The organism is Pseudomonas alkylphenolica (assembly GCF_016009175.1).
Classification (GTDB): Bacteria; Pseudomonadota; Gammaproteobacteria; order Pseudomonadales; family Pseudomonadaceae; genus Aquipseudomonas; species Aquipseudomonas alkylphenolica_B.
In genome coordinates this window covers 284,037-340,741 of sequence record NZ_JADUCM010000001.1, presented here as the reverse complement: position 1 = coordinate 340,741, position 56,705 = coordinate 284,037, and the positions used below count along the sequence as shown (strand labels likewise).

Sequence of the window (56,705 nt, the reverse complement as noted above, 5' to 3'; positions counted from 1 at the left end):
CTTCACGCACGGCGCTGCAGACGCCGGAAAATACCGGCGTCGCAAGGGGCATTTACGCCTGAAAAGCGACTCGCGTGGCCTGCCCTGGCACCGCGAGTCGAGTTTTCAGTTGACGATCAGCGCCGCTGGGCGTCGACCATCACGAACATCACCCGCGCCGGGGTGTTTCCAGTGTTACGCCACGCATGCCGTGTTCCCATTTGCACCACCACATCCCCCGCTGTGCACACACATGAATCACCTTCGTCCAGCAGCAAGGTCAGCTCACCTTCGAGCAGCACCCCGTAATCGATGGTATCGGTGCGATGAAAGCCCGGCGCATCGGCTTCAAACTGCTGCGCCAGGCCCGGCAGTCGCGCCATCATTTCTTCGGCGGCAGCCTGCAACTGCGCCTCACTGGGCCCCCCCTCGGAGGCCGGCGGAAAGGTCACCAGCATTGCGCAGGTTCCGCCGCTGCCCGGCAGCACCGAGGTCACCGTGGCGACCGTTTCGGCCTGGCTGCCGCCCACCTGGGCATCGGCCTCGGTCTTCCACAACAGCGCGGCACTGAACCCCGGGCTGTGTTCAAAAGGTTCATTACCAGGCACCGGGCCCTGGCTGATGACCCGTGCACGCCCCCGGGCGTCGTGGCCTGTCACTACACGCTTGGCTTGCATATTGATCTCCTTGCGGCGGGGCGACGCCAGCCGCTGGCTGGCGCCGACACGGGTCTAACGGTGGAGGATGTGGAAGTTGGTGAAACCGTTGCCTTGCGCCTGGATGTCGTCCAGGGCTTCGTTCAACTGCTCCAGTGCGTAGGCACGGGCCTCAAGGTGCGACAGGTCGAGGATGCCCGACTCGACCATGCTGGCCATCTCTTCACCTTCGCGGGTGGAGAACCACAGCGAGCCGATGTACTGCAGCTGGGCGCACATGAACGGGTGCGGATCAATCGGGATCGGTCCGGCCACGCCACCGATCTGCACAATGCGCCCGCCGCGGGTCACTGCTTGCATGGCATCGACCGACAGCTCGGTCGGCGCCTTGGCGCCCAGGGTGTCGAGCATGACGTCAACACCATCAGGCAACAGGGCGCGGACCTGCTGGTGAATGCTCTGCTCGCCAATCGGCACGGCAATCACCCGCTTCGGGTCGATCGCCTGCAGACGCTCCAGCGCCTGACGGTCACGGGCTGCCACGATCACGCGCGAGGCGCCGAAGGCCAGCGCCAGCAATGCTGCGCCCACGCCCAGGGTGCCGCTGGCACCCAGAATCAGCACGCTTTGCGACGGACGCAGTGCCGATTTGCGAATGGCTGCGTAGGCAGTGCCCAGGTAGCCGAACCGGGTGGCCTGAGCGAAACTCAGGCAATCGGGCAGGCGCACCAGGTTGTTACCGTGGGCAGTCATGTATTCACCGTAACCGGCGTACGGATAGCGTTTGAACACCTGCTGGGAGCCGGCACCGAAGCCGAAATAGCCCATGAAGGTATAAGCCTGGCAGCGTGGAGCATCCCCTTCGCGGCAATGACCGCACTCGCCGCACCCGATACCCGGGTTCACGTAAACCCGGTCACCCGGTGCGAACGCGGTCACTGCGCAGCCGACCGCCGCCCCCGTTCCGGCGGTGTCCAGGCCGAAAATCGCCGGCAGTTGCGGCAACGGCAAAAAGGGGTACCACTCGGGAAAGTGCGTGGTGACGTTCTTCAGGTTGGGAATGATGCCGCTGGCCGCTACCTTGACCAGAACGTCATGGGGGCCGGGGGTGGGGACGGGAATCTGATCGACGACGAACCGTCCGCCGATTTCGTGAAGACGTGCAGCTTGCATCATGGACACAGGACACTCCTTGGGTCGCGACAGCAGGCGCAGGGCCTGGCGACCCGTCTGGTTTTTCTGGAAGAACGCACCCGGAGCGGGTGCGCAGGAAAACGGCGGACCGTCCCTGGTCCGGGTGCGCAGTGAGCGCTTAGCGGCCGGCCGCCTGCAGTGCCTGCAGGGAGAAGTCGGTGGACTTGGCGTCAAAGTTGGTACGCCAGGTGCTGGTGTCGATCAGCGATATGGTGGCGTGGTTGCGCTGGAAGTCGATCACCGAACCGACCGTGGTGCGGATATCGCCATCGGCTGCGTTGGCATAGGAATGGAATTCCATGAACTTCCAGAACTCGCCTTTGCGGTTGTACGCCTCGCCGTAGTAGATGCGCGGGTACTTGGTGTCGATGTACAGGACCTTTTTGCTGTACGGGTGAATCGACGGCGTGATCGCCTCGACCACATAGACTTCGCGCACTTCATAGTTGTTGCCGACGATGTTCCAGTACGGCGGTTTGTCTTCCATCACCGGGTAGCGTTCGGCGAAGGTCTTGCCCGCCTTGTTCCAGATGGCGTCGCCGGTTTTACTGGCGCTGACCGCAAGAATGTTGCGCTTGCCCAGCAGCTTGTACTCCGGGTACCAGCATGGGCGGGCGTTGAACACTTCGAGGTCGTCCTGCAGCTGGTCGGAGGACCCCACCGGGTCCATCCACGCGCCACCGGACAATTGCCGCACACGGCGTACCGCCGGAATGTAGGCCCAGACGCTGTTCACTTTCGCCGAGTCGTACATCACCGTGTAGGTGCCCAGGCCTTTCATGTCCGAAGGGGCCTTGAAGTACAGCAGCTGGCGACCACGCTCGCTGCCATCGCCTTCGACCGTGTTGCCACCGGTCAAACGGCCTTTCATCGAATAGCGGGTGAACTCGGCCACAGGCTCGGCGTGCACGCCCTTTTTGCCGTCGACCAGCAACTGGGTGTAGCCCGGTACCTGCGAAATATCCCCGACCAGCTGGCCGAGGTGCCAGTTCCACATGATCTTCTCGGCGGCTTGCGGGTCTTTCTCGTCGATCTGCGGGAACGGCTCGCCGGCGCCCCAGCCATCCACCCGGCATTCCGCCTTGTTGATCGAGGTCTTGCCGGCGTTGGCGGCAGAGGCCTTGACCCAGCGCGGGTCAAGCGGCACGGCTTTGGACGCCGCCAAGGGCATCTGCATGCCGCTGTTGCGAATGCGCCATTCCAGCTTCTCGGTGAGCAGGCTGGCAATGGTATGACCTTCGAAGGTCTGGGTTTTCAGCTGGTCGATGTTGCTGGCACTGATCACGGTGCCGGGCGGTACTTCGGCGGCATTGACGACAGCCATCGCACTGGCGGCGATCAGGCCCGCCAGCAGCGGCGAACGTAGTGCAGGACGAAAACGGATCATGGTGGTGTCTCCGATGGGTCAGAACAGGTAGGTCAGGCTGGTGTACAGCTGATCGCGGTTGTGGAAGTAGCCGAACAGCGTGGTGTTCTCGCAGGTGGCCAGGTTGCCCGGCTGGCATTTGTCGCTGTCGTGGAATTCGTCATCCCAGAAGGCGTCGTACTCGACTTTCCAGCGCAGTTTGCTCGACAGCTCGAAGGTCACCGACGGCACGGCAAAACCGCCGCCGTTGCTCAGGTCGCCGCCCACTACCAGTTGCGGACGAATGCGCCCGTTGGCGTAGCTGGTGTCAAAGATCGCGGTGCCCATCACCGAGTGCTCCTTGACCTTGCCGCCCCAGCCCACGCTGTACAGCAGGCGGTCGTCTTCGTCGAAGTTCTGCACCCATTTGTCGAACAGCTGCACCGAGAAGAACATCGGTTTTTCCGTACCGAGCAGGCTCTGGGTGAACGCCAGGTTCTTGTCCATGCGCAGCATCAGCGCGACCACGTCCTTCTTGGTGTAGCCATCGAAGCCCGGGGCCACGAACTGGCTGATCAGCGTCGGCGTCGAGGCCTCGAACTGGTACGGCGCATCCTTGATGTAGGCGACCTCGGTGCTGAACACCGCATCGGCCCAGTCGGCGTAGCGGCTGGCGGTCATGCCGAAGACATCGACGATCGGGTAGATGACCTCGCCCGCCAGGCCTTTGGTGTGTTCGCTACCGGTGGTTTCGGCGCCACTGGGCACATTGGGCAGGCCGAACAGCGCGAGGTTGTCGGAGGCGTTGAGGATCGGTGCGTTGTAGTAGGTCTTCAGGTAAGACAACGAGTAGTTGGTGTCGCCCCACAGGCCGTTCCAGCGGATACCGCCGGTCACATCATGGCGGCTGCCGTCTTCGTGGTTGAAGTTGTACGGATCGACGTTGCGAAAATCGACGCCGGCATACGGCTGGCTCGACCAGCGACCACCGTAGATATCGATTTCGGTACCGATGTCGGCAGTGCGGTCCAGGCCCGGGCGCACGAACATCTCGATGCCACCGTCGTACTCCGGAACATCGATGTTGACCTTGGCCATGATGTTGGTTTTACGCAGCTCTTCGTTGGCCGGCTCAAGGAACGAACGCCAGGTGTTGTCAAAGCCGTGCACCAGGTCGTTGGCGGCAAAAAAGTCGGTCTCGCCCCAGGCGATCTGCTGCTTGCCGAGGCGGAACCAGGTGCGGTCGCCCACCGGGAAGTCGACATACAGCTCGCGGATATCGGTCTTGTCGTAGAGCTCGGTGATGTCGCCACGGCCATCGGCTTCGTGGTAGTTGTTGGCGCCCATTTTTTCCAGGTGGTTGAGGAAGTCGGTCTCGACTTCGCGCACACCACGCAGCTTGGCCACTACCGAAAAGCTGTCGGTGGGTTTCCACTGCAGGTTGATCCGCGCCGTGCTGCGCATCATCGACAGCTTGCCGCGGTCGTCATAGTCGGGCGTGTCTTCCCAGTTCTTCATGTTCCAGGACATTTCCTGGCGCAGGTAGCCGTCGTAGGTGAAGGTGTCGGCCAGCACCGGTGCACTCATCACCCCCAGTGCAATGGCCAGCCCGAGCCGGTTCAGCGAGGCGTGCGCGTGCTCACCCCGAGTGTGTCTGTTCATGCTGTTCTCCCCAGTAAGTCGCGGCAGCGATTGATCGATTGCTGTTGTTGTTATGTCGTCTCAAGCCAACTGATGTGAGGTGCCGGGCAGGTGCGTCGCCCTGCCCTGCTGCGGCTCGCCGAAGATGAAGCGAGGGCGGAACACGTAGATCAGCGCCGGCATTACAAACAGTGCGCTGAACGCCGAAACCGTCAGCCAGATCGCCATCAGCAAGCCCATTTCGGCCTGGAAGCGCAGCGACGAGGCCCACCACAACAAGGTGGCCAGGATCAGTACGCTGGCGGTCACGATCACGCCCATGCCGGCCGAGTGCAGGGCGATGCGCACGGCCTCCTCGGCGCTCTTGCCGATGGCGATTTCTTCCTTGATGCGGTCGGCGATGTAGAAGGCGTAATCCACCCCCAGGCCAATCCCCAGGGCGGCCACCGGCACGGTGTTGATGTTCATGCCGATGCCCTGCCAGGTCATGAAGGCGAAGGTCATCATGTTGGAGATGATCACCGGCACCATGAACACCATGCCGGCGATCGAGGAGCGGTACACCGCCGTGCAGATCAGCGCCAGCACCAGCAATGCCAGGGCAATCGCCTCGATCTGGCTGGCCAGGATGATTTCGTTGACCGCCGCCATCACCCCGATCAGGCCGCCGGCCAGGTGCCATTCGCCCTGGGCCAGCGGGTGCTGGGCAATGAATTCCTTGATGCGTGCCACGGCAGTACGAATGGTTTCGCCCTGGCGGTCGCGGAACATCAAAGTGACCGCGCCGTTGGCGTACTGGTCATCGGCAAAGCGCGACATGTCGCCGGGCTCCGACACCGAATCGAGCATGGCCGCGAGGCTGCCGTTAATGGCGCTGGTATCACCGAGTTCCAGGTAGCGCGGGTTGCCTTCGCGCAGGCTGAGGTTGATCTGCGGCAGCACATCGGCCAGCGACACCGAGCCACCCACCTGCGGCTGCGCTTCGATAAAGCGCTGGAAGCTGTTCATCGCCTGCAGGGCTTCGTTGCTCTTGATCAAGCCGGTGTTGCCGTCTTCACCGAGGACCACGAACATGCGGTCGACGCCTTCGAAACGGGCATTGATCGCGGCGGAGTCGACGTTGTAATCGGCGCGCGGCCAGAGGATCGGCGAACCCGGGTTGGCATCACCGATCTTCAGGTTGAGCGAGAACAGCCCGGCGCACACCACCGCTACAAAGCTCACGCCCAGCACTACAAAGCGCGCACGGGACAGGCACACGCGGGTGGCGAGGTCGAGCACCTTGCTCAGCAGCGGAATGCAGTTGATCGGGTGCACCATGCCATGCGGCTTGCGGATGAACGACAGCATCACCGGAGTCAGGATCACCGCGCTGATGGTCAGCGTCAGCACCCACACGCACGCCAGCACCGTGAGCTTTTGCAGCATCGGAATCGGGCTCAGCGCCACCACGGCCATGCACGCAGCATCGGCAATCACCCCGAGCATGCCCGGGCGGAACAGGTCCGACAGGGCCACCCGCGCAGCGATCCTGGCAGTGTCGGCATTGGCCGGCAGCAGCTCCAGCTCATCGTCGAAGCGGTTGACGATCTGCACCGAGTGCGACACGGCGCGCGAGGTGATCAGCATTGCCACCACAATCACCAGCGGCTCGAAACTGATGTTGAGCAAATGACAGATGCCCAGCGCCCAGGAGGCACTGACCGCCCCGGCCAGCAGTGGCAACAGCACCCCGCGCCAGGTGCGCAGCAATACGAACAGCATCACCAGGGTGACCAGCAGCGCCGCGCCGACCAACTGGAAGGTTTCCGGCAGGTAGTGCCCTACCCAGCCATACAGGATCGGGTCGCCGACCACGCGGATGTGCACCTGGCCGTCATCGACACGGTTGATCAGGCTGCGGATTTCCTGGAAGACCTTGCTGTAATCGACCTGATCGTCGATGAAGTCGACGGTGATCAGCGTGGCTTGCAGGTCTTTGGAAACATACGGGCCATACACCAGCGGGTTGCGCAGCACGGCCTGCTTGAGCTCGGCCATGGCCTCGGCGCTTTGCGGCAGGTCGGGCCACATCAGCGGCAGGCTGACGATGCCGGCCGTGGATGCGCGCACTTCCTTGAGTTTCTTGGAGGCCAGCGAGGTGATCTGGTACGGGTTGACCGCCGACACTTCACGCAAGCCCAGGGTCACTTCGCGGACTTTTTCCAGTACCTGGGTCTGGAAGATGTCGCCCTGGTCCACCTCGAACATGATGGTGACCATGTTCGAGCCGCCGAAGGTGTCCTTGAATTTTTCGTGGGTCTTCACGTACTCGTGACGGGACGGCAGCATGTCTTCGAAGACAGTGCGCACCTCGATATGCAGGGCAAACCAGCCCAGCACCAACGTCAGCATCAGCAGGCAACCGGCCACCCAGGCGCGGCGGCGAATGCAGAATTCAGCTATTCGTTCGATCATGAAAGTGTCTCGCTCGGGTTAAGCAACAGGAGGTTCAAGGCTGCAACCGGGACCAGCGCCGGCCATCCCATTGGCCGAGGTCGGCGCCCGCCAGCCAGAGGCCGCCGTCCACCGGCAAGGCGCGCACATGCCAGGACAGGTCGCGCTCATCGAGAATGCCGTTGTGCCACTCGCTGCCATCGCCGCTGGCCCAGCGCCCCAGGGCGCCGGTGACAAACCAGTGCTGCTGTGCGGGCAACCAGGCCACGTCGAACAGGTGCTCGTGCAAGCCCACGTCCACCACCTGCCAGCTCATGCCGCCGTCGCGGGTTTGCAGCACCGCACCTTCCAGGCCCACGGCAACGCCGTTTTGCCCGTCACGGAAATTCAGTGCCATCAGCGAGGCATCCACCCCGGCGCTGACCTCTTGCCAGTCCTGGCCATTGACGTTGCCGAGCATCACCCGCCCGAACTCCCCGACCAGCACCAGGCGGCCACCGTCGAGAATTGCAACGTCGTTCCAGGCCACGTCTTCCTCTTCGCGCAGGCGTTGCCAGCTTTGTGCGAAGTCGTGGCTGATCAGCAGTGCGCCCATTTCACCGGTGGCGATGGCCAGGCCACCGGCCGCCACGCGCACGCGGTTGAGCTTGTTGGCCACGGCTGAGCGCGGCACGTCCTGGACCTGTGCCCAGCTTTTGCCGCCGTCGGTGCTGCGCAGGATCACCCCGTCGTTGCCCACGGCCACGAGGTGGCTGGCGTCCCAGGCGGCGATGTCCTGCAGGGTGTTGCGGGTCGGGGTTGGCAGGCGGCTGACGGCGCCATCGGTGCCGATCAGCAGCACCTTGCCGTAGCTGCCGCTGGCCAGCAGCTCGCCGCCGGGCAAGCGCGCCAGGCCGTAGAACTGGTCGCGGTTCTCCAGCGCGGCGGGTTCGATGGTGCTGCCCACCGGTTGGGGGCGAATGAACAGGCCGGCCCACAGCAGCGAGGCGATGATCACCCACGGCAAGACCGCCATGGTGAGTTTCATGAGCCGCGTACCGGGCCGCAGGGCTGATGCCTTGGGAAGGCTGAGATCGCTAGTAACGAGGTTCGACATGAGACGGGTCCGCATGTTAATCGCCACTGGAAGTCTGATGGCGAAGGCACAGTCACATTAGGTCTCGGCGTTCTCAGGGACTATCCGCGTACTGCTCGCCTTATCCCCCCAGTGCAAGTTAATGACGGCGGTCAATTGCGCCTACAGGTCTTCGATGCCCCCAACCTGTAGGCGCGTGGCTTGCCCGCGAAAAACGATGACGCGGTGCATCAAGGGCACCGCAGCGCCCGGTTCGCCGGCAAGCCTGGCTCCTACGTCGACACCACCTGTAGGAGCGTGGCTTGCCCGCGAAAAACGATGACGCGGTGCATCAGGGACACCGCAGTGCCCGGTTCGCCGGCAAGCCTGGCTCCTACGTCGACACCACCTGTAGGAGCGTGGCTTGCCCGCGAAAAACGATGACGCGGTGCATCAGGCGCACCGCAGTGCCCGGTTCGCCGGCAAGCCTGGCGCCTACGTCGACACCACCTGTAGGAGCGAGGCTTGCCCGCGAAAACGATGACGCGGTGCATCAGGCGCACCGCAGTGCCCGGTTCGCCGGCAAGCCTGGCTCCTACGTCGATACCACCTGTAGGAGCGTGGCTTGCCCGCGAAAAACGATGACGCGGTGCATCAGGGACACCGCAGTGCCTGGTTCGCCGGCAAGCCTGGCGCCTACGTTTACCCGGACGCCGGGCCGCCGCGATGGACTGCGAACCACAAATAAAAAAACGCCGTGACAAGCACGGCGCAGAAGTGGAGTCGGATCAGTTTCGTTGTTGCAGTAAATCAAGCGCGACGTCGACGATCATGTCTTCCTGACCGCCAACCATCCGCCGTCTGCCCAGCTCGACGAGGATATCGAGCGTTTTCAGCCCGTACTTGGCGGCGGCCACTTCGGCGTGGCGCAGGAAGCTCGAATACACCCCGGCATACCCCAGGGCCAGGGTTTCACGGTCAACCCGCACGGGGCGGTCCTGCAGCGGCCGCACCAGATCATCAGCAGCATCCATCAGCCGGTACAGGTCCGTCCCGTGGTTCCAGCCCATGCGCTCGGCGGCGGCGATGAACACTTCCAGCGGCGCGTTACCGGCACCGGCGCCCATCCCGGCGAGGCTTGCATCGATACGGTCGCAACCCTCCTCCACCGCGGCGATGGAGTTGGCCACACCGAGCGACAGGTTGTGGTGCGCGTGCATGCCCAATTGAGTTTCCGGCGTGAGCACCGCCTTGAACGCACGCATGCGATCACGGATGTCCTGCATGTTCATCGCACCGCCAGAGTCGGCCATATAGATGCACTGCGCGCCGTAGCTTTCCATCAGCTTGCCCTGGGCGGCCAACTGCTCGGCCGGGATCATGTGGCTCATCATCAGGAAACCGACGGTGTCCATGCCCAGCTCGCGGGCGTATTCGATGTGCTGCTTCGACACGTCGGCTTCGGTGCAGTGCGTGGCCACGCGTACCACCCGCGCACCGGCGTTGTAGGCAGCCTTGAGGTCATGCACCGAGCCGATGCCGGGCAGCAGCAAGGTGGCGATCTGCGCATGCTCGGTGACGTCGGCCACGGCCTCGATGTACTCAAGGTCGGTGTGTTTGCCAAAGCCGTAGTTGAAGCTCGAGCCCTGCAGGCCGTCGCCGTGGGCGACTTCGATCGAATCGACCCGGGCCTTGTCCAGCGCTCGGGCAATGTCCTGCACGTTCTGGAGCGAGTACTGGTGGCGAATGGCGTGGCTGCCGTCGCGCAGGGTGACGTCGGAGATATAGATTTTCTTGCCGTTCATGGTTAGCTCCTCAGCCGTTGAGCATCGACAGCGCCATGCGCTCGGCCGTGGCCAAGGCAGCGGAGGTCATGATGTCGAGGTTGCCGGCATACGCTGGCAGGTAGTGGGCGGCGCCTTCGACCTCGAGGAACACCGAGGTCTTCAAGCCCGAGAAGCGGCCGTGGCCGGGAATGTTCAACGGCGCATCCTCGGGGATCACGTCGAACTGCACCTTTTGCTTGAGGCGGTAGCCCGGCACATAGGCCTGCACGGCGGCGGCCATTTCTTCGATGGAGGCTTCTATGTGCGTCTGATCGGCGGCTTCGGAGAGGACAAATACCGTGTCACGCATCATCAGCGGCGGCTCGGCCGGGTTCATGACGATGATCGCCTTGCCCTTGGCCGCGCCACCGATCACTTCGATGGCTTTGCTGGTGGTTTCGGTGAATTCGTCGATGTTGGCGCGGGTACCGGGACCGGCCGATTTGCTCGCAATCGAGGCAATGATCTCGGCGTAATGCACCTTGGCCACGCGCGACACCGCCGCCACCATCGGGATGGTTGCCTGGCCGCCGCAGGTGACCATGTTGACGTTCAGCTGGCCGAGGTTCTGCTCCAGGTTGACCACCGGTACACAGTACGGGCCGATGGCTGCCGGGGTCAGGTCGATCAGGCGGATACCCGGTTTGACCGAACGCAGGAACGCGTCGTTTTTAACGTGGGCGCCGGCGCTGGTGGCATCGAAGACGAAGTCGATGTCAGCAAACGCTGGCAGACGGGTCAGGCCTTCTACGCCTTCGTGGGTCGTGGCCACGCCCATCCGTGCAGCACGTGCCAGGCCATCGGACGCCGGGTCGATACCCACCATCGCCGACATTTCCAGGTGCTGCGCGTTACGCAGGATCTTGATCATCAGGTCGGTGCCGATGTTGCCGGAGCCGATGATGGCAACCTTGAGTTTCTTCATGCTGGTGCGCTCTTTTGGTTGAGCTGCCGATCACTCGGCGGAAAAATTGACGGCGACCTGACCGATGCCTTCGATCAGCGCCTCGAAACGGTCACCGGCATTGACCCCCACCATCGGCCCCAGGGCGCCGGTCAGGACGATGTCGCCGGCGCGCAGCGGCTCACCCAGCTGCGCCATGGTCCGCGCCAGCCACACCGCAGCATTGAGCGGGTGGCCCAGGCATTCGGCACCACTGCCGCTGGACACCTGCTCGCCGTTGCGGGTCATGCGCATCAAGGTATTGCGCAGGTCGACCCCGGCCAGTGGCACAGCGGGGCCACCGAGCACGAAGCAACCGCTGGAGGCGTTGTCGGCCACGGTGTCGACAAAGCGGATGTTCCAGTTCTGTACGCGCGAACCAACGATCTCCAGCGCGGGCAACACCCAGCCGGTGGCGTTCAGCAGGTCGGCAAAGGTGGTGTCGGGGCGCGGCAGGTCCTGGTTGAGGATCAAGGCGATTTCCGCCTCGATCTTCGGCTGCAGCACGCGGTTGAACGGCACCACTTCGTTGTCGCCATAGCACATGTCGGCAAACAGGGTGCCGAAGTCCGGCTGGTCGACACCAAGCTGGGCCTGCACCTTGGGGTTGGTCAGGCCGATCTTGCGCCCGACCACACGGCGCCCGCCGGCAACGGCGTGGGCGACGTTGAGGCGCTGAATCGCGTAGGCCGCCTCGCCGGCGTCTTCGCCAATCTGTTCACGCAACGGCGCAATCGCCTCGCCGCTATGCTCGGCAGCGCGCAGGGCGGCGGCCAGTTGTTCAATAGTTTGCTGGGTCACGCTCATAGTCACCTCGGGGTTCGCAGCGCAGCCGCTCGGGCAGCCACGCAATCAGCTGTTCGGCGCCTGCTTAAGGGGCAAGAAAATCCACGACCAGGCGGTTGAAACGTTCGGCGTGCTCCCACTGCACCCAATGGCCGCAGTTGTTGAACACATGCAGTTCGCTGTTGGGGATACCGGCGACCAGACGCAAGCCGGTGTCCATCGGCACAAAGCGGTCATTTCGACCCCAGATCACCAGGGTGGGCGCGCTGATTTCAGCCAGGCGTGTCGACACATCCGGGAACTGCCGCGGGTGCAGCGACAGGCTGCGGGAGAAGTTCTCCAGGTGGTCACGGCGCTGGAGGATGTTCTCCAGGCGGCCTGAGATCAGCTCGGCGGTGAGGTCTTTGCTGTCATACACAAAGATGTCCATCATCTGCTGCAGGTTGTCTTGCGTGGGTTCGCGGTACACCTTCTGCAGCAGCTTGATGCCCTCGGTCGGCATTGGCACGAAGGCACTGACGCCACCGGTACCCCCGCCCATCAACACCAAGCGGCCAACGCTGTGCGGGTAGTCGAGGGCAAACGCCACCGCACTGTGGCCGCCCATGGAGTTGCCGATCAAGTGCGCGCGGGTGATGCCCAGTTGCGTCAGCAAGCCATTGAGTACGCGGGCATTGAGCGCCGAGCGCGATTCTTCGCAGACGATGCTGTCGCTCTTGCTCCAGCCGGGGCAGTCCATGAGGATCACCCGGTAACCGGCCGCCACCAACGGTTCGACGTTGCGGCTGAAGTTCGACCAGCCACTGGCCCCCGGCCCGGAGCCGTGCAGCATGACCACGACCTCCTGGCCGTCACCACAGTCGTGGTAGTGAATATTGAGGGGCACGCCGTGGTCTTCGATCAGGGCAAAACGGCTGGTCGCGCTTTCGCTGTACTGGCTCATACGGCTCTCCGGGGATTCTCAAGCGGGCTAACGGGGTGGGCGCTTATCGAGCCGTAACCGGCGATCCATTCGGGGATCGGCCGGTAATAGCGGTCACTGGCCTGATACGGCCCAAAGCTGGCCAGGGCAGCGAAGGCGGCCACCCAGGTTTTGATTTCGTGGGTGGACTTGCCCGCCAGCGCCGACAGCTCGGCATTGCTGACAGCGTCCAGCGCGCTCAGGCGGCCTTGCTCAAGCAACGTCAGGAAATGCGCGTCCCACTCGGGGTTGAGCGGATGCAGCGTCTGCGGGTCCTCGACAAAGCGCTGCGCGGCAAGGATCACCCGTTGCGTGCGCGCTTCACGCTCGTCTGCCGGCAGGTAGCGACCGCTGCCTTTGAGCCGGTCGGCCATCAGCCCTTCGACCTTGGCCAGTTCCGGTACCGGCGGTTGATGGGAAAGCCCGCCGGAGCCGAGGAACAGCACGCGCTTACCCAGCGCAGCGGCCCAGCGGCCAATGGCCTCCCCCAACAAACGCGCCCGGGTAAAACTCGGCAAGGGCGTGGCCACGGCATTGATGAACACGGGAATCACCGGCACCTCACGCAAGCCGCCGAGCAACAGTTCAAGCGGTTGCGCGGCCCCGTGGTCGAGCTGCATGCGGTACGAAACCGCGCTGTCGACACCCTCCTCCAGCACAGCCGCCGCGCAACTTTCGGCCAATGCCTGCGGCACCGCCAAGGGCCCTGCCAGCGTGCCGAAATCGCCTATGGCATGGGCGGCCATGCCGATGCAGAACGACGGCATCACGTCATAGAAAAAACCGTTGTAATGGTCAGGGCTGAACAGGATCACCAACTCGGGATCGAACGCGGCGATGCGCTGGCGCGCCGCTGCAATCACCTCATCGACTTCATCCAGAACGGCCTGCGCCGGGTCCACATGGCCCATCAACGGCGTATGCGAAAGACAATGCAGGTAAGCGCTCATTCACGTCACACTCAAGGTCAGGGTCGGCCGGGCGCCTTGAGCAGGTGCCGGCAGTTTGCTTGGGTGGACGATAAGTTTATGGGGGGGGGCCGGCAGTCCCGTGACGGCGTGGGTTATCCCGTGAGCGCAGAAAACTGCGGCACGCTTCAGGGCTGCTCGGTAAGCACCGGTGGGGCCCACTTGCCCTGCTTGACGATGTCCTTGGGCACGTAGGTACGGAAGGTCAGCGAAAACGGCTTGCCCGCAGACGATGGCAACCAGTTCGACTCGGGAATGCCGGCGACGGGTTTGGGCCCGATGGCGATTTTCAACGAGCCGTCCGGCTCTTTTTTCAGGTTTGAATGGCTGTTGAAGTTGAAGCGGTTCCACGGGTTGGGCACCACGCGGTAGTCGGGCACACTGACCAGAATGACCGACCAATAGCCGTCGACCACGCTTGCAGGCAGGCTGTCGGCCGCAAAATGCATGACATAGCGCCTGCTGCCATCCAACGGATGGTTGGCGGCGTCGGCGACGGGTACAAAGTAGATGACTTCGTCGGTGGTGTTGGCCCAGATGCCGGCGTAGTTCACCGTGGTGCGCAGGCTGAAGTTTTCGCCGTAGTTCCCGGTCTTCTGGCCGCCTACCCAGTTGTTGTGCGGCGCGGCGCTTCGGGCAATCGCATGGCTGACGAAATCGGGGACGACGGTCTCTTTGAGCTGCTTGTCGATCGCCTCCCGGGCCTGTGGCGAAGACGCCACATACTGGGCAACGTAACGCACCTTTTGCTGCATCTGCGCGGCAACCGGCGACACATCCAGGGCGCTGGAGAACACCTTGTCGACGTTATCGAAGGCTTCCACGCCAAGCAGCCTGGCATTATCGAACGGCTTGACCTCGGGTGCCGGTACGACGGCAATGTCACCAAGCGGGGTCACCTTGAACTGCTTTTGCAGGGCCAGCGCGCCTTCGGGATCGCCTTTGATTTCGACCCGTGCCAGCAACTTCGCCTTGCTTGAATGCAGTTCTATGCGTGCCGCATCGGGCGGAATCGTTGCCGTGGAGCCGGGCTTGACCAGGGCAAATTTTCCATACGGTTTTGACGGGAAGGTGCGTTCATTGGTGTTGGCTATCACCTCGCCCCACTCATCCAGTAGCTGCGCGGTGTAATAACGGCCCTTTACCTGCGGGACTTCCAGCAGCACGCCGTTGTGATCATCGGCAGCGACCCAGGCTTCCAGGTAGGCCACATCGAAGTTCGGGTTTACAAAATCCGCAGAACCCAGCGGGTTGTATTTGACGGCATTCCAGCTGAATCCGTCGCCGGCGCGGTCCATCTGCTCCTGACGAATCACCAGCAAGCGGCCCAGCAAGTAGGTGTAGGCGTCGGTGACGGTGTGAATGTCCGGCTTGCTGGCAAACGTGCCCGGGGGCTGGGCAGCACCGACCGTTGGCGCACCGATGGCCAGCATCAGCCCCAACACGGCAATACAACCTGATCGGGCTTTTTGGGTAAGCAGTGCTAAGGGCATTTCGCAACTCCGCGCGTGCAGGCATCGCCTTGAACGCTAGCAGCCTTTGCCGGGGAATCCAGCGTATAAACGCCGTGGCATAATCGGACACGACTCATAACAGGCCCGCATAAATGACTGTCGAAAGTTACGACCAGCTGGCGATTTTTTCGGCCGTGGCCCAGGAGCGCAGTTTCACCCGCGCTGCCGCCCGGCTCGGCATGTCCCAACCGGCCTTGAGCCGGGCCATGCGGCAACTGGAGGAGCGTCTGGGTGTGCGCTTGCTGGCGCGTACCACGCGCAGCGTCTCCCCCACTGAAGCCGGCGAGCATTTGCTGCGTGTGATCGCCCCGCGCTTTGAGGAGATCGACAGCGAACTGGCACTGCTCAGTGCGTTTCGCGACAAGCCGGCCGGCAAGCTGCGCATCACCGCCGGTGAACACTCGGCGATCACCGTGTTGCAACCGGTGCTGGCCAAATTGCTGCCCGACAACCCCGACCTGAACATCGAAATCATCGTCGACTATGGCTTTACCGATATCGTCGCGGAGGGTTTCGACGCCGGTGTACGCCTGGGTGAGCAAGTGGCCAAGGACATGATCGCGATGCGTATCGGGCCTGACATGCGCATGGCGGTGGTGGGCTCCCCGGCGTATTTCAGCCGCCACCCCAGGCCCGTCGTCCCCAGTGACCTCATGGCGCACAACTGCATCACCCTGCGCCTGCCAACCTACGGCGGCCTGTCGCTGTGGGAGTTCGACAAGAACGGCCAAACCCTGAACGTGCGGGTGGAGGGTCAGCTGGTGTTCAACAACATCGCCATGCGCCTGCAGGCGGTGCTTCAGGGCCTGGGGCTGGCCTACATGCCCGAGGACCTGGTGCAGGAACTGGTCGCGCAAGGGCGCCTGGTGCGGGTACTCGAAGACTGGTGCGAACCCTTCTCCGGCTACCACCTCTACTACCCGAGCCGGCGCCAGAGTTCACCGGCTTTTACCTTGCTGCGCGAAACCCTGCGTTACGAGGGTTGATCGGCCTCGACGCTGTGCAGCGCTGCCCCGGCACGCCGGGCCGCGTCGGCATCGCCCTGGTCGGCCAGCAATTGAACCAGTTGGCGTAACTGCGCCGCTGTCAGGCCCACGCGCAGGCTCGCCGCCATGTGCGAGCGCAGCTGCGACTCGACACCCGGGGTGACAGCCAACGCCGCAACGGTCGCCAGCTCACGGCTCTGCCAGTCGAGGTTGTCGCGCGCGAAAATGTCGCCAAACAGGTGCGTCTGCAAATACTGGTTGATGACCGGCACGAAATCGAACAACGGGCCCTGGACAGGCGCCCCGGCGATCTTCGTCTGGTTGGCTTTACCCGCCGCCAGCAGCGCATCGCCGATCGGGATGAAGCGCCCTGGCTCACGCCCCGGTTCGTCCTGTACACCGCGCTGCTTGCGGGCCTCGACCACCTTCATCAGCTCGCCCAAGGCACTGAGGCTACGGGGAAAGCCGCTGTAGGCGTAGAGCTGCACGAGAATTTCCTTCGCTTCGCTGATCGTCAGGCCTGCATCCAGCCCCCGGTTCAGTGCGGCGTTGAGCCCCGGCATGTTGCTGGTAGCCATGGCTGCCGCGATCAGCGGGATGGCCTGTTGCTTGCTGGACAGCGTCTCGGAGATCGGTTGGCTGACAGGCCCGTCAAGCTCAGCCGGCGAGCCTTGAGCGTTGTATTGCGCATCCGTTACCTTCTCCAGCCAGTGCACATTCTTGCCATCCACCGATCCGGTCACGGCCAGGTGGGTCATGGCGCTGTCCGGCGCGGCGCCATGCCAGTGCTTGACGCCCGGCGGGCAAGTGATCACATCGCCCGGGCGGATGTGCTGTATCGGCTTGCCCCATTCCTGGACCAGCCCCACGCCGGACGTCACTACCAACCGCTGGCCTGCAGGATGGGTATGCCAGGCCGAGCGCGCACCCGGCTCGAAGCTGACATAGGCGCCAGAGGCATTGACCTCGTCCGTGGCCGTAAACAACGGATCGACGCGTACGTTGCCGGTGAAATAATCCGCCGGCCCGGCAACCGCCGCCTGACTGCCTGCGCGGCTGATCTGTTGTGCGGGCCGGGGTTCACGGGCATCGCCAGCGCCAGCGGCGTCGGCAAACGGGGCGGCAGCGCATACGGCGATGCCGATCAGGGTGTTCTTCATCAGGTGTCCCCCTGTCAGAGCGTTCTGGCGTAAAACGCGGTCAACTGGTCCATGGCGATGTCCACATACGCTGGCACCCAATAGGTGTCGATGTGGGTCGCGCCGTCGATAGTGAACAGGGTTTTGTCCTGGGTGCCGGTGGCCTTGGCAAAGGCCTGTTGCGACATGTACAGGCTGTCGGCCTTGCTCCCGGCGATCATCAGCAGCGGCTTGTCGAGCAATTCGAGCTGGTCGGTGGCGTCGAAGCGCATCAGGTCGATCAGGCTGCTCTGGGTGTAACGGAAGGTGGAATTGGGGTGCGCGTGGGTTTTGCCGTAGTACTCAAAGCCCTGCCGGTAGAGGTCGAACGGCAGCTTGGCGATCTGCTCATCGGTCAGCGTAGCGTCACCGACATAGCGCACCTCGCCCCCCGCCGCTTCCTCGGCACGGGCTGCCGAGGCCTGCTGCAGGCGCTCCTGGACCGTCGACAGCTGCGAATCCTGATAACCGTTACGGCGGACCCGCCCGGAATTGAACAGGCTCAAGGTGGCGACTGCCTGGAAGCGCTTGTCGGTTTGCGCGGCCGCCCAGGCGTAACCGCCCCCGCCACAGATACCCAACAAGCCCAGGCGTTTATTGTCGACGCCGGGATAATTGGCAATGAAATCGGCCATGCCGTGGATGTCTTCGATGCGATGCGCCGGTTTGTCGACGTTACGCGGCTGGCCACCGCTGGCGCCCTGATACGCGGCATCGGCGGTGATGGTGATATAGCCCTGATCAGCCAGACGCTGGGCATACAGCCCCGCGACCTGTTCCTTCACCCCGCCATTGGGGTGCGCCACCACCACGACCGGGTAGCGCTTCGCCGCATCATAGTTCGCCGGGGTGTAGACGTTGGCGGCAATGTCCAGGCCGTCGAGTTTGTAGGTGACCGGATGGAGGTTGACCTTGCCCGGCTCGTTGCGGGTCAGCGCACCGCCGTAGGTCAAAGTGAAGGGATTCTGTTTGTAGTCGGCCGCCTCGGCGCCCGACATTCCGATCATGGCCGCCATCAGGCTGGCCTTCAACGTGGTTCGCATCATCGTGCTCTCGATCAGGGGGCTCGAGGGCAAAGTACCGTTCAGCGATTAATCGATAAAGTGCGGTAATTACATAGCACTGATACCAGATTCACATAATTTGAAACGCGGTGGATGCCACGGGCTGCGCCCGTGTTCGCGGCTGAAGCCGCTCCCACAGAGGCTGCGATGAACCTGTGGGAGCGGCTTTAGCCGCGAAACAGCAAGCCTTTTACTCGCCTGCTTCAGCCAGCCCGGCAAGCACCTCGGCACGGGTGGTCACCTGGCCGAAGTGATGCTTCCACAAGTCGATCCCCAACTGCCCCGACCTGTCCAGCGAGGAACCCACGGTCAGGTCGGTGACCAGTGTCGGGCACAAACCGGCATCGAACAGCGCAAAGCCGGCGGCAAGCACACAGGTTTCGGTCTGGATCCCACACACCAGCACACGCTCGACGTTGCACTGCTTGAGGTACGCGAGCATTTCGGCCGTCGGCCCGTAGCCGTGCTTGATGAACACCTGATCGGCCTCGATCAGGCTTTCGTCTTCGGCGGCCGGGTGCCAGCCGAGCTGGCGTTGAAACGGGGTGACCTGCTCATCATGCAGCTCGACCGAAACAACAGTGGGAATCCGCGCCGACAACACCCGCACACCGTCGATCAGCCACTGGGGTGGATTGAAGGTGGACTGGATGTCCACGCTGAGCAGAACCTGACGCATGCTGACTCCCGACTACTGGCTGAGGGCGCGCAGTATATCGCCGCACGCCCCTTGCCAGGCTTTTTACTGGTTAGTGCACCGGTTGCGGGCGCTTCTTACGCGGTGACGGAGCGTCCTCGTGGGCCTCGTCGTTTTCGACAATCGGCACTTCCTTGCCGTCGCAGTCGAACAGCTTGCCGTCACGGAAGAAGTCGCCATCGTTGAGGCCGGCGATATCCCGGTAACGCAAGGTGCGCTCACTGGCGGCAACGAACACTGACTGCTGGTCAGAGTTGCCAGCGCGCAGGTGGTTGAACAACAGGTTGAGCAAGATGGCCATGATCGCTGCCGAGCTGATGCCGGAGTGGAAAATGGTCTCGAACCAGGTCGGGAAATGGTGATAGAAACCCGGTGCAGCAATCGGGATCATGCCAAAGCCGATCGACGTGGCCACGATGATCAGGTTCATGTTGTTGCGGTAGTCCACCTGGGCCAGGGTCCGGATACCGCTGGCCGCAACGGTACCGAACAGCACCAGCCCTGCTCCACCGAGCACTGCGGTGGGCACTGCAGCGACCAAACGGCCCATCACCGGCAACAACCCGAACGTCACCAGGATCAGGCCTGCGGTGGCCACCACGTAGCGGCTCTTCACACCGGTCACGGCCACCAGGCCGACGTTCTGGGCAAAGGCGCTCTGGGTGAAGGAGCCGAACAGCGGTGCCAGCGCGCTGGAGATCATGTCTGCGCGCAAACCGTTGCCAAGGCGCTTCGAGTCCACCTTGGTTTCGATGATCTCGCCCACGGCCAGAATGTCGGCAGAGGTCTCGACCATGGTCACCACGATCACGATCAGCATCGACAGGATCGCCGCGAGCTGGAATTGCGGCGCGCCCAGCGGCAGGATCTCCGGTAGCGCTACAAACGGGCCTTCAAGGGCCTGGGAGAAGTCGGCCATGCCAAAGGCCATCGCCACGAAGGTGCCGATGACGATCGCCAGCAGAATCGACAGGCGCGAAAGGCTGGCGCTGCCCAGTTTGCTCAGCAACAACACGGTCACCAGCGTGAACGCCGCCAGCGAGATGTTCGCCGTACTGCCAAAATCGGCAGCCTGGCTGTTGCCGCCCATGGCCCAGCGCGCCGTCACCGGCATCAGGGTCAGGCCGATGGTGGTGATGACGATGCCCGTCACCAACGGTGGGAAGAACTTGATGATGCGTGAGAACAGCGGCGTGATCAGCAAGCCGATCAGCGACGACACGATCACCGCGCCGAACACCACCGACAAACCGCCCGTGCCGTCATTGCCGATAATCGCGACCATGGTCGCGACGCTGGCGAACGACACGCCCTGCACCAGCGGCAGGCGGCAGCCGAAGAACGGAATGCCGAGGGTCTGCAGCAAGGTCGCCAGGCCACCGGCGAACAGTGACGCGGCGATCAGCAAGCCCACGTCCGCAGGCGAAAGGCCGGCGGCCTGACCGATGATCAGCGGCACCGCGATGATGCCGCCATACATCGTCAGCACATGTTGCAGCCCGTAGGCCAGGTTGGCACCAACGCCGAGGTTCTCGTCTTCCGGAAGGGTTGAAGCTGGAGAAGTCATGGTGAGTAGCTCGCTTTTGTTATTTTGATGCGTCTAACAGCACGGTCTCAGTCGCGTTTAAAACGTTTTTAACAGGCACAACAGCACCCCGCCGTTGCGCTCAACGCGCAACGGCAAGGTCAACTCAGGTCACGTCAGATCAGGTCAGGTCACTCGCCGCTGACCAACTGGTAGGCCAATTGGTTGTGGCGTTCCAGCACCCGTGGCAGGTCCACGGTGGTAATGCGGCCATCCTTGACCACCACACGGCCATTGATCACGCTGGTGTCAACGTGAGTAGGCGTGCAGAACACCAGGGCTGCCAGCGGGTCGTGATGGGCGCCGGCATAGGCCACATGGCCAAGGTCGAAGGCGACGAAGTCCGCCACCATGCCTGGGGCCAGGGCCCCCACATCATTACGGTTGAGCACCTTGGCGCCGCCCAGGGTGGCGATTTCCAGCGCTTCGCGCGCTGTCATCGCATCAGGGCCGAAACCGACCCGCTGAAGCAGCAGCGCCTGGCGTACTTCGCCGATCATGCTGGCGCCATCATTGGAGGCCGAGCCGTCGACACCCAGGCCTACCGGCACACCGTGGTCGCGCATCTTGCGGATCGGCGCGATGCCCGAAGCCAGGCGCATGTTCGAGCATGGGCAGTGAGCAACCCCGGTACCGGTACGGGCAAACAGCTCGATGCCGTGCTGGTCGAGCTGCACACAGTGGGCGTGCCATACATCGTGCCCTACCCAGCCCAGGTCTTCGGCGTATTCGGCGGGCGTCATGCCGAACTTCTCCCGGCTGTAGGCGATGTCGTTGACGTTTTCCGCCAGGTGCGTGTGCATCGACACCCCGTACTGGCGCGCCAGCACCGCAGCTTCGCGCATCAGGTCGCGGCTCACCGAAAACGGCGAACACGGCGCCACCACCACGCGCAGCATTGAACCATGGCTGGCATCGTGGTAGTCCTCGATCAGGCGCTGGGACTCCTTGAGGATGTCGCTCTCTTTCTCCACCACCGAATCCGGCGGCAGGCCACCCTGGCTCTGGCCGACACTCATGCTGCCGCGCGCGGCATGGAAGCGCATGCCGATTTCGCCAGCGGCATGGATGCTGTCGTCGAGCTTGCAGCCATTGGGGTAGATGTACAGGTGGTCACTGGAGGTGGTGCAGCCCGACAGAATCAGCTCAGCCATGGCGGTCTGGGTCGATACCGCGATCATTTCCGGCGTCAGCCGTGCCCAGATCGGGTACAGGTTGGTCAGCCAGTTGAACAGCTCGCCGTCCTGAGCGGCCGGCACCACGCGGGTGAGGCTCTGGTACATGTGGTGATGGGTGTTGATCAGGCCGGGAATAACCACCTTGCCAGTCATGTCCAGCACCACATCGGCGTGTTGCGGCAGGGTGTCGCTCGGGCCGACCTGTTTGATCAGGTTGTCTTCGATATACAGGCCGCCGCTTTTGATCTCGCGGCGCTCGCCATCCATGGTCACCAGCAATGCGGCGTTCTTGACCAGTAATGTCTTGGGCATGGGTATTCCTCTCCCGCTTGGAGTTGGATTTCAACGTGATTCTTTTACAGACACCCGGTTTGCGCGTTCAGCCAAGCCCATGCAACCAGGCGCCGTGTGGAGTGGGCGCCTTGTGGCTGATCGGTCAGTGCACGCGCACGGACGTTGTCCAGGTACTGCCCCTGGGCAAAGGATCGAGAAATCTCGGGGTGTTCCCGGCGAACGGGATAAAGACTAATCCGTCACTCACGCAAGCTGCGTTACGAACGACGAACGACAATCGCAGAGGGTGCTCGAAGAGGTCGAGCGGGTGTGGGTGTCGCATGGCGAAGACCATCGCAATACGCAGCGGCGATTACCGCTGTCGTAGGCGCGGCATAATGTAAGCAGAAATATTAATTTCTGTATACAACAAATGCGCTTGCCATAAACATATGCTTATCCGTATATTCGATTATCCATATGTACTAGATACCCACCATGATCACACCTCCCGAGTTTTTCAAAAGCCTGGCCGACGAGACCCGTGCCCGCGCCACGCTGCTCATCGCCGACCAGGGCGAACTGTGTGTCTGCGAGCTGATGTGCGCCCTGGACGACAGCCAACCGAAGATCAGCCGTCACCTCGCCCAACTGCGCAGCAGCGGCTTGCTGCTGGATCGTCGCCAGGGCCAGTGGGTGTACTACCGTCTCAACCCCGACCTCCCGACCTGGGTGCACGACATCCTGCAGACCACGTTGCAGGCCAACGCCGACTGGCTGCACAACAACGCCGCCCGCCTGCAGAGCATGGACGGTCGTCCTGTGCGTGACGCTGCTTGCTGTTAATCGAAGGAGCCACCCATGCGTGTCCTGTTCATGTGCACCGCCAACAGCTGTCGCAGCATTCTTAGCGAAGCCCTGTTCAACCACCTGGCACCCCAGGGGTTCGAGGCGGTGAGCGCCGGCAGCTTTCCCAAGGGGCAGGTGCTGCCGCGCAGCCTGACCACCCTGCAACAGGCCGGCATCGCCATCGAGGGCCTGAGCAGCAAAGGCAACGACGCCTTCGAAAACAATCCCCCGGACATTGTCATTACCGTCTGCGACAAGGCGGCCGGCGAAAGCTGCCCGGTGTATTTCGGCCCGGCTTTGAAAGCCCATTGGGGCCTGGAAGACCCTTCCGACGTGGTGAGTGACGAAGCCGCGGTAGACGCCGCATTTCGCGCCACCCTGGCACATATAGAGCGACGCTGCGCAGCCTTCCTCGCCCTACCCTTCAACCGCCTCAGCCGCGAAGAGCTCCAACGCGAGCTGGATCGAATCGGCGCTCTTTAAGCAGGAGGACACATGTCCGAACAACTCCCCAACCTTGACCTTTCGCTGTTCGAAGACGCGCAGGCTGCCCCTCGCCCAGGCGATCACAAGCCGCGCATTTTGTTGCTGTACGGCTCGACCCGCGAGCGCTCGTTCAGCCGCCTGCTGGTCGAAGAAGCTGCGCGCCTGCTGGAGCACTTTGGTGCCGAAACCCGCACCTTCGACCCTTCCGGGTTGCCGCTGCCCGACGATGTGCCGGTGGAGCACCCCAAGGTGCAGGAACTGCGCGATCTGGTGCTGTGGTCGGAAGGCCAGGTGTGGTGTTCGCCGGAGCGCCATGGTGCGATGTCGGCGGTGTTCAAGGCACAGATCGACTGGATCCCCCTTGCACTCGGCGCCATTCGCCCGACCCAGGGCAAGACCTTGGCGGTGATGCAGGTGTGCGGGGGTTCGCAATCGTTCAACGTGGTCAACCAGCTGCGGGTGCTGGGCCGCTGGATGCGCATGTTCACCATCCCCAACCAGTCTTCGGTGCCCAAGGCCTATATGGAGTTCGACGAAACCGGGCGCATGAAGCCTTCGCCGTATTACGACCGGGTGGTGGATGTGATGGAAGAACTGGTGAAGTTCACTATTCTGCTGCGTGACCGCCAGGCGTTTCTGGTGGATCGCTACTCGGAACGCAAGGAAACCGCTGAACAGCTGATGAGCAGGGTGAACCAGCGTTCAATCTGAATCCCGTATATTTCCGGGGCCTTAATGCCATGAACGAAACAAACGCTCCTGTCAGCCTGAATGAAGACGTATGTGTTCACATTTTTACCGCCTCCGCAGCAATGGTGGGCGTCTGCATTACGGTTATCGGAATTTTTCAAGTAGTGAGCACGTTGCGAAGTGAGGACTCCCTGGGTGATGACTTACTTGCGATCAATGCCATTTTGTACCTGATCACAACACTTCTATCGTATTGGGCCTTGCGTACCCGGCAGGTGAACCGCAATCACCTGCTGGAAAAACTGATCGACGGCCTTTTTCTGACAGCCCTGACCTGCACCACCGGCATTGCAGGCTTTATAACGTGGGCGATCACGATGAAGTAGTGAGCCAGGTGAACCAGCCAATATGAGGGGTGCATGGCACGGGCTTCGCCCGTGTTCGCGGGTAAACCCGCTCCCACAGGGTTTGCAACTGACCCTGTGGGAGCGGGTTTACCCGCGAAGAAAGCACAGCCAACCAAGGCACTACAGCATGAAACGCTTGATTGATCGTCTACGTAGCTGGGCCAGTGCACTCAAGCGGAACATCATGGTGCTCTGGTTCTGCTATCGGAATCCGCAAACACCCTGGTTACCCAAATGGGTCGCGATCATTGTCGTGGCCTATGCACTCAGCCCGATCGACCTGATACCCGACTTCATTCCGGTGCTTGGCTACCTGGACGACCTGATCCTGCTGCCGCTGGGCATCCTGCTCGCCCTCCACCTGATGCCCGCGCAGGTGCTCGAAGACAGCCGGCAGAAAGCCCGCGCCTGGGAAGCCAGCCGGGCACAACGGCCCGTGAACAGACTTGCCGCCGTGGCCGTTGTGCTCGTCTGGCTTGCTGCCGCGGGAGGTCTGGCGGTCTGGTTAGCCCAAGACAAATAGGTCCGCATCCACCTCTGCCTCACCGTGTTTACGACCCTCTGCCGCCGAGTCATAGACAACCAGTAACGCCTCCCCGCCCTGCCCGCCGGCATCGAACAGGCACATGCCCTCGGCATGATCGTCCCCCTGCCCGAACGGCACCTCCAGTACCGTCTCCAATTGATCGGCAAACACCACGCTTTCCTCGTCGGAATCGAAGCCTCCTTGCCAGCGGAACACCGTGACCGGCCCGTCCAGGTCCATGGTCGGGCCCGCCAGGATCAGCAGGTCGTCGCCACGCCAGCACAGGTCACGCACGCCCAGGCCATGCAGGTCGAAGAAGTGCTTGCGGTAGTGGCGCCCATGGGGGCCGATCTGCTTGAGCACCAGCGTGTCGGTCGAGCCGCGTTCAAGCTCGGGCTCAACCTCCAGCAACACGCTCCAGCCACGCAGCACCGGCCCCCGCAGCCCCAACAACAGCCGCGAGCCGATTACCGCCAGGCCTTCGATATCAAAACCGTTGTCTTTACCGGGGATGCGCAAAAAGTCGCGTAATTGCTCGTCTTTGCCAATTTCCGCCGTCAGGTCATTGCCGAACTCGTCGCCGTTAAGCTGCGCCGCGGTTCGCCCATCGGCCTCCACCTCGGTAGCGAGGCTATAGCTGTCGTCTTTGGACACCACCGGGACCCGTGCCAGAAGAAAGCGGTTGCCGTCCACCACCACCGTCGAGAGCCGCTTGATGTTCTTTTGTGCAGACTTGTCGGCCTCGGCCTTCCTGCGTTTGAGGCTATGCGAGCCCACCACCCAGAGATAGCCACTGTCCTGGGCGTAGGCCAGCCCCTCGATATCGATCTCGGCGTCTGCTTCTTCAAGGGGCAGGTCCAGGTACTTGCCGAGCGCGAACGACTGGTGTTCATCGCAGGTCACCGTGCCGCCTGGCCCGGCGTTATGGACGGTCAGGCGTTCGAGGTGGGTGGTTTCGTCGTTGGCCACCCAGAGTGTATTGCCGATTTGCAGGGCAACCGAAAGGCCCTCGCGCAGCGATGCCAGCGCCGGATCAAAGCGCAGCATCACCGCAGTGCTTCGCTCGCTCATGACCGCTCTCCTGTGTTGTAGGGAATGGTGCGAAGGCTGTTGTCGAGGCTAGTGGCTGGCCGACGACATTCAAGGCTATCGCTATTCCTTTTTTTCACAGGCAATAGAGCGCTGAAGCATAACTTCAGCGCAGACCGGGCACGCTCAGTAAATGCCGCGATAGATGCCCTCCACCTCGGCTTCGGTCATGTCCCTGGGGTTGCTGTCGATCAGGCGTTTGAGGCCGGTGACCACGTCGGCCGCCATCGCCGGAATCGCGTCTTCATCGATGCCCAACCGGGACAGGCGTGTTTCCAGCCCGCTGTCAGCGACCAGCGCCTCGATGGCCTGCACGAAGGCCTGCGCGGCGTTGGCCTGATCCTCGAACACCGCCTCCGGCAACAGGTGCGCCGCCAGTTCGGCGTACTGCTGCTGCGCCGCCGGCAGGTTGAAGCGGATCATAGGCGCCATCACCAGGGCATTGGCGTGGCCGTGGGGGATGTGAAAGCGTGCGCCCAACGGATACGCCAGGCCATGAATCGCCGCCACCGAGGCATTGACGAAGGCCATGCCGGCCATCAGCGAGCCCTGCAGCATGGCCGAGCGCGCCGCCACGTCGCTGCCGTCGGCCAGCACCTTGCGCAGGTTGCCGCCCAACAGGCGCAGGGCCGTGGTGGCAAGGCCGTCGGAGATGGGGTTCTTGCGTGTGCGGCTGGTGTAGGCCTCGATGGCGTGAACCATGGCATCGAGGCCGGTCGCGGCGGTAACCACGGCAGGCAGGCCGAGGGTCAGCTCCGGGTCGAGCACGGCCACGTCCGGCATCAGCTGCGCCGAATACACGGCCTGCTTGCGCTGCTGGGCGTCGGTGATCACCGACACCCAGGTGACTTCCGAACCGGTGCCCGCCGTGGTCGGCATCAGCACCAGGGGCAGGCGCTGACCACGCGCCTTGTCGGTGCCGTAAAGATCCTCCAGCGGCTGTTCGCTGTTGATCAGCAACGCCACCAGCTTGGCCGCATCCAGCGAGCTGCCGCCACCCAGGCCCAGCACGCCATCGGCCTCGAACGCGCGCCCCTGGGCGACGGCCTGCTCGACCACCGCCGCTGGCGGGTCGGCTACGACCTCATCGAATACCGCGACGTTACAGCCCGCCGCTTCCAGCGCCGCGCAGGCCTTGGCGGCGAAGCCGAGCTTGACGATGCCGGGGTCGCACACCACCAGCACACGGCGTACCGCCAGCCCGGCAAACACCTTGCCGATACCCTGCAAGGCTCCGGCCTGGCAGACGATACGCGGCACACTTCTGAATTCATGGTTCATGTCGCTCTCCTCACAGCACCGAGGCATAAATGGCGCGGGCATCTGCCCAGGTCACCGGGCGCGGGTTGTTGATCAGCAGGCGCTCGACCTTCATCGCGTCGTCGCTGAGGCGGTCGAGGTCGGCTTCGGTCACGCCCACTTGCGTCAGGGTCTGGGCGAACGGCATGCGCTCAACCAGTGCGGTCATGAAGGCGATAAAGGCATCGCAGGCCTGCGCCGGGCTGTCGAAGCGCTGGCCGGGCAGCACAGTGGCCGCCAGTTCCGCGTACAACGCTTCCGCTGCACAGCGGTTGAAGTTCAACACCGGCACCAGCACCAGCGCATTGCTCAGGCCGTGCGGCACATGGAAATGCCCGCCCAGCGGATAGGCCAGCGCGTGCACCGCCGCCACCGGCGCGTTGGCAAAGGCCATGCCGGCCAGCATCGACCCCAGCAGCATGTCCGAACGCGCCTGCAGGTCGCCGGGTTCGGCCAGCACGCGATCCAGGTTGCCGCCCAGCAGGCGCAGGGCCTGCAAGGCCAGGCCGTCCGACAGCACGTTCTTCTTGTGCTTGCTGGTATAGGCCTCGATGGCATGGACCATGGCATCGACACCGGTCATGGCGCTCACCGCTGCCGGCAGGCCGACGGTCAGGCGCGCATCGAGCAAGGCAATGTCCGGGTACAGCAAGGGGCTGACCACGCCCTTTTTTTCGTGGCTGGGCGTAGTGACGATGGCCACGGCGGTGACTTCCGAGCCGGTACCGGCAGTGGTCGGCACCTGAATCAGCGGCAAGCGCGGGCCCTTGGCCAGGTTGATGCCGTAGATGTCGGTCAGCGCCTGTTCATGGCCGCACAACAGCGCCACCAGCTTGGCGGTGGCCCGCGCGCTGCCGCCGCCCAGGCCGATCACCGCCTGGGCGCGGCAGGCATGCCCCGCCGCTACCGCCTCAAGCACCGAGGCCTCGGGCGGGTCGGCCTGCACGTCGCTGTACAGCGTCACTTCAACACCGGCCTCGCGCAGCGCCTGCATCGGCGCCTCCAGCAGGCCGGCCCGTTGCAGGCCCGGGTCGCTGACCAGCAGCACGCGCTCGGCGCCAAGTTCGCGGCACAGGCTGCCGAGGCGCAAGGCGCCATCGACTTCACAGATCACACGGGGGGTGGTTTCAAAGGTAAAGGTCGACATGGCGGTTTATCCTGCGCGTACGCTGCCGCGTTCGATGCGGTACACGGCATCGACCAGGTCAGCGGAATGGGTGTCATCGGATTCGGAGATCAGCACGCACAGGCCTTCCTGTCCGAGCTGGGCGATCACTTCGGTGAGGCGGCGCGACAGCACGGGCGCCACGCCCTCGAACGGCTCGTCGAGGATCAGCAGGCGGTTGCCCGGCATCAGCGCACGGGCCAGGGCCACCAGCTTCTGCTGGCCGCCCGACAGCTGCATGGCGCGGCGGTCGCGGAACTGGGCGATTTCCGGGATCAGGCTGTACACCCACTCCAGGCGCTCGGCGCTGCCCGGCAGCTTGTTGGCCCACACCGGCAGCAGGATGTTTTCCTCCACCGTCAGTGCCGGGATCAGCCGGCGGTCTTCCGGCAGGTAGCTGATGCCCGCCGCCGCGCGCTGGTGGCCCGGTTGGGCGCACAGGTCGCTGCCGGCGAAACGGATCGAACCGGAGGTGGCGTCCAGCAGGCCCATCAAGGTGCGGATCAGGGTGGTTTTGCCGGCACCGTTATGGCCGATCAGGCCGACCATCTGCCCGGCACCGACATCCAGCGACACGTTGTGCAGGATCGGCACCGACTCGATGGCCACGTTGAGGTTGCGAATTTCCAGGCTCATGCGGTTGCCCCCTTGTGTGCGCGCTGACCGCCGGTGACCAGTTCCTGGACCCGGGCGTTGGCCAATACCGTTTGCGGCGGGCCGTCGGCCAGCACTTCGCCGCTGTAGAACGCGAGAATCCGCGAGACGTAGCGACGCACCACGTCCATGTCGTGCTCAACGAACAGCACCGTCACCTGATGGCGCGACACCACCTGCATCACGGTGTCCATCAGCTGGGTTTTTTCCTCGGCGCTGACGCCGCTGGTGGGTTCGTCGAGCAGCAGCATCTGCGGGTCGCCGATCAGCGCCATGGCGATGTCGATCAGCTTGCGCACGCCTTGCGGCACGGCCGTCACCTTGCTGTCGCGCCAGGTGAGGATGCTGAACTCGCTGAGAATCGCCTCGGCACGGGCGATGCGCCCGTCATTGCGCAGCGGTCGCAGCAACGACGGGAACGGCGATTCGGCCGCCGCCAGGGCAATCAGCAGGTTGTCGAGCACGGTCAGTTCGGGGAACAGCTGGGCAACCTGGAACGAACGGGCCATGCCGGCACGGGTGATCGCCCGCGGCGTGCGGCCGATGATCGACTGGCCGTTGAACAGGATCTCGCCACGACTGGGCTTGAGGTAGCCGGTGACCATGTTGATGAAGGTGGTTTTGCCGGCGCCGTTGGAACCGATCACCCCCACCACTTCGCCCTTGCTGATGCGCACGTTGACGTCTTTGGCCGCGGTGACCGCACCAAACTCTTTGTACAGCCCACGGGTTTCGAGAATGCAGCTCATGCCTTGGCCTCCACTGCCTTGGCCGCGCGGGCCTGGCCACTGAACAGGCTCCACAGGCCCTTGGGTAGAAAGACGATGATGGCGAGCAAGGTGATGCCCAGAATCATCTGCCAGCTATGCGGTACCAGCTCGATGGCATAGGTACGCACCACCGCGAACAACACGGCAGCGATGATCGGTGCAGCCACATGGGCAGTGCCGCCGAGCAAGGCGATGAAAACGAACTCGCCGGAGGTGATCCAGTAAGCCATTTCCGGGTCGATGTGGCCGGCGGCCAGGGCCATGAAGCCGCCGCCCAGCGCCGATACCCCGGCCGCTGCAACGTAGTTCATGTACAGCACCCAGCGTGGCGACTGGCCGAGGTATTCCACACGCACTTCGTTTTCGCGGATGGCTTCGCACATCGCCCCGGCGCTGCTGCGCCCATAGCGGTGCAACAACACCGCCAGCACCGCCGACACCGCGACGATGATGACGAACAATGCCAGCGGCGCCTGGCCGGCAGCCGGGCTCCAGCCGAACAACGTCCAGGCCTTGACGTTGAAGCCGTCGGTGCTGCCCAGCGCCGGGCTTTTCACCAGCATGCCGTAGAGGATCATCGAGAACGCCAGCGACAGCATGGCGAAGAAGATTTCACGGTAGCGGGTCATCAGCAGGCCGAGGAGCATCGCCAGCGCCACCGCCGCCACCACGCCGATCAGCAGCAGGGTCGGCAGGTCGCTGATGTTCAGGAAGTGCCCGCTCATGCCCACGGCGTAGCCACCGATGCAGAAGTACAGGCCCTGGCCAAAGGTCACCAGGCCGGCGCGCATCTGCATCACCACGCCTTGCACCACCATCGACTTGGCCAGCGCCATGGTCAGCAGGAACACCAGCCACTGCGGCGCGATCAGGCCACTGGCAGCGAGCGCGGCGGCGACGCCGAGCAGAATCAGTTCGGTTTTATCCAGGCGCATCAGATTTTCCTCGCAAGCACGCGGCCGAACAGCCCCTGCGGACGCACCGCGAGGACCAGCGCCATCACGCCATAGATCACAAAGAGTTCGAATTGCGGTGCGTAGTGCACGGCAGCGGCGCGGCTCAGGCCCACCAGCAAGGCGCCGAGCGCGGCCCCTTCAATGCTGCCCATGCCACCGATCACCACCACGGCAAACGCCAGCACGATGATTTCCACACCGATACCCGGCGCGACCGAAATCGCCGGAGCGGTCAATGCACCGGCCAGGGTGCCAAGCACCGTACCGAGCACGAACACCAGGGTGAACACCCGGCGCACGTTGACGCCCATGGCCTGGGCCACTTCGCGGTCGTGGATCACCGCACGCAGGACCTTTCCTTGATTAGTGCGCTCCAGCCACAGCCACAGGCTCAGGCCGAGCACCAGCGAGACGCCCACCAGCATCAGGTCGTAATTGGAGACCTTGAGCCCGGCCAGCACACTGCGGCCCATTTCGGCGTAAGGCTGGTAGGCGAAGTACGGGTTGACGCCCCAGATCATCTTCATGGCGTCTTCGAGGATCAGCAGCAAGGCGTAGGTGATGATCACCATCAGCACCTCGTCGCGGCCATACATGAAACGCAGCAGGCCGCGCTCGATCAGCAAGCCGACGATCAACCCGGCGGCCAGCGCACAGCCAAGCATCATCAGGTAGCCGACCCACACCGGCCCTACCCCGTTGTTGAAATACCAGCCCACCAGCGAGGCGGCGGCATAGGCGCCGATGGCGTAGAAACTGCCATGGGCCATGTTCAGAATGCGCATGACGCCGTAAATGACGGTCAGCCCGGCCGCGACCAGAAACAGCCACGAGGCATAGATGGCGCCGTCGATCAGCACCGCGTAAACACTCAGCATAAGGTTCTACCTTGGCAAGAGTGGCAGCCGGCAGCGGCCGCCACGGTCAGTCAGGTGTGCAACGTGATCAGTTGCACTGCGCGCCAGGGAAGCCGGCCTTGATCCAGTCGTGGGCCCTGGTGCCGTCAGGCGGGGTCACGCACTCGCCGGAGAAGGCGATGACGTTCTGCACGCCGCCCTTCTTGCTCGCCGCGTCGTAGTGGTACTCACCGTAGGCGATGCCCTGCATGGCCTGGTGGCCGCCAGCTCGGGCCATCTGCACGGTGCCGGATACCGACTCGAAGCTTGCGCCCTTGAGCGCCTTGGCCATTTCCAGCGGGGCCGGGATCTTGCCGGCTTCGGCCTTGGCGTTTTCAGCCGCGAACTTCAGGCCGAGGATGGCCTGGGCCATCTTGCTTGCCGGGTAGGTCGGCGCGGCTTTGTAGGCCGACTGGTAGGCCTGGGTGAACCAGTTGTTCAGGGCGTTCTCGGGGGCGAAGGCACCGAACGGGCCACGGCCGCCGATGATCATGCCGTTGGGGGCCTGGTCCTTGTAGCGGGCCAGCGCCGACTCGCCGCAGGTCAGCACGGCGGTCGCGTCTTCGAGCAGGCCGCGGGAGTTGGCCTGCAGCACCAGGGCCTCCATGTCGCCACCCCAGAAGCTGGAGTGGATGATGTCGGGGCGCTTGACCGACAGCGCCGAGATTTCAGCGCCGTACTGGCCCTGGAAGACCTTCGGCATCTGCGATTCGACCACTTCGCTTTTCGGCATGATCTGCGCCATCGACAGGGTGAAGTCGCTCCAGCTGTCCTGACCCCAGGCGTAGTTCTGCTGAATGCCACCCACGCGCACGGCGTCGGGGCGGGTCTTGGCCAGGTAACGGGCAGCACCGATGTTGTCGACGGCCGCATCCAGGCTGGTACGGAACACGTACTGCGGGGTCTTGTCTTCGCTGAACAGTTGCGAGGTGCCGCAATCGTAGAACACGGTCATTGCACCGAGCTCTTCGGCCACTGGCGCAATTGCCAGGCAGTCGCCGGAAGAAATGTAGCCGACCACGGCATCGACCTTCTGGCGCTGCACCAGGTTGCGGAACTCTTCCACCTGCTTGGCGGCGCCGCCGGCCTCGTCGATGATCACCATCTCGATCTCGGCGCCATTGATGCCCAGCTTGTCGTATGGCGCGGGCAGCTTGCCCTGGTTGAGGCCGTCCACCAGCACCTTGGCGGCGTTGGCCGAAGGCTCACCGAACGGGCCGGCAGCCGGGCCGGAAAGGAAAGTCACCACGCCGATGCGGAACTTGCCGTTCTCGGCGGCCACAGCAGCGCCCGTGACGCTGGCAGTAATACCCGCCGTGGCGATCGCCAGGGCCAGGGGCAGTGCTTTGCGGTAGTGCGGGAGGTTTTTCTTATAGTTGTTCATGGTCATTTCCATTGCGGGTTACTGAAGCTAAGGGGCATGCCCCTCGGGATTACGGATCTGGGTGGCCTGGCGGCGTGCGCGCACGGCCGGGTCGGGCAGCAGGTCCTGGGCGGAATACACCGCCCAGTCGCCGAGCATCACTTTTGCCGGCGGGTAGTCGTCGTTACGCACCGGAGTGCCAACGGCCTGGGTCTGCAGGATCTGGTGGGTTTGCGCATCAATGCGCGAAACAAAGCCCGGCGGGTCTTCCGGCAAGGCGATTTCCAGCCCTTCAAGGGCGTTCACCAGCGATTCGGTGTCGGTGGCGCCACCGGCCTTCTGGCTGGCTTTGGCCAGCACCATCACCCCGGTGTAGGCGCCTTCGGCGGCGTAGGTCGGGTAGCGCCCGGTCAGGGTGTGAAAGCGCTCGACAAACGACTGGTTGCGCGGCGTTTGCGGCCAGTTGTTGTGGTGCCGGGCCGAGAGGATCAAGCCCGGCGGCGCCTTGTCGCCGAGGGCCACGAGAAAGTCGTAGTTGCCGCCGGTGTCGAAGTTGGCCAGCCGCGACGTCTCGAACAGCCGGGTGCCGGCGGCCTGCTTGACGAAGGCATGAAAGTCGCCGCCCCACAGCGCCGAGACGATGATGTCGGGCTTGGCCTGTTCCAGCGCGGCGATGTACGCCGAGTAGTCCGGCTCGTACAGGCGCGGCCACAGTTCGGTGACGTCGTCGAACTGCACGCCCAGCTGGCGCAGCGCTTCGTGCAGGTCGTCACGCGAGACATGGCCGTATTCGTAATCGGGGCCGATGAAGGCCAGGCGCTTCCAGCCGGTTTTCGCCTGCAGCGCCTTGAGGTAATGCGCCCCGGCGGCCATCGAGGTCCAGGTGTCGTTGGTCACGCGAAAGTAGTAACGGTGGCCGTTTTCCAGGGTCATGCGTGACGAGGCATGGTCGGTGCCGATCATCAGCACCTTCTCTTCGCGGGCCAGTTGGCTGACGGCAATCGCCACGCCAGAGGAGACCATGCCGCACAGCACCTGCACGCCGTCCTTGCGAATGAAGGCGCGGGCCAGGCTGGTGCCGTACGAGGCCTTGGACTGGTCGTCGTCGATAATCACCCGCATGCGGGGCACCTGCTGCCCGGCTTCACGTTGCGCCTGCAGCTCGCTCAGGGCGACCTGGATACCGGCGATGCTGTCCTGGCCATAGATCGCCGCCCGCTCGGTCATCGGGTACAGGCAACCCAGGGTCAGCTCGGCTTGCGAAGCCGCCGCGCCCAGTTCGACGCGCCCGGCGTGCGCACTGCCGGCGTGAGCCAGCAGCAAGGCGCTCAGGGCGACAACGGTGGGCAGGTGAGAAAACGGCAGTTGCATAAAATCCCTTGGGGCGTTCGGAGACGCCTCTTGTCGGTTTGCGGAATGGGCTATCGCAAAGGCTGTGCCAGCCTTGGGCGAACGCTGCATGAGATAACACGAAAGCGCTCTGGAACGAGGCTTTGCGTGGTGAAAATTGATCTGGAGGGGGCGCCGCGGCGGGTGCCGCCGCAGCGTGGTGCGGGCAATGTTGAGCGGCTAGCGCTCAGAGCGCGCGAGCGCTTGAGCGGTTAGCGCTCATCCTGGCGCTCGATGCCCAGGCGCTGCAAACGGCGCTTGAGCGCATGCCGGGAAATCCCCAGCAAATCAGCTGCCAGGCCCTTGTGGCCGGCGCTGCGGCTGAGGGCATCGGTCACCAGTTCACGCTCGGCGCGCTCCAGGCGGTCGTCCAGCGCCGACAGCGACGTGGGTGCGGGCTCGGCAGATTGCAGGTGCACGGGTAGCTGGGCGCTGCCGATGGCCTGCCCGGGCAGCAAGATGGTCAGGCGCTCGATGAGGTTCTTCAGTTCGCGCACGTTGCCCGGCCAGCGGTGGCGCACAAGGGCTGCGGCGCTGTCGGCGGCAAAGCTGATGGGCGCGACCTTTTCCTCGCGGGCCTGGTGCGCGGCAAAGTGCCGGGCCAACAGCAGGATGTCGTCGCCACGCTCGCGCAGCGCCGGAATGTCCACGGTGATGACGTTGAGGCGGTAGAACAGGTCTTCACGAAAACGCCCCTGGCGCACATCGTCGGCCAGGTCGCGGTTGGTCGCCGCCACCACGCGCACATCGGCGCTGCTGGCCTGGCTGGCACCCACGGCGCGGTAGCTGCCGTTTTCGAGAAAGTGCAGCAGCTTGGCCTGCAAGGCCAATGGCAGCTCGCCAATTTCATCGAGAAACAGCGTGCCGTGGTTGGCCTGGGTGACCAGCCCGATACGCTTCTGGTGGGCACCGGTATACGAGCCCTTTTCCGAACCGAACAGCTCGGCCTCGATCAACTGCTCCGGCAACGCCGCGCAGTTCACCTCGATAAACGGGTGAGCAGCGCGGGAGCTGTTGGCGTGCAGCGCCTGGGCCACCAAAGTTTTGCCAGTGCCGGATTCACCCAGCAGCAGAATCCGCGTGGCCGAACTGTGCGCGATGCGTTGCACGGCGGCCTTGAGGTTGCCCATGGCCGGGCTCTGGCCGAGCAAGGCGCCCTGCTCTGCTGCCGTCGTGGCCGTAGCGGCAGGCACCGAGAGGGTGCCGTGAATGGTCGCCAGCAGGTCGTCCAGCTCGAACGGTTTGGTCAGGTAGTCCGTGGCCCCGCCCTTCACCGCCTGCACCGCCGCGCGGGTGTCGCCGTGGGCCGAGATCATGATCACCGGCAGGTTCGGCCGGCAGTTGCGCAGGCCTTCGAGGGTGGCGATGCCATCCATCCCCGGCAGGCCCAGGTCGAGCAGCACGATATCGACCTCAACGCTGCTGTCGGCCAGCAGCGCCAGCGCCGCCTCGCCACTGTAGACCGCGCGCGGCTGCATGCCTTCGCCACGCAGGGCGTAGCTCAGCGAGCGCACCAGCGCTTCTTCATCATCAACGATCAGTACACGTATTTCAGACATCGGTCGCTCACTTCAGATAAGTCGCTGCGGGCGTGGGGAAGTCCAGGGTGACCACCGTCCCCGCGCCCGGGGTGCTGGCCAGTTCCATGTGCGAGGCATTGGCTTCCAGCAATTGTTGGCAGATGCTCAGGCCCAGGCCGGTACCGCGGGCCTTGAGGGTGAAAAACGGCTGACGCACCTGTGCCAGCGCCGCCTCGGGAATGCCGCAGCCCTGATCGACCACGGTCACACACACACGCTCGCCCCAGGCCTGGCCATCGATGGCCACGCACTGGCCCGGCGTGCTGGCTTCCACGGCATTCAGGCACAGGTTGAGGAGAATCTGCTGGGCCTGGTCCGGGTCGACCCACAGTTGCAGCCCCGGTTTGCAGGTGCTGGTAACGCTGACGCCCTTGGCCTCGGCCTCCGGCGCAACCAGCCGCGCCGTGCGCGCCAGCAGCGCTGCAAGGTCTACCACTTGCGGCACCGCCGGGTGTGGCCGGCCGTATTCGAGCAGGTCACTGGTTACGTGAGAAAGGCGGTCGATTTCCTGGCAGAGGTCGCTCAACAGCAGACGCCGTTCCGCTTCCTGCTCGCGGCGCAGCAGGGCCTGCACGGTGGTTTTCATCGTCGCCAGCGGGTTACGCACCTCATGGGCCACGCCCGTGGCGAAGGTGCCGAGCACCGCGAGGTTTTCCGCACGCACGGTGCGCTCCATCACATCCGCCAGGCGCCCGGCCATCACATTGAAGGCCCGCGTCACCCGGCCGATTTCGTCGTTATGCACCTGCTCCGGCAGGCGATAGCCGAGGTCGCCCGACGACAGTTGATGCGCCCCTTCCACCAGCGAGCCCACCCGCGCGCGCAACTGGCGCGACAGCGTAAAGAACACCACCAGGATAAAACCGATAAAGCCCACCGCCGCCAGATACAGCCACCAGCGCGCATCGTCCAGCGGCTTGAGCACCGCCCCCGGTTGCACACTGAACACCACCTGCCAGCCCGGCAGAATCACCGGGCCGTCGCGCCACTCGCCCGGCGCCTCGACCTGACGCCCGGTGGCATCGATATACGCCCCGCCCGGCACCCGCAGCAGCGGCGTAACCACCCCGTTCAAGCCAGAGCTGACCAGCAATTCGGTAAGCGACGCCAGGCGCAGGTGCAGGCCGATACGCACGCGGTGATCGAGGCGGCCATTACGAATCGTCTTGCGGATCAGCAGCCAGCCCGAGCGCCCGGCCTGGGGCAGCATCGGCCCGATCACCTCGACATCGCCGACCATCTGCCGCGCCAGCCCGTTCAGCGACCACGCTTCGCGGCCCCAATACGGCGCCCCCGAAGCGCCCTGCCCCGGTATCACCTTGAGCAGCTGCTCGTGCTCGTCGAAAAACAGCACGCCATACAGAAACGGCAACTCGCTTTCGAGTTTCAGCAACGCGTCCACGTCACCGGCCGGGTGCGCCTGGTCGGCGATGAAATCCGGCATGCTCGGGTGATTGGACAGTGCCGAAAGCTGGTAGAAACGGTCGTCGAGAAACGACGACAAGCGGTTCGCCGTCGACAGCGCCTGGGCGTCGAGGCGTTCGCCGGTCAGGCGGTTGAGCAGGTCTTTGGCCAGTTGCTCATAGAGCACCGCCAGGGCGATAAGCGCTACGCTCATCACCACGATGGAAAGCAATGTGTAACGCGCCACCAGGCTGCGGCGCGGCCGCGCCAGCCGCCGCCAGAACGCGCTCGCGGGGTATTCGGTATCCATGGGATTTGTAATTGTTGTTCATGTGATGTCGGGGGGAGCATAAGGACCGGGGGATGGGGTTGTCCATGGTGGAGTGGGTTTGGGCCGGAAGGACATGGAAGGAGATAGAGGAATGGGGTGTTTGATTCGAGGGGCTACTGAGGCGGATGCGGCGGCGATCAGTGAGGTAATTGTTGCTGCGCTGCGGGGGTCGAATGCTCGGGATTATTCGGCGGAGATTATTGAGGCGGTGGAGAAGAACTTTTCGCCGGCGGCGGTGCTTCGGTTGCTGGAGCAGCGGCAGGTGTTTGTGGCGGTGGTGGGTGGGCGTGTGGTTGGGACGGCGGGGTTGGATGGGGATACGGTGAGGAGTGTGTTTGTTGAGCCGGGGTGTCAAGGGGGAGGTATTGGGCGGTCGTTGATGGCGCGGGTTGAGGCGGTGGCGGTTGAGGGTGGGGTTGAGCGGTTGTGGGTGCCGTCTTCGATTACTGCGGTGGGGTTTTACTTGTTGCTTGGGTTTTTGGAGGTGCGGGAGGAGTTTTATGGGGAGGAGCGGACGGTTGTTATGGGGAAGAGGACCAGTGCCCTTTAAAAACATACCAGGCATACAACGGTGACACTTGGTGCCAGGTTGGTTTGGGCCGATAACCGTCGATAACAAAAGACAGCTGTCGGCCAAACGCACACTTTTGGCAGGAATAATTTTTCAATCGAACTACACAGCATCAATCCAAAAACGACTCAATGCGCTCTTTGAGCGGCTTCATTTGGTCAAGGAATGCCAACTTTATAACGTGACATAGATGCTGAAGCGTATGATTTTTCTCTAATCCAACGTGCGAGGATATCTCAAAAAACTCATTATGTTTCCCTGCTTGCAATCCATACTCTAAAACTTCCGCAACTCTGTCCTCCTCCAACCCAAGCGCAATTTCGACCAGCTTTGGCACTTCTACGCACTTCTGCACTATCCATGCTTCAGGCCAAGTATCTCCAGGCAAATATGATGTTCTCTCTGAAAACCATACATCAAAATCTTTTGATGGGTTTTCTGCCATTTTTCTGGCGTGATTTAAATTATCACCTTTCAACGCTCTTTGATCACCATCAAAAACTGCAAGCGTCGGCCTCTCCTCGCCCCTAACATGCAGCGCAGCCAACTGTTTAGCGATAGCTGTTGCTGACCCTATTACTGAGATTTTAATTCTAGCCCTGAGAGCAGATGGCAAACATGCCTGAATTAACACTCGAGCAACTTCATCTTCGACAAAAAGATCAAGCTCGGCAGTTTCCTTTGCGCCTAGCTTAGAAAAAGCGAAATCCGGAGAAATTCCCGGCGTCAACTTTGTTTTCCCACCAACAGACTCTATAAAATAACGCGCCTCGTCTGGCAGGCACTGGAAAATCTCTTTCGAGTGCGTAGTACAAATTACTTGAGTTCCCGTCTCCTTGCATAGCTCCTTAAGTTTTGTCATAAATAATCTCTGCGCTTTTGCATGCAGACCTAGTTCGATTTCATCCAAAACCAGCAGTGTATTTGCCTTACAGGAGTATATAGTTGAAAAAATCTCAAATAATGCATTCTCCCCAGCCCCCATATTGAAACCAGAATAAGTAAGATCTCCAACCGTAACAACCGGCAAACTATATCTCGCATGTTCAAGGTGCAAATATGAATCATATTTTTTGCCAAGAATGTACCCAACAGCATCCTTTACCTTATCTTCCCAGCCTTTTAATTGAACATTCTTGAAAGACTTTGAATAGGAACGCGACTGACTTCTCTCCGAATGAGGGACGATTCTCTCAATACCAAGAAAAACTACATTTTTATGCATTCTAGAATCGTAGTTATTCCATTTGCCACCTTGGCTTTTTTTGCGAGACTGATACCCTAACCCCTTCCCATCCGGAAACACTGTTTTAGCAAAATTATCCATGGCGAACCAGTACTTTATTTCAATCCCCTGCGGAGGAACCTCATCAGTGTGCTGCAGGAAAAAATCAGAGAAAGTATAATAGCTATTTTTTCTTTTCGGCAGCTTAAAGCCCTTCTTAGTATTATGATAAGCACAACATGCCAAAGCAAGAATGGTAGATTTTCCTGATCCATTTACTCCCGAAAAGGCAGTAATTGGGTAATCAAAGCTTACATCAAGCGCACTGAGACCACGTATAGTTCCCTCCGTGATATTTATTCGCCTCAAAAGCCTTTTAGAATAATCATTAACGAACCACTGTCGTAAATCTTTATCCAATTTGCTTTCACGATACTTCATCTTTTTCCCTGCAAAAATGCTATGGCGATCTGCCATCTATCGATTTACGTACGCTAGCGGTTCTTAAAGATTTTGTCCATCCCCTTAGGCAGGTCTCATAAAACCCAGTAGCGGTGCAAATTAATACGTAACTACACCTCAAAAGCCTTAGCGATGCAGATGAAATGTGAGGTAGGGCCTTAGTTCATTCCGCACTTATATATGCGGAGTCGGTTGCTATGACTGTGGCGATATGTCTGAGCGTTTGACGAGGTGTACCCAACAATCCTCGGGCCAAATCCCCCGCATCAAGCGATGACCGACCAAGGCGCCACTGGCTGATCGTCTGTAATGAGTCTAAAGCAGTCGCTAACCATCGTCCCCTTGAATCCCCACCCCAACCCCGTTACCCTCCCCCAGTCGCTGCAAATTCAGCGACCGGGCGTCGCGGCCCGTAAGGCAAAAGGCGCAACAGCGCCACACCACCACAATTGCAGGCGCTTTTTTTGTGCCCGCTACTGTGCAATGGCGGCTGTGCGTGGGAGACCTTCGGGTCTGCCGGGTTTCCTTTTGCCTCGGTCCGCGAACCCGCGTACAGCTGCCACCCAATCGTTTCGCGGCGATTGATGGCGGCTCCACTGCAAAAGGAGCTGCACCATGACAAAACCCGTTCCCGACCCACCCCTCGTCACCAAAACCAGCACCACCTTCGGCTCCTGCGACGGCAGTCACGATCCGCTGTTCGCCGTACGCCCCGGCGTGTCCGCCGAAGACGCGCTGATCCACGCCACCGTCCTGCTCAAAAGCGCTTACCAGACCAACGCCCAGGCCTGTGACATGGTCAATGCCGAGGTACGGGGTTTGCTGTGGGCGACCCAGCACTCGCTGGAAATGAGCCTCGCGCTGGTGGAGGCGTTGCTGGATGAAGTTGAGGCGCGTGCTGCGACAGCAGCCGTGCTGAGACGTACCGTGCTAGCGGGTCAAGGGCCGGTAGAGTGAACTGAGTAATTGGTTCAGGCCGCAGATGCGGCCATCCGGTGATTTGAGCTATCACGGGACACCCCCGCTGCCACCAGTTGGCGGACCCTTTCCGCGAAAGAGTTCCACCAAGACAACACCCGCCCCCTCCTCATCAAGATCCGCCAAGCCCAGCTGCTTATCCTGAAGCACGCATGCACCAAGAGAAGTCGTTCTGTCCCCTCTTGCTGCCCGGCAGCAGGCGAATCGGACGCATCATCTGCCGCCAACGATTGCGCACAATCTCGCAACAAATATGTTCACAAACAAGCACATAATCTGTTGTCGATAATGCTCGCTGGATGTATATTCCGCGCAAATGATGGCCCATGGCCATGAGCCATGTTGTGCGGTTTCAGCCCCTGAGATCCGCCCGCCTTCACCCATGGCTCCCCACTCCACATTTCTTCCGCCGCCGCCTTTGTGCGCGGCGACATCCCCAACCTTGTGCAACAGGTGCCCTGCGGGCACCACCCGGTAATGGCTTTTCAGGATCGATTAATAGAAGGGATACATAGATGTTCAACGCAATTGGCAAGGTGCTGGCTGATATCAGCGTGCGGTCAAAACTGACCCTGGGCTTTGCACTGGTTTTACTGCTGACCATTGTGATCGCCGCAATCGGCTGGGGCGGCTTGAGCGGTCTGGGCGAGCGCAGTGCCAAGCTGAGCAGTATCGCCAAAATCAACGAAGAGGCCCGTGATGTGCGCATTGCGCGCCTGAACTACACGGTGGCCCCCGGTTCCGCGCAAACCGCCCTCATGGTCAAGGCGATGGATGAAATCAACCTTCATATCGTCGGGCTCGCCAGGCAGTTTACCGACCCTGAGGATCTGCGCTGGATTGCGCAGGCCGGCAACGCAATCGAGCGCTACCGTGACCACTTCCAGGATTACGCCCGTGCCATCGAGGGCGGCAACAATGCCCAGGCCAGTCAGTCTCTGGAGGTACTGGAGGCCGATCTCAAGAGCCTGCTGGAAGCATCCGGGCAGTTGTCGGACAGCCAGTCGAGCAAGCGCGACCATGAAGTGCAGGCGTCGATGCAGCGGTTGATCTTTGCTGCAGTGCTGGCCCTGATCGTCGGTGCCTTGGCTGCCTGGTTGATCACGCGCTTGATCGTGCTGCCATTGAAAGAGGCCCTGCAGAGCGCCGAGCGGGTGGCCAATGGCAACCTGAGCCAGGACATCCAGGTATCGCGACGTGACGAGCTGGGCGAGTTGCAGGCCAGCATGCAACGCATGACTCTGAACTTGCGCGACCTGATCGGCGGTTTGCGTGATGGCGTGGTGCAGATCGCCAGTGCCGCTGAAGCGCTGTCTGCGGTGACCGAACAAACCAGTGCAGGCGTCAGCAGCCAGAAGGTCGAGACCGACCAGGTGGCCACCGCCATGAACGAAATGACCTCTACCGTGCAGGATGTGGCGCGCAGCGCCGAACAGGCTTCGCATGCGGCGGTCAATGCCGGCCTTGAGGCACGGGAAAGCGACACGGTCGTCAACCAGGCTATCGAGCAGATTACCCATCTGGACATCGAGGTGGGTCATTCGACCCAGGCCATGGCCGAACTCAAGCGTGAAAGCGACAAGATCGGCACGGTACTGGATGTGATCAAGTCGGTGGCCCAACAGACCAACCTGCTCGCCTTGAACGCGGCGATTGAAGCCGCACGCGCCGGTGAAGCCGGTCGCGGCGTTGCCGTGGTCGCCGATGAAGTCCGCAGCCTGGCGCAACGCACCCAGAGCTCCACTGAAGAAATCGAGGAGCTGATTGGCGGCTTGCACCGTGGCACGCAGCAGGTCGGCGAAATTCTGGAGCGCAGCCGCGCACTGACCACCAACAGTGTTGAACTGACGCGCCGGGCAGGCGCTTCGCTGATGAGCATCAGCCGTTCGGTGTCCACCATCGAGTCGATGAACCTGCAGATCGCGACGGCATCGGAGCAGCAGAGCGCAGTGGCCGAGGAGATTAATCGCAGTGTGCTCAACGTACGCGATGTGTCCGAACAGACGGCAACGGCCAGCGAAGAAACAGCCGCTTCGAGCATCAAGCTGGCCGGTTTGGGTGCGGAGCTGCAAGTGATGGTGGGCAAGTTCAAGCTTTGACCTGAGCGCGTAGCCCGGGCCGCCGCCAAGCATGGCTTCTTGTATCCCCCCGTTACCCCCCCCGCGTCGCTGCACATTCAGCGACGCGGACTTGGCGCGCTGAGCGTTAGTCGAACAAACTGGCGCGACGAGGTGATTTCGTACAGCGCCAAAACTCCACATGTGCTGTGTGGTGCGCACTGAGTGTCACGTTGCGCGAATTGTACTGCCCTCAAAAAACAGTCAGTACCTACAGCCACATGCGGCAATTGCGACTTACCTGCCTGCGCCAGGGTGGCAGACTCCCCGGGGTCAACTCGAACTCCGGAGCACACATGAAAACCAAAGCATTGTTGCTGGCAGGGGCGCTGTTTAGCGCTTCTTCCGCCCAGGCTGCAGCCGCGCCGTTGAACCCGACGGAGCAGGCGATGGTACGTTTCATCGAGCAGCGCTACGACAGCCAGGTGGCGTTGCTGGAGCAACTGGTGAACATCAACAGCGGCACTGGCAACCGTCGCGGCGTCGAGCAGGTCGGCGAAGTACTTCGGCCATACCTTGAACAATTGGGCTTCCAGACGCGTTGGTTCGATCTTCCGGAACCGATGACCCATGCCGGAAGCCTGGTGGCCACCTTGGGCGGCACTGGCCGGCGGATCCTGTTGATCGCGCACCTGGATACCGTATTTGGGCCGCAGAGTCCATTCCAGACGTTTCAGCAATCCACCGATCAACAGACGGCAAGCGGCCCTGGCGTGGTGGACAACAAAGGCGGACTGGTCACCCTGTTGTACGCCCTCAAAGCCCTCGACCAGGCGGGCCGGTTGAGCGATGCCTCGATTACGGTGGTGCTGGTCGGCGATGAAGAACAGGCGGCGCAGCCTGGCTCGATCTCGCGAAAGGCCTTGCGCGATGCGGCCATGCAAAGCGAAATCGCCTTGGGCCTTGAGTTTGCGTCGACATCTCATGCACTGGTAACCGGCCGCAGGGGCATCAGTGCCTGGCAGCTCAGCAGCCATGGGCAGTCCCGGCATTCATCGTTTGTTTTCAGCCCACACGCTGGCTTTGGTGCCATCTACGAGACGGCGCGTGTACTTGAAGCCATGCGCATCGCTTTTTCCGGGCAACCAGGTCTGAGCGTCAACCCTGGCATCGTCGCTGGAGGGCGTACAGCCGACTTGGATATACAGCAAAACACCGCACGTGCCGAAGGACTGAAGAACATCATTGCAGGTCAAGCCCAGGTCCATGGCGATCTGCGTTTCCTGTCGCAAGCCCAGCAGCGCGAAGCCGAGCAGGCGCTGCGCGACATCGCCGCAGCGTCACTGCCCGGGACATCCAGCACGCTGCAATTCAACGACATCATGCCGGCCATGCCCGAGACGCCGGGCAATCGTCAATTGCTCGCGCAGTTCAGTGAAATCAACGAGGCGTTGGGGAGAGGACCGCTGCAAGCGGTACCCGCCGTCGAACGCGGCGGGGCCGATATCGCTTACGTCGCCGACCTTGTCGATGCCGGGATCGACGGGCTCGGTCCCTGGGGCACGGGGGCGCACAGCGATCAGGAAACCCTGGAGCTTGCAGCACTCCCCGTGGTGACTCAGCGCCTGGCCATTTTCATCAGCCGTTTCATAGGGCGCTGAGGTGCAGAGCCAAGTGGCAGATCACTCGACTACGCGTGGCTGAGCAACGGTGTAGGCGCCACTGAGCGCGAATGGCTTGGTCGCGCTTGGGGTCGGCGTAGGTGTGGATTACGGGATCTGGTTGTTCGAGCGCATCAAGCACGAAACGCAAGAATGGAGGATGATGCACCTGACATACTTTAATGATGGCGATAAAGTTCTAGCCAGTTACCATATTTATGAAAACTAAAAAATCAACGTATCACGCCCTCTTTCCGCCACAGCCACAGTGGCTCGGAAATGCACAGGGATGCCCTCCCTTCGACGTATTGAACTCAATGCTTTACGACGCGGTTGCCGCCCAGCCCAGTAATAGCGACAAAGCGCAGATAATTGGCAAGCTCATGCTCATCGGTCGCACTTATTCTGCCTCCGTAGAACGCAGGAAGACCCGAGGGAACATCAAGGATGAACGGCAAGCCCTCGAGGTTATTATCGAAGCCTCCGAGGCTATTGCGGAGTCGAGATGCGCTGCCATGCTGGCTTCAATAGGAATGAGCGACAGGCTTACAAGTGATCGCTTGCCAGAAGTCGTTGCAATTCACCTAGAGCTTTGTCGTGCACTCGCCAAGGCTAACAACCGGGAAAACAGCAGTCTCGCTTCGAAATATCTCCATTTCCATCGTCCGGAATTTTTCCCCATCGTGGACTCGTATGTTCGTGAAGGCTGGTCTTGGGTCATGGATGAATTGGGACAAACCTACAGAGGTTGGCGAGTGTTTGGAAAAGTTGATCGCTATGGTGACTGGTGCACTCGCATTCTCGATCTACGCAAATTGATCGAGAACGGCCATGAGGGCACTGTGAGCCTTAGGCAAATCGATAATTATTTGTTATCGATAATGTCATTGGATGGCCAAGGAGGTTGGGGGCTGCCTCGTTTACCTGGATAGAGCCACAGTGTGCTGCACAGGTTTCGGCAGGCTCGTTCCCCTCTGGAGTCTTTCGGCAGTGATCAGCTGAACGAGAAACAGGTTCACGCCGCAGATGCGGCTATCCGGTGATCTGGCCTGTCGTGGAGCACGCCACTACTGCCGGTGGGTTTTGATGGGGAATATCAAGCCCCGTTTGAGTTCCGGAAAAGCACTATCCCCCTTCTGCTCCACAATTTGATCCAGAAGCGCTGGCGATAAAGTTCCTGTATAAAGCAGCGCCGCTGGTGCAAGGCCGGCTCAATCGACGACGTGTTAAGGGATCGTTATGCTTCACAGAGTTCTATTCGTCTTGGCTTTCACCACGCTCTTAGCCGGTTGCCAGAACCAACAGTACAAAATTTTATGCGAGCCGTCGTACGGCGCAGCCAAATGCGACACTAGCAATCTGGATTCTTTGAGTTGCGGTGCCACGAGAGGAACCATCAGGACCTGCGCCGCATTTGTAGTTAATGAGGTCAATGCTCTGGCGGCGAAGAAGGGCCAGCAACTGACCACCACTCAACCTTACTACTCTCGGCCGGGCACGGAAGTTCTCTCGCTGGGAAGCTACGGCAGTGGACCACAGTTTTATGCCTACGTAGATGCACGGACCCCAGGCGCCTATGTGCAGTCTGTACACGGTGCCCAAAACGTAATGAGCGAGAGAGTCTCGCACTACAAAATGGCTGCCGATCGCTATGTGAACGATGTCGTTAGTGGCACCATCGTCGCCTCTGACAGTGACGTCTTGAAGGCCATAGCTGCGATTGACGCTATGCGTGGACCGATGGCCAAAGCCGTTGAAATGAGCAAGCCCATCTTGGACTACTACGCCGCGTTCCCCACCACAGACTTTGCGGGCCTTGCTAACCAGGTGGTTCTCAAAACGAACGCCAGGGACCCTTACCTTCGTGCAGCTGCGGATTTAGCCATCCAGCGGGACAACGAATACAACGCCAACAGGCCCTTTACTCAAGTACAGGCTGCCGCAGCCCAGTTTGAGGCGCTCCACGCGGTCGCGATGGTCTCTTATGCTGACCAGTTCGCAGAAGTCAAAAAACAAGCCGTCATTCTGGCCGCGCAAGCGGCGCAAGCTGCCAAGAAGCAAAGGGCCCAAGAACGGGCTTATGAGAAGCAATATGGGTCAAGTGGCGGCTACCATGGCGGTGGATGTTCGTGTGCGGGCAGCAATGCCTGCTACGGCCCCAGGGGTGGACGCTATTGCATAACTTCAGGCGGAAACAAACGCTACTTTTAAGCGATTCCATAGCTTATGTCGCGGGCTGACAGCGCATTGCATCCGTTGGCCCATCGCCTTCTTGTACCCCCAACCCCACTACCCTCCCCGAGTCGCCGCACATTCAGCGACTCGGACTTGGCGGTCCGACACGAAGGTGCAAAGCGCCCCAGATCACCCTCGCAGGCGCTTTTTTTGTGCCCGCGATGATGCTTTATGGCGGGCTGCGCATGGACTTCTTCGGAAGTGCCGGGTCCCTTCGTACCGGTCCGCCAACCTTGCGTAGTCCGTCACCCTTACCTGCTTGGCGGCAGTCGGTGGCGGATCCTTTCCACGAAGGAGTTCCACCATGACAAAACCCGTTCCTGACCCACCCCTCGTTACCAAAACCAGCACCACTTTCGGCTCCTGCGACGGCAGTCACGATCCGCTGTTCGCCGTACGCCCCGGCGTTTCTGCCGAAGACGCCCTTTGTCCACGCTACCGTATTGCTCAAAAGCGCTTACCAGCCCAACGCCCAGGCCTGTGACAAGGTCAATGCCGAGATACGTGGTTTGCTCTGGGCGACCCAGCACTCGCTGGAAATGAGCCTCGCATTGGTCGAGGCATTGCTGGATGAAGTTGAGGCGCGCGCTGCGACTGCAGCCGTGCTGAGACGTACCGTGCAAGCGGGGAAAGCGCAGGTAGCGTGCGCTGTGTAACAGGTTCAGGCCGCAGATGCGGCCATCCGGTGGTTCGAGAGTAAGCGATCGCGTCAGCATCAGACCGTGATGTCACGTTCGAAGTAATCTGGAAGCATGTGGTCAGATTGATCCGCAGGGCTACTACTGCAGGTAGCGTTCAAACCAGAAAATATGCTCAGGAGAGCGTTGCTGTCATCGCCTATAGCAAATCCCCACCACTGATTGATCATTCTTGCGGTAGCTGGAAATCATAATGTCAGTTTGATACCATTTACAGGTTCGATTGAAACCTAAAATCTGGCTTCAACTACCGCCAGTACGATTACAAAAAATAGATATCTTGACCATTCCGAGATATTGCCACTCTCAACAGCCAAAGCTTTAATCATTACGACTTAGATTAAAGAATCACAGGGGACAGTGATGAAGTTTGATTTCGGCGACCTGTACAAATTTGTTGTCTCTGCCGGCTTAGCATTAGTCGGCATGAGCATCTTATCAGTATGGTTGATATTCAAAGAGCCTTTCGACTTAAAAATCAAGGAATCCGACTTACTACTACTTACCCCAATAGCTCAAGATATAATCAAATATCGTCAATATATAGTTGGAATTCTGGTCAACTTCTCCATTTGGGCGATCCCGATAACCGCAATAACTGGCTTGTTCTTGTCAGGATGGGGCTTGCAAAAATGGAAGCAACAGCAATCAATAGCTGACGAACTTGCAGAGCTTGGACTTCAAGAGAAAAAGGTAGCGGTTAGACCAAAGACAGAGGATGAGATGGCTCTGTCTGAGCAAAGTGAGTCACCCGACACAAATGTAGCCCCTGACAAATCCGCCAACGCAGCCTTTACGCGCGCTCGTTATATTGAAAAAACCCTTGCACGAAAACTTCAACACTGCTTGCCAGCCGAGTACGAAGTCAACGCCAACATGTTGATTTCTGGAGCTGAAGTTGACTTTGTATTGACGAGCTCCGGCTGGCTCGACAAAGACTACTTGATTGAAATCAAATATATCCGGAAAGGCTTTAATTTTGGCTGGCTGTCAGAGACCGCACTAAAACTGAGGTCCGCATCCGCTCTGTACTCCAACGCAACAAATAGAATCCCCAACACCTGCCTACTAATTGTCGTAGCTGACTCAGCTTGGGACGCAGAAAAATATGACAACCTAAAAGATAAATTCTTTGAGTCATATCCGAAACGAGCGGCAAAACACAAAATTGCAATCATGAGCGAAAGCCGATTTGAAGGATTAACCTCAGAGTCCATATTACTAGACATGGGACTACCAGTAAGAAAAATCAACGCATAAGAAAATGACAATACTAAGCCACCTACTTATTATCAGGTGGCTTTTCACTTCCCCAAATATAATTCTTCACGTCCTATTCATTATATTCAATGCGTGTTTCTGACCTTCGCTTCTTCGGCAAAGCCAGCAACCTTACCTGCAAAAGCCGCACGAAGCGCTGCAACGACCTGTTCAACCGATTGCCCCTGAATCTCTGGCGGCTCAGGCCGTTCGCAAAACTCCCGCCATACGAACAGTGTCAGCTCTGCCCCATCCGTCTGCGGCATATCGCTCTCGATCCAGCCGAAGTTCTGCAGTGCCCTGTAGCGTTCATCCTCCCAGAACAGCGCCTCTACCCACGGGTAAACCGGAATGAAATGGAAGTGGATGGCATGGCCGGGGTCGTGGCCGAAACGGCCGATATACAAGCGCTTGGGTTGCAGAAGGTCCTCGACGATTTTTTGCGTTTGCGCCAGCAATACACCCAGCTCTGCCTGTGCCTCGATGGGCAGCGCGGCCAGCGCGTTGGTCGGCGCCTTTGCGCTCAACATCAAGTACCCAGGTAGCGCACTGTTGATACGATGATTGACGACCCAATGCCGGGTTTCGTGGATGATGAAGCGAGCGGGTATGTCCATTGCGGTCAGCTCCGTGCGCGGCGCTTTTCAAAGCGCACATCCCGGGCATCGACAGCCCCGGTCACATTCCACCCACATCGCCGATAAAAGCCATTCGCTCGTATCGCCTCATCGCCATCGGTGATCAGGTGAATCACTTCATGTCGCTGGAACAGCGCTGCTTCGGCCTGCTGTAGCAGTATCTGGCCGATGCCCTTGCCCTCATGCTGCGGACGCACGAACAGCGCGAACAACTCCGCTTCGTCGTGATCAACCATGACAAAACCGACTGCCTGCTGCTGCCATTCGGCAATCCAGACGCAGGGTGCTTTGCGCATGGCATCGCTGAGTGCATCCGCAGTAATGCCCAACTCGTGCATTTGCTCACGAGATAGGTGGTTCTGCGTGACGCTGGTACGAATGTCAAACAGCAACTCGATGTCGCTGGGTGAGGCCAGGCGAAGGATTGTGGTCATCATGAAACGTCCTTGTTGATGCGGGTGTGCCTGGCAGCATAACAATTCGCGTCAGCAAAAAAATGATGCTTACCCACTGCCCTCTTAGGCCCGAACAACAGGCATCGCCTGGATGAATGGCAGTTCCTTAGCCTGCGGGACGTGAGGAAATCAGCTGTACTTAATATTCGACATCAAGCGGCTGGAGATCAAATCATGAGCGCACACAAGACGTTTGGCTGGGTAGCCATGATTGTTCTGCTGGTGGCGAACGGGGCAGCCTGGGCGGCCACCGACCGCGCCGAGACGCGTCGGGCCGCGCGCGATGTCCGGCAGGAAACTCGCCAGGATGCGCGTGAGACGAAACAGGACTGTCGAGCGGCTGATGCTCAAAGCAATCCCCGTTGTCGGCAAGACAAGCGGCAAACGAAGCAGGAAGGCCGTCAAAAAGCCCGGGATATCAAGTACTGAACGTGGACGCTCGAACGGCGGGCATGAAGCACTCAAGGCACCTTGCACAGGTATGGCGTTAGCTGCTGTTGAGCCTGATCGCTGAGAAGCCCCACTGTGACTTCAATGCCAGCCTGGCGGAGCATTTCGATGCCTGCTCCGGCGTTACGCGGATCCGGGTCAAGCATAGCCACATGCACACGCGCAACGCCCGCGCTGATCAACGCCAACGCACACGAAGGCGTTCGGCCTGCAAATGAACAGGGCTCCAGCGTGACGTAAGCCGTCAGACCGTCGAGCGTTGTGTCCAGTTGCGAGAGCGCCATTGCTTCTGCGTGATGCTGTCCCGGGGGCTGGGTGTAACCGCTGACGATGACGGCGCCATTGCGTGCGATGACGCAGCCTACAGGTGGGTTCGGCAGGCAACCGGGAAGTGCGTGTTTACCCTGGGCCAGCGCCTGGCTCATCAGCGAGCGGTCCGTGTCGCTGAACATTTCGAGTTCGGCGGAAAGTGGCATAGCAGTAGCTCCTTGCTAAAGGTCCGCCAGAATACAAGGTAATGATGCAGTCAGTCGCCCGGTGCGATCTCTGTGGGAGCGGGTTTACCCGCGAACGATGCGCTGCGATGGATGGCACCGGCTTTGCCGGTGTTCGCGGGTGAACCCGCTCCCACAAAGATAGCGACTGCCATTCGACGGGGCGACAGCAGTCAGCCGAGCGACACGTTGCGAGCGGGCGTCAGGATGGCCAAGGCAACCGCCACGATGAACAGCGCTGGCACGTCCCCTGCCAAGTGCCCCATTTGCCCCGGCTGGGTGACAGCCTGGACGGCCATGATGGCTCCGTGTACAGCGCTTGACCACACGGTGAACCAGATCAGACTCAGATTGGCTAGTGGATCCCGTGCGGCCAGGATCAAGAACACGCCCAGTGTCGCGTAGATGCCAACGATCATCATCGGGTAGTCCGAGTGACCAGTGTGCCAGGCCCAGCCGGACGGCCAGAACAGCATAAGTGGGTAGAGAGCAAGGCACGCAAGGCCTGCCAAAACCAGAACAATGCGCAAATACCTGAGGCGATCGACTACTGTCATGACGGACTCCTCTTTGTTCTGACTTCATGGTGCGCCTTGCGCCCCTTTAGCATAGCGGGGCTGGTAGGAGCAGCATCAATAGCCACCCTGCCCCAAAAAGCCCGACCCCAAACGTCAGATGAGCAATCACACTTCTGCGCCTTGCCCTGTTTGGCGTCGCGGTCTTCGAAGCGGCGATGCCAAAACCGAACGCGGGCTGCATGATGAAGAACGGTGCAATCACACTGATCGCGCCCGTCATCAGCGCGGGCATCAGCGAGGGGTTGCAGAACCAGGCAGGCCCTTGGGCAACGAAGAGCACCATCGCGAAGACGCTGCCAGTGATGTAATGGAACACCCAGCCCACCAGTCGTTCATTTTGGACACGGGGTGCAGTCACAATCGAAGCGTGACGAAACCGCCCTTTTAGCATGTGGCCCAACCAGCGGCCGACGAGCCCGTAGTCAACCGACACCACGCCAAATACCCGCGTTTGAATAAACGCCGACATATCCATGATCAGCGTGGCCCCCATTCCAACTAACAGAATGCGCAATACCGTCTCACCTACTCCCATGGTATTTCCCCTTGCCTTCAGCCTGAATTGGCGGTTTGATCCAGGCAGTCTGCAAGTTCAAGTCGACTTGAGGTCAAGCATGAAAGAGATGGATATCGGTGAAGTGGCACGACGTTCCGGTGTGCCGTCTTCAACCCTGCGCTACTACGAAGAAAAGGGTCTTATCCACTCGATAGGCCGGCGTGGCCTGAGCCGCGTATTTCGTGCGGATGTACTCCAGCGGCTGTCGTTGATCGCGCTCGGTCAATCTGCAGCGTTCTCCTTGGACGATATCGCCGCCCTGCTCGGCGCGGACGGTCAACCTGCCATCGATCACAAGCGGCTTGCAGAAAAGGCTGACGAACTGGACCGCACCATCGAACACCTCAGCGCCATACGCGACGAGCTTCGTCGTGCTGCGGCGTGCCCTGCTCCCCGTCATATCGAATGTCCGTCGTTCCAGAAAATGCTGGACGCTGTGAGTACAGGGGATCTCAAAAGAAAAGCCGGCAGGGGAAACCTGCGCAGGCATGGCTCCTGAGGTTGGGTCTGTGTCCAACTTCAGGGGCGCAATTCACTTTGTAGGAGCGTGGCTTGCCCGCGAAAAACGATGACGCGGTGCATCAGGGACACCACGGTGCCTGATTCGCCGGCAAGCCTGGCTCCTACGTCGATGGTCTGCTCGGCAGACCAGGCGTGGCGTGCTTGCAGGTTGCATCTGTATGGCTGACCAGCCCCTTGATCACAACCGCGGCCGTGGCAAGCGCTGCCGGCAGCACCAAGGCTGTGAGCACTTGCTCGAAATTCCAGCCCATCCCCAGCAGGGTGGCTCCGGCCCAGGCGCCGAGAATGGCGCCGAAGCGGCCAATGCCGAGCATCCACGACACCCCGGTGGCGCGCATCTGGGTCGGGTAGTAGCGCGCGGCCAGTGACGGCATCGCCGATTGCGCACCATTGATGCACATGCCCGCCAGCAGTACCAGGCTGGCCAGCACAGTGACCTGGCCCAGGCTCTGGCCCACGCAGTAAGCGAACACCCCGGCCAGCAGGTAGAAAACGCCGATGACCTTGTGCGGATTCCAGCGATCCATGGCCCAGCCCACGGCCACTGCGCTCAGCACGCCACCGAACTGGAACAGCGCGCCAATGAAGGCGGCCAGCTCCAGGCTGGCGCCGCCGTCGCGCAACAGAGTGGGTAACCAGCTGGTCAGCAGGTAGACGATGACCAAGCCCATGAAATAAGTAAGCCAGAGCAGCCAGGTGCCGGCGCTGTACTGCCCGGTCAACAGCAGGCGGAGCACGTTGCCGCCCTGCACCGTCTGTTGCTCCGGCACGCTGAAGGCATGCGCCCGGGCAACCTCGTCCGGGGCGATCGGTGCCAGCACCTTTCGCACGTGTTTCTCATCGCGATTGCGTACCACCAGAAAGCGCGCCGACTCGGGCAGGCGAAACAACAGCACCACAGACAGCAGCAGCGGCAGCACGCCACCGAGCAACAGCAGGCTGTGCCAGCCATAGGCCGGAATCAGCTTGGCCGAGATGAAACCACCACTGGCCATGCCCAGGTTGAAGCCGCAGAACATGCTGGTGACCAGTAGCGACTTGAGGCGCTCGGGGGTGTATTCGGACAGCAAGGTGGTGGCATTGGGCATCGCCGCGCCCAGGCCGATGCCGGTGAGCAGGCGCAGTACCAGCAGTTGTTCCACCGAGTCACTGAAGGCCGAGAGCAGGCTGAAGATACCGAACAGCAGCACCGCCGCCACCAGCACCAACTTGCGGCCGAAGCGGTCGGCGAGCGGCCCGGAGCCGAGGGCCCCGAACACCATGCCGATCAGCGCGGCGCTCATCACCGGGCCGAGGCTGGCGCGGTCTATGCCCCAGTCCTGGCTCAGCGCCGGGGCGATGAAGCCCATGGCCGCCGTGTCCAGGCCATCGAGAAAAACAATGAGAAAGCACAGCAGCACGATGCGCCACTGATAGCGCGACAAGGGCTGGCGGTTGATAAAGGACTGCACATCCAGCGTGGATATGCCGGTCAACTGAGAAGCGTTGTTCATGGAAAACCCTGTCGTTCTTGTTATCACCTCGCCACCGCAGTGACAGCGAGTCGGGCGTGCAGTGGACCAGGGCGCTGCGGGCCCTGGCACCTTCTTCTGTAGCGCTTAAAACTCCTTGCGCACGCTCGCCACCACGGTGGCGGTGCAGACATCGTCGAAGCCGTAGGAGCTGGCGCATTCGGTTTTCGACAGGTCGGTATCGATGTAGCTCAGGCCCCAGGTCACACCCAGGAAGTCACGAGTGATCTTGGCTTCCCACTCGTGGTAGGAATCTTTCGAGTCGCCGCTCGCCGACCAGTACATCGGGTCTTTGAAGTCCATCCGGCCATAGCGCAGCTCCAGGCCGACCTCCAGCGGCAGCCGGGTCTCATAGCCGACCCAGCTGTAGAGCGAATCCTGGTCTTCGCCGTGGATGGTGGGCGCATCGCTGGAATAGAAAGCGGCCACCTTGAAGCCGTAGGCACCCAGCACCGCATAGGTCTCGGACTGGTTGAAACCGCTGGTCTTGGGATAGGCATACTTGATGTAGCCGAGGTCCAGCGACAGTGCTTCTGTGGGCTGCCAGTACCAGCCACCGAAATAGTCCACCTCCTGGCGGGTGTCGATACCGAAACCGAAGTCGACGTTGGAGGTCCAGGCGCCTGCATACAGGCCGCTGGAATGGCCCAGCACAACACCGGCCTGCAGCGCCGGGTCGCCCTGGGTCTGCGAGATGCCGCGCGTGCGATAGTCGCTGGCGGCGGTCACGTCGAGTTTCAGGAAGAAGTCATCGTTGAGCGCCAGGGCCTGGCTCTGGGGTGCGAAGGATGCAAGTCCGGCCATCAGGGCGATGCTGGCTGCGAGGTTGTTGCTGTTCATGGGCGCCTCGTTTTGTAGTTGTAGTTGGCAGTGTTTCGGGCAATAGGGGGCCGCACCTGCCCCGCTACCGGGGCAAGAGGGGGTGTGTCTCAGGGGGTTACCTGGCGGGGGTGTAGACCGGCTGGCCGCCGAAATAGGTAGCCAACACCTGTGTTTCACTGACGTCCTTGTCGCTGACCGTGAGCACGTCGCGATCGAGGATGACGAAGTCGGCTTGCTTGCCCTTGCTCAGGGAACCGATCTGCTGCTCCAGGCCGATGGTCTTGGCGGCGTTGATCGTGTAGGCGTACAGCATGGTCTCGCGGTCCAGGCTTTCCTCGGCGTTCAGCACGCCCTTGGGGCCTTCGCGGGAGGCGGCCTGGGCGATGGCCAGCCAGGGGTTGGGGCTGGAGACCGGCCAATCGCTGGCGCCGGCGATGGTCGCGCCATGCTTGAGCAGCGAGCGCGCCGGGTACTGGTAGCGATAGGCCGCCGAGTCGACGTAGGGCTTGACCATATCCAGGGTGTATTCGTCGCCGGCGGCCCATAGCAGTTGCATGGAGGCGATCACGTTGAGCGGCTTGAAGCGGGCGAACTCTGTCGGGTTGACCAGTTGCAGGTGGGTGATCGAGTGGGTGATACCACTGTTGCCAGCCTTGCGCGCCTGCTCGATGCCATTGAGCGACTCACGCACGGCACGGTCGCCGATGGCATGGACATGCACCAGCCAGCCACGCTTGTCGGCCGCCGTGACCAGCTCGCCGAAGTGCTGCGGGTCCAGCAGCAGCTCGCCGCTCTTGTGACTGTTGCTGTAGTGGTCGAGCAGTGCCGCACTCTGCGCCGGGTACTCCAGCACGCCGTCGGCGAACACCTTGATCCCGGGCAGGGTCAGGTTGGGAACGCCGGTGAACTGCTGGCGCACCTTGTCGATGATCTCCAGGTCGGCCGGACGGCTCTTCGGGTTGACCACCAGCAGCGCGGCCACGTGTGCGGTCAGCCCGCCTTTTTCCGCCAATGCCTTGTAGGCCGGCAGCACGCCGACGGTTTTCTCGGTGGGCTTGATGGCGAACAACGCTTCGCCGGGCGCACCATTGGCGGCCGGGTCCATCCAGGCGGTAATACCAAAGCTGTTGTTGTAGTGCACCGCAGCTTCGGCCGCGCGCAGCAGGCCGGCGGCATCGACCGGAGGCAACACTGCAGCGACACGGTCCCAGCCCGCGTCCACCAGAAAGCCGTTTGGCTCGCCGTTCTTCAGGGTGCCGATGGTGGCGCTGTCCGCCTTGCTCAGACCTGCAACCAGTGCCTTGTCGATCCCGGCACGCTTGAGCATGGCGTTGTTGGCCCAGGCGGTATGGTGGTCGCCGCCGACGAAGACAATCGGGGTGTTTGCCCACTCACCGTGGTTGAAACGCTCGCC

Annotated in this window: 53 protein-coding genes (1 of these 53 only partly in view); 16 read left to right on the top strand and 37 right to left on the bottom strand. The window is 61.5% G+C overall.

Going from position 1 to position 56,705, the window contains the following annotated elements; genetic code table 11:
* Positions 1–116: 116 nt before the first annotated feature.
* The 12 genes from I5S59_RS01625 to I5S59_RS01570 all read right to left on the bottom strand — a co-directional run bounded on the left by I5S59_RS01625 (position 117) and on the right by I5S59_RS01570 (position 15,282).
* Entirely contained in the window at positions 117–656 is a 540-nt protein-coding gene (locus I5S59_RS01625) for a cupin domain-containing protein (RefSeq protein WP_197875089.1), read from the bottom strand.
* A gap of 54 nt (positions 657–710) precedes the next feature.
* Positions 711–1,811: an alcohol dehydrogenase catalytic domain-containing protein gene (locus I5S59_RS01620; protein ID WP_232239536.1), complete on the bottom strand. Its 1,101-nt coding sequence runs from the start codon at positions 1,809–1,811 to the stop codon at positions 711–713.
* A gap of 136 nt (positions 1,812–1,947) precedes the next feature.
* Entirely contained in the window at positions 1,948–3,216 is a 1,269-nt protein-coding gene (locus I5S59_RS01615) for a DUF1329 domain-containing protein (protein WP_128325791.1), read from the bottom strand.
* Positions 3,217–3,234: 18 nt separating this feature from the next.
* A complete protein-coding gene (locus I5S59_RS01610) occupies positions 3,235–4,836 on the bottom strand; it encodes a DUF1302 family protein (protein WP_197875087.1) in 1,602 nt (533 codons plus the stop codon).
* Positions 4,837–4,896: 60 nt separating this feature from the next.
* Positions 4,897–7,272, bottom strand: coding sequence for an efflux RND transporter permease subunit (locus tag I5S59_RS01605; protein WP_197875086.1), 2,376 nt, complete (start codon positions 7,270–7,272; stop codon positions 4,897–4,899).
* A 34-nt stretch (positions 7,273–7,306) separates the two neighbouring features.
* The gene (locus I5S59_RS01600; protein WP_232239511.1) at positions 7,307–8,278 is read right to left on the bottom strand and encodes a YCF48-related protein; all 972 of its coding nucleotides are present in this window, start codon (positions 8,276–8,278) and stop codon (positions 7,307–7,309) included.
* 815 nt (positions 8,279–9,093) lie between these two features.
* On the bottom strand, positions 9,094–10,110 hold the full coding sequence (gene dmpG, locus I5S59_RS01595; RefSeq protein WP_197875084.1) for a 4-hydroxy-2-oxovalerate aldolase: 1,017 nt from the start codon (positions 10,108–10,110) through the stop codon (positions 9,094–9,096).
* A 10-nt stretch (positions 10,111–10,120) separates the two neighbouring features.
* A complete protein-coding gene (locus I5S59_RS01590) occupies positions 10,121–11,056 on the bottom strand; it encodes an acetaldehyde dehydrogenase (acetylating) (protein ID WP_197875083.1) in 936 nt (311 codons plus the stop codon).
* A gap of 30 nt (positions 11,057–11,086) precedes the next feature.
* Positions 11,087–11,881: a 2-keto-4-pentenoate hydratase gene (mhpD, locus tag I5S59_RS01585; RefSeq protein ID WP_197875082.1), complete on the bottom strand. Its 795-nt coding sequence runs from the start codon at positions 11,879–11,881 to the stop codon at positions 11,087–11,089.
* Between the two features lie 64 nt (positions 11,882–11,945).
* Entirely contained in the window at positions 11,946–12,803 is an 858-nt protein-coding gene (locus I5S59_RS01580) for an alpha/beta fold hydrolase (protein ID WP_197875081.1), read from the bottom strand.
* Positions 12,800–13,771, bottom strand: a complete 972-nt coding sequence (mhpB, locus tag I5S59_RS01575) for a 3-carboxyethylcatechol 2,3-dioxygenase (protein WP_197875080.1) — start codon at positions 13,769–13,771, stop codon at positions 12,800–12,802. Before mhpB ends, I5S59_RS01580 begins: the two co-directional genes overlap by 4 nt.
* A gap of 146 nt (positions 13,772–13,917) precedes the next feature.
* Positions 13,918–15,282, bottom strand: a complete 1,365-nt coding sequence (locus tag I5S59_RS01570) for a DUF1214 domain-containing protein (RefSeq protein ID WP_197875079.1) — start codon at positions 15,280–15,282, stop codon at positions 13,918–13,920.
* A 113-nt stretch (positions 15,283–15,395) separates the two neighbouring features.
* Between I5S59_RS01570 and I5S59_RS01565 the strand changes: the two genes are divergently transcribed.
* Positions 15,396–16,289: a LysR family transcriptional regulator gene (locus I5S59_RS01565; protein WP_197875078.1), complete on the top strand. Its 894-nt coding sequence runs from the start codon at positions 15,396–15,398 to the stop codon at positions 16,287–16,289.
* Here the strand turns inward: I5S59_RS01565 and I5S59_RS01560 are convergent.
* The 5 genes from I5S59_RS01560 to I5S59_RS01540 all read right to left on the bottom strand — a co-directional run bounded on the left by I5S59_RS01560 (position 16,277) and on the right by I5S59_RS01540 (position 22,303).
* The gene (locus I5S59_RS01560) at positions 16,277–17,449 is read right to left on the bottom strand and encodes a cupin domain-containing carboxymuconolactone decarboxylase family protein (RefSeq protein WP_197875077.1); all 1,173 of its coding nucleotides are present in this window, start codon (positions 17,447–17,449) and stop codon (positions 16,277–16,279) included. The two genes, I5S59_RS01565 and I5S59_RS01560, sit on opposite strands and share 13 nt — an antisense overlap.
* A 14-nt stretch (positions 17,450–17,463) precedes the next feature.
* Positions 17,464–18,513 (bottom strand): alpha/beta hydrolase, encoded by a 1,050-nt coding sequence (locus I5S59_RS01555; protein WP_197875076.1) that lies wholly within the window; start codon positions 18,511–18,513, stop codon positions 17,464–17,466.
* 208 nt (positions 18,514–18,721) lie between these two features.
* A complete protein-coding gene (locus I5S59_RS01550; protein WP_197875075.1) occupies positions 18,722–19,210 on the bottom strand; it encodes an isochorismatase family protein in 489 nt (162 codons plus the stop codon).
* A gap of 70 nt (positions 19,211–19,280) precedes the next feature.
* The gene (locus I5S59_RS01545; protein WP_197875074.1) at positions 19,281–20,795 is read right to left on the bottom strand and encodes a nucleobase:cation symporter-2 family protein; all 1,515 of its coding nucleotides are present in this window, start codon (positions 20,793–20,795) and stop codon (positions 19,281–19,283) included.
* A 149-nt stretch (positions 20,796–20,944) separates the two neighbouring features.
* Positions 20,945–22,303 carry an 8-oxoguanine deaminase gene (locus tag I5S59_RS01540; protein ID WP_197875073.1) on the bottom strand — a complete coding sequence of 453 codons (1,359 nt, stop codon included), beginning with the start codon at positions 22,301–22,303 and terminating at the stop codon, positions 20,945–20,947.
* 459 nt (positions 22,304–22,762) lie between these two features.
* On the opposite strand from I5S59_RS01540, the gene I5S59_RS01535 reads away from it, so the two are divergent.
* From I5S59_RS01535 to I5S59_RS01515, 5 genes are all read left to right on the top strand, one after another.
* Positions 22,763–23,110, top strand: a complete 348-nt coding sequence (locus I5S59_RS01535; RefSeq protein ID WP_197875072.1) for a metalloregulator ArsR/SmtB family transcription factor — start codon at positions 22,763–22,765, stop codon at positions 23,108–23,110.
* 15 nt (positions 23,111–23,125) lie between these two features.
* Positions 23,126–23,596, top strand: coding sequence for an arsenate reductase ArsC (locus I5S59_RS01530; RefSeq protein ID WP_197875071.1), 471 nt, complete (start codon positions 23,126–23,128; stop codon positions 23,594–23,596).
* 12 nt (positions 23,597–23,608) lie between these two features.
* Positions 23,609–24,310, top strand: coding sequence for an arsenical resistance protein ArsH (arsH, locus tag I5S59_RS01525; protein WP_197875070.1), 702 nt, complete (start codon positions 23,609–23,611; stop codon positions 24,308–24,310).
* Positions 24,311–24,339: 29 nt separating this feature from the next.
* Positions 24,340–24,675 carry a hypothetical protein gene (locus I5S59_RS01520; protein ID WP_197875069.1) on the top strand — a complete coding sequence of 112 codons (336 nt, stop codon included), beginning with the start codon at positions 24,340–24,342 and terminating at the stop codon, positions 24,673–24,675.
* 148 nt (positions 24,676–24,823) lie between these two features.
* Positions 24,824–25,219, top strand: a complete 396-nt coding sequence (locus I5S59_RS01515) for a YkvA family protein (RefSeq protein WP_197875068.1) — start codon at positions 24,824–24,826, stop codon at positions 25,217–25,219.
* On the opposite strand, the gene I5S59_RS01510 is transcribed toward I5S59_RS01515, so the two are convergent.
* The 11 genes from I5S59_RS01510 to I5S59_RS01460 form a co-directional block, all read right to left on the bottom strand.
* Positions 25,202–26,293, bottom strand: a complete 1,092-nt coding sequence (locus I5S59_RS01510; protein WP_197875067.1) for a DUF3616 domain-containing protein — start codon at positions 26,291–26,293, stop codon at positions 25,202–25,204. The two genes, I5S59_RS01515 and I5S59_RS01510, sit on opposite strands and share 18 nt — an antisense overlap.
* Positions 26,294–26,437: 144 nt before the next feature.
* The gene (locus tag I5S59_RS01505) at positions 26,438–27,592 is read right to left on the bottom strand and encodes an iron-containing alcohol dehydrogenase (protein ID WP_197875066.1); all 1,155 of its coding nucleotides are present in this window, start codon (positions 27,590–27,592) and stop codon (positions 26,438–26,440) included.
* 10 nt (positions 27,593–27,602) lie between these two features.
* Positions 27,603–28,757: an iron-containing alcohol dehydrogenase gene (locus tag I5S59_RS01500; protein ID WP_197875065.1), complete on the bottom strand. Its 1,155-nt coding sequence runs from the start codon at positions 28,755–28,757 to the stop codon at positions 27,603–27,605.
* Between the two features lie 6 nt (positions 28,758–28,763).
* Positions 28,764–29,411 (bottom strand): ATP-binding cassette domain-containing protein, encoded by a 648-nt coding sequence (locus I5S59_RS01495; protein ID WP_197875064.1) that lies wholly within the window; start codon positions 29,409–29,411, stop codon positions 28,764–28,766.
* A complete protein-coding gene (locus tag I5S59_RS01490; RefSeq protein ID WP_128323499.1) occupies positions 29,408–30,178 on the bottom strand; it encodes an ABC transporter ATP-binding protein in 771 nt (256 codons plus the stop codon). Before I5S59_RS01490 ends, I5S59_RS01495 begins: the two co-directional genes overlap by 4 nt.
* A complete protein-coding gene (locus tag I5S59_RS01485; protein WP_197875063.1) occupies positions 30,175–31,134 on the bottom strand; it encodes a branched-chain amino acid ABC transporter permease in 960 nt (319 codons plus the stop codon). The genes I5S59_RS01490 and I5S59_RS01485 overlap by 4 nt, the downstream gene beginning before the upstream one ends.
* Entirely contained in the window at positions 31,134–32,033 is a 900-nt protein-coding gene (locus I5S59_RS01480) for a branched-chain amino acid ABC transporter permease (RefSeq protein ID WP_128323501.1), read from the bottom strand. Before I5S59_RS01480 ends, I5S59_RS01485 begins: the two co-directional genes overlap by 1 nt.
* 67 nt (positions 32,034–32,100) lie before the next feature.
* Positions 32,101–33,435 (bottom strand): ABC transporter substrate-binding protein, encoded by a 1,335-nt coding sequence (locus I5S59_RS01475; protein ID WP_197875062.1) that lies wholly within the window; start codon positions 33,433–33,435, stop codon positions 32,101–32,103.
* A gap of 27 nt (positions 33,436–33,462) precedes the next feature.
* A complete protein-coding gene (locus I5S59_RS01470) occupies positions 33,463–34,785 on the bottom strand; it encodes an ABC transporter substrate-binding protein (protein ID WP_128323503.1) in 1,323 nt (440 codons plus the stop codon).
* Between the two features lie 230 nt (positions 34,786–35,015).
* Positions 35,016–36,362: a sigma-54-dependent transcriptional regulator gene (locus I5S59_RS01465; protein ID WP_197875061.1), complete on the bottom strand. Its 1,347-nt coding sequence runs from the start codon at positions 36,360–36,362 to the stop codon at positions 35,016–35,018.
* A gap of 7 nt (positions 36,363–36,369) precedes the next feature.
* Positions 36,370–38,097 carry a HAMP domain-containing sensor histidine kinase gene (locus tag I5S59_RS01460; protein WP_197875060.1) on the bottom strand — a complete coding sequence of 576 codons (1,728 nt, stop codon included), beginning with the start codon at positions 38,095–38,097 and terminating at the stop codon, positions 36,370–36,372.
* A gap of 112 nt (positions 38,098–38,209) precedes the next feature.
* Between I5S59_RS01460 and I5S59_RS01455 the strand changes: the two genes are divergently transcribed.
* On the top strand, positions 38,210–38,668 hold the full coding sequence (locus I5S59_RS01455) for a GNAT family N-acetyltransferase (RefSeq protein WP_197875059.1): 459 nt from the start codon (positions 38,210–38,212) through the stop codon (positions 38,666–38,668).
* Positions 38,669–38,801: 133 nt separating this feature from the next.
* On the opposite strand, the gene I5S59_RS01450 is transcribed toward I5S59_RS01455, so the two are convergent.
* Positions 38,802–40,355, bottom strand: a complete 1,554-nt coding sequence (locus I5S59_RS01450; protein ID WP_197875058.1) for an ATP-dependent nuclease — start codon at positions 40,353–40,355, stop codon at positions 38,802–38,804.
* Between the two features lie 636 nt (positions 40,356–40,991).
* Here I5S59_RS01450 and I5S59_RS01445 point away from each other — a divergent pair.
* The 7 genes from I5S59_RS01445 to I5S59_RS01415 all read left to right on the top strand — a co-directional run bounded on the left by I5S59_RS01445 (position 40,992) and on the right by I5S59_RS01415 (position 49,265).
* The gene (locus I5S59_RS01445) at positions 40,992–41,333 is read left to right on the top strand and encodes a DUF6124 family protein (RefSeq protein ID WP_197875057.1); all 342 of its coding nucleotides are present in this window, start codon (positions 40,992–40,994) and stop codon (positions 41,331–41,333) included.
* 536 nt (positions 41,334–41,869) lie between these two features.
* Positions 41,870–43,453, top strand: a complete 1,584-nt coding sequence (locus I5S59_RS01440; protein ID WP_197875056.1) for a methyl-accepting chemotaxis protein — start codon at positions 41,870–41,872, stop codon at positions 43,451–43,453.
* 314 nt (positions 43,454–43,767) lie between these two features.
* Positions 43,768–45,072: a M20 family metallopeptidase gene (locus I5S59_RS01435; protein WP_197875055.1), complete on the top strand. Its 1,305-nt coding sequence runs from the start codon at positions 43,768–43,770 to the stop codon at positions 45,070–45,072.
* Positions 45,073–45,290: 218 nt separating this feature from the next.
* Positions 45,291–46,004 carry a hypothetical protein gene (locus I5S59_RS01430; protein ID WP_197875054.1) on the top strand — a complete coding sequence of 238 codons (714 nt, stop codon included), beginning with the start codon at positions 45,291–45,293 and terminating at the stop codon, positions 46,002–46,004.
* Between the two features lie 331 nt (positions 46,005–46,335).
* The gene (locus I5S59_RS26390; protein ID WP_232239510.1) at positions 46,336–47,283 is read left to right on the top strand and encodes a hypothetical protein; all 948 of its coding nucleotides are present in this window, start codon (positions 46,336–46,338) and stop codon (positions 47,281–47,283) included.
* Between the two features lie 467 nt (positions 47,284–47,750).
* A complete protein-coding gene (locus I5S59_RS01420) occupies positions 47,751–47,963 on the top strand; it encodes a hypothetical protein (protein ID WP_197875053.1) in 213 nt (70 codons plus the stop codon).
* Positions 47,964–48,368: 405 nt separating this feature from the next.
* Positions 48,369–49,265 carry a hypothetical protein gene (locus I5S59_RS01415; RefSeq protein WP_197875052.1) on the top strand — a complete coding sequence of 299 codons (897 nt, stop codon included), beginning with the start codon at positions 48,369–48,371 and terminating at the stop codon, positions 49,263–49,265.
* 86 nt (positions 49,266–49,351) lie between these two features.
* Here the strand turns inward: I5S59_RS01415 and I5S59_RS01410 are convergent, their stop codons facing one another.
* Together I5S59_RS01410 and I5S59_RS01405 are read right to left on the bottom strand one after the other, a co-directional pair.
* Positions 49,352–49,882, bottom strand: a complete 531-nt coding sequence (locus tag I5S59_RS01410; protein ID WP_197875051.1) for an HIT family protein — start codon at positions 49,880–49,882, stop codon at positions 49,352–49,354.
* Positions 49,883–49,887: 5 nt separating this feature from the next.
* Complete coding sequence (locus tag I5S59_RS01405) at positions 49,888–50,337, bottom strand: GNAT family N-acetyltransferase (RefSeq protein WP_197875050.1); 450 nt, start codon at positions 50,335–50,337, stop codon at positions 49,888–49,890.
* Between the two features lie 195 nt (positions 50,338–50,532).
* Here I5S59_RS01405 and I5S59_RS01400 point away from each other — a divergent pair, with 195 nt between their 5' ends.
* Positions 50,533–50,787, top strand: coding sequence for a hypothetical protein (locus I5S59_RS01400; protein WP_128323523.1), 255 nt, complete (start codon positions 50,533–50,535; stop codon positions 50,785–50,787).
* A gap of 32 nt (positions 50,788–50,819) precedes the next feature.
* Here I5S59_RS01400 and I5S59_RS01395 read toward each other — a convergent pair whose 3' ends face one another.
* The 3 genes from I5S59_RS01395 to I5S59_RS01385 form a co-directional block, all read right to left on the bottom strand.
* Positions 50,820–51,284 (bottom strand): bifunctional diaminohydroxyphosphoribosylaminopyrimidine deaminase/5-amino-6-(5-phosphoribosylamino)uracil reductase RibD, encoded by a 465-nt coding sequence (locus I5S59_RS01395; protein ID WP_232239509.1) that lies wholly within the window; start codon positions 51,282–51,284, stop codon positions 50,820–50,822.
* A gap of 191 nt (positions 51,285–51,475) precedes the next feature.
* Positions 51,476–51,859 (bottom strand): DUF6632 domain-containing protein, encoded by a 384-nt coding sequence (locus I5S59_RS01390; protein ID WP_197875049.1) that lies wholly within the window; start codon positions 51,857–51,859, stop codon positions 51,476–51,478.
* A gap of 46 nt (positions 51,860–51,905) precedes the next feature.
* A complete protein-coding gene (locus tag I5S59_RS01385) occupies positions 51,906–52,415 on the bottom strand; it encodes a DUF2938 domain-containing protein (RefSeq protein WP_197875048.1) in 510 nt (169 codons plus the stop codon).
* A 79-nt stretch (positions 52,416–52,494) separates the two neighbouring features.
* Here I5S59_RS01385 and I5S59_RS01380 point away from each other — a divergent pair, with 79 nt between their 5' ends.
* Positions 52,495–52,935 carry a helix-turn-helix domain-containing protein gene (locus tag I5S59_RS01380; RefSeq protein WP_197875047.1) on the top strand — a complete coding sequence of 147 codons (441 nt, stop codon included), beginning with the start codon at positions 52,495–52,497 and terminating at the stop codon, positions 52,933–52,935.
* Between the two features lie 124 nt (positions 52,936–53,059).
* Here the strand turns inward: I5S59_RS01380 and I5S59_RS01375 are convergent, their stop codons facing one another.
* The 3 genes from I5S59_RS01375 to I5S59_RS01365 form a co-directional block, all read right to left on the bottom strand.
* Positions 53,060–54,451: an MFS transporter gene (locus tag I5S59_RS01375; protein WP_197875046.1), complete on the bottom strand. Its 1,392-nt coding sequence runs from the start codon at positions 54,449–54,451 to the stop codon at positions 53,060–53,062.
* A gap of 105 nt (positions 54,452–54,556) precedes the next feature.
* Entirely contained in the window at positions 54,557–55,309 is a 753-nt protein-coding gene (locus tag I5S59_RS01370; RefSeq protein ID WP_197875045.1) for a TorF family putative porin, read from the bottom strand.
* A gap of 97 nt (positions 55,310–55,406) precedes the next feature.
* On the bottom strand, positions 55,407–56,705 hold the 3' portion of the coding sequence (locus tag I5S59_RS01365) for an amidohydrolase (RefSeq protein WP_197875044.1). 444 nt of this gene lie beyond the right edge of the window; 1,299 of the gene's 1,743 nt are visible here — the last part of the coding sequence; its start codon lies beyond the right edge, outside the window; it ends in the stop codon at positions 55,407–55,409.

Bases quoted from the DNA above. Each gene is read 5' to 3' on its own strand.
- I5S59_RS01530 (WP_197875071.1), top strand. From the start codon at position 23,126: ATGCGTGTCCTGTTCATGTGCACCGCCAACAGCTGTCGCAGCATTCTT.
- I5S59_RS01440 (WP_197875056.1), top strand. From the start codon at position 41,870: ATGTTCAACGCAATTGGCAAGGTGCTGGCTGATATCAGCGTGCGGTCA.
- I5S59_RS01415 (WP_197875052.1), top strand. From the start codon at position 48,369: ATGAAGTTTGATTTCGGCGACCTGTACAAATTTGTTGTCTCTGCCGGC.
- I5S59_RS01625 (WP_197875089.1), bottom strand. From the start codon at position 656: ATGCAAGCCAAGCGTGTAGTGACAGGCCACGACGCCCGGGGGCGTGCA.
- I5S59_RS01430 (WP_197875054.1), top strand. From the start codon at position 45,291: ATGAAAACTAAAAAATCAACGTATCACGCCCTCTTTCCGCCACAGCCA.
- I5S59_RS01470 (WP_128323503.1), bottom strand. From the start codon at position 34,785: ATGCAACTGCCGTTTTCTCACCTGCCCACCGTTGTCGCCCTGAGCGCC.
- I5S59_RS01390 (WP_197875049.1), bottom strand. From the start codon at position 51,859: ATGACAGTAGTCGATCGCCTCAGGTATTTGCGCATTGTTCTGGTTTTG.
- I5S59_RS01535 (WP_197875072.1), top strand. From the start codon at position 22,763: ATGATCACACCTCCCGAGTTTTTCAAAAGCCTGGCCGACGAGACCCGT.
- I5S59_RS01555 (WP_197875076.1), bottom strand. From the start codon at position 18,513: ATGATGCGAACCACGTTGAAGGCCAGCCTGATGGCGGCCATGATCGGA.
- I5S59_RS01560 (WP_197875077.1), bottom strand. From the start codon at position 17,449: ATGAAGAACACCCTGATCGGCATCGCCGTATGCGCTGCCGCCCCGTTT.
- I5S59_RS01515 (WP_197875068.1), top strand. From the start codon at position 24,824: ATGAAACGCTTGATTGATCGTCTACGTAGCTGGGCCAGTGCACTCAAG.
- mhpD (WP_197875082.1), bottom strand. From the start codon at position 11,881: ATGAGCGTGACCCAGCAAACTATTGAACAACTGGCCGCCGCCCTGCGC.
- I5S59_RS01610 (WP_197875087.1), bottom strand. From the start codon at position 4,836: ATGAACAGACACACTCGGGGTGAGCACGCGCACGCCTCGCTGAACCGG.
- I5S59_RS01460 (WP_197875060.1), bottom strand. From the start codon at position 38,097: ATGGATACCGAATACCCCGCGAGCGCGTTCTGGCGGCGGCTGGCGCGG.
- I5S59_RS01375 (WP_197875046.1), bottom strand. From the start codon at position 54,451: ATGAACAACGCTTCTCAGTTGACCGGCATATCCACGCTGGATGTGCAG.
- I5S59_RS01455 (WP_197875059.1), top strand. From the start codon at position 38,210: ATGGGGTGTTTGATTCGAGGGGCTACTGAGGCGGATGCGGCGGCGATC.
- I5S59_RS01395 (WP_232239509.1), bottom strand. From the start codon at position 51,284: ATGCCACTTTCCGCCGAACTCGAAATGTTCAGCGACACGGACCGCTCG.
- I5S59_RS01435 (WP_197875055.1), top strand. From the start codon at position 43,768: ATGAAAACCAAAGCATTGTTGCTGGCAGGGGCGCTGTTTAGCGCTTCT.
- I5S59_RS01520 (WP_197875069.1), top strand. From the start codon at position 24,340: ATGAACGAAACAAACGCTCCTGTCAGCCTGAATGAAGACGTATGTGTT.
- I5S59_RS01545 (WP_197875074.1), bottom strand. From the start codon at position 20,795: ATGACTTCTCCAGCTTCAACCCTTCCGGAAGACGAGAACCTCGGCGTT.
- I5S59_RS01445 (WP_197875057.1), top strand. From the start codon at position 40,992: ATGACAAAACCCGTTCCCGACCCACCCCTCGTCACCAAAACCAGCACC.
- I5S59_RS01580 (WP_197875081.1), bottom strand. From the start codon at position 12,803: ATGAGCCAGTACAGCGAAAGCGCGACCAGCCGTTTTGCCCTGATCGAA.
- I5S59_RS01550 (WP_197875075.1), bottom strand. From the start codon at position 19,210: ATGCGTCAGGTTCTGCTCAGCGTGGACATCCAGTCCACCTTCAATCCA.
- I5S59_RS01620 (WP_232239536.1), bottom strand. From the start codon at position 1,811: ATGATGCAAGCTGCACGTCTTCACGAAATCGGCGGACGGTTCGTCGTC.
- I5S59_RS01510 (WP_197875067.1), bottom strand. From the start codon at position 26,293: ATGAGCGAGCGAAGCACTGCGGTGATGCTGCGCTTTGATCCGGCGCTG.
- I5S59_RS01615 (WP_128325791.1), bottom strand. From the start codon at position 3,216: ATGATCCGTTTTCGTCCTGCACTACGTTCGCCGCTGCTGGCGGGCCTG.
- I5S59_RS01565 (WP_197875078.1), top strand. From the start codon at position 15,396: ATGACTGTCGAAAGTTACGACCAGCTGGCGATTTTTTCGGCCGTGGCC.
- I5S59_RS01495 (WP_197875064.1), bottom strand. From the start codon at position 29,411: ATGAGCCTGGAAATTCGCAACCTCAACGTGGCCATCGAGTCGGTGCCG.
- I5S59_RS01405 (WP_197875050.1), bottom strand. From the start codon at position 50,337: ATGACCACAATCCTTCGCCTGGCCTCACCCAGCGACATCGAGTTGCTG.
- dmpG (WP_197875084.1), bottom strand. From the start codon at position 10,110: ATGAACGGCAAGAAAATCTATATCTCCGACGTCACCCTGCGCGACGGC.
- I5S59_RS01600 (WP_232239511.1), bottom strand. From the start codon at position 8,278: ATGAAACTCACCATGGCGGTCTTGCCGTGGGTGATCATCGCCTCGCTG.
- I5S59_RS01480 (WP_128323501.1), bottom strand. From the start codon at position 32,033: ATGCTGAGTGTTTACGCGGTGCTGATCGACGGCGCCATCTATGCCTCG.
- I5S59_RS01490 (WP_128323499.1), bottom strand. From the start codon at position 30,178: ATGAGCTGCATTCTCGAAACCCGTGGGCTGTACAAAGAGTTTGGTGCG.
- I5S59_RS01400 (WP_128323523.1), top strand. From the start codon at position 50,533: ATGAGCGCACACAAGACGTTTGGCTGGGTAGCCATGATTGTTCTGCTG.
- I5S59_RS01570 (WP_197875079.1), bottom strand. From the start codon at position 15,282: ATGCCCTTAGCACTGCTTACCCAAAAAGCCCGATCAGGTTGTATTGCC.
- I5S59_RS01380 (WP_197875047.1), top strand. From the start codon at position 52,495: ATGAAAGAGATGGATATCGGTGAAGTGGCACGACGTTCCGGTGTGCCG.
- I5S59_RS01590 (WP_197875083.1), bottom strand. From the start codon at position 11,056: ATGAAGAAACTCAAGGTTGCCATCATCGGCTCCGGCAACATCGGCACC.
- mhpB (WP_197875080.1), bottom strand. From the start codon at position 13,771: ATGAGCGCTTACCTGCATTGTCTTTCGCATACGCCGTTGATGGGCCAT.
- I5S59_RS01505 (WP_197875066.1), bottom strand. From the start codon at position 27,592: ATGAACCATGAATTCAGAAGTGTGCCGCGTATCGTCTGCCAGGCCGGA.
- I5S59_RS01465 (WP_197875061.1), bottom strand. From the start codon at position 36,362: ATGTCTGAAATACGTGTACTGATCGTTGATGATGAAGAAGCGCTGGTG.
- I5S59_RS01370 (WP_197875045.1), bottom strand. From the start codon at position 55,309: ATGAACAGCAACAACCTCGCAGCCAGCATCGCCCTGATGGCCGGACTT.
- I5S59_RS01485 (WP_197875063.1), bottom strand. From the start codon at position 31,134: ATGCGCCTGGATAAAACCGAACTGATTCTGCTCGGCGTCGCCGCCGCG.
- I5S59_RS01475 (WP_197875062.1), bottom strand. From the start codon at position 33,435: ATGAACAACTATAAGAAAAACCTCCCGCACTACCGCAAAGCACTGCCC.
- I5S59_RS01385 (WP_197875048.1), bottom strand. From the start codon at position 52,415: ATGGGAGTAGGTGAGACGGTATTGCGCATTCTGTTAGTTGGAATGGGG.
- I5S59_RS01605 (WP_197875086.1), bottom strand. From the start codon at position 7,272: ATGATCGAACGAATAGCTGAATTCTGCATTCGCCGCCGCGCCTGGGTG.
- I5S59_RS01500 (WP_197875065.1), bottom strand. From the start codon at position 28,757: ATGTCGACCTTTACCTTTGAAACCACCCCCCGTGTGATCTGTGAAGTC.
- I5S59_RS01450 (WP_197875058.1), bottom strand. From the start codon at position 40,355: ATGAAGTATCGTGAAAGCAAATTGGATAAAGATTTACGACAGTGGTTC.
- I5S59_RS01540 (WP_197875073.1), bottom strand. From the start codon at position 22,303: ATGCCCAAGACATTACTGGTCAAGAACGCCGCATTGCTGGTGACCATG.
- I5S59_RS01410 (WP_197875051.1), bottom strand. From the start codon at position 49,882: ATGGACATACCCGCTCGCTTCATCATCCACGAAACCCGGCATTGGGTC.
- arsH (WP_197875070.1), top strand. From the start codon at position 23,609: ATGTCCGAACAACTCCCCAACCTTGACCTTTCGCTGTTCGAAGACGCG.